This window comes from Clostridium hominis (assembly GCF_014287825.1).
Lineage (GTDB): Bacteria > Bacillota > Clostridia > Clostridiales > Clostridiaceae > Clostridium > Clostridium hominis.
The window spans coordinates 1-57671 of record NZ_JACOOO010000041.1 but is presented as its reverse complement, the minus strand read 5'-3'; the positions used below and the strand labels follow the sequence as shown (position 1 = coordinate 57671).

The window sequence follows — 57671 nt, the reverse complement described above, 5'->3', positions numbered from 1 at the left end:
TTAAATAAACATTATCTTTAAATTCCCTAAATGACTCTGACGTACCTATACTATTATGAAGCTCTACTAAAAACTCATCTTGGAAAGAAAAATTATAATGAATTCCTGATATTAATTGTCTCTTTCCACCATACTTTTTCATTAATTGCTCTCTATATCTTCTTGCATTAATTCCAATAGGGCACTCACAGAATTCTGCAATAGGAATTTCTTTATCCTCTGGTAAAATACAAGGCATAGATATTGGCCATAAATATTCATCACCAATTTCTTGAGCTACAATATCATAAAGTACATTTGTAAACTTATAACATTCTTCTACTGTATTGAATGTTGGTGTAATTACTTCTATTTGGCTTTCGGAAAAATCTGTTGTTATATATGTATTACATATCTTTTTTTCGAAAACCTTTGGGTGTGGAGTTAACGCTAGTTTTCCGTCCTTAGTTACTCTCAATCCTTCCCTCTCAATACCATAGCATCCTATTTCTTTATTATTTATCATTATATCTTTAATTTTATCTAACATATTTATACTCCTTGCTTACCTTAAACTTATAAATTAAATAAGCTGATGCTCCTTTTAAAATACTTGATATAGCTATACTCCACCATATCCCATTTATCCCATAACTCTTCATTAATATTAACGCCATAGGAATCCTTAACACCGTAAACAATATACTTATTGTTGCTGGTATCTTCGGTTTTCCAAGCCCTGTAAACAATCCATTTGATACCATTTCTATTGTACTAAAAACTTGTGAATAAGCTACAGCCTGTAAATATCCATAAGCTATTAAACTTGTATCTACATCTCTTATAAATAGTTTTATTATTGGCTCTTTAAATAATATAAATATTAAAGACATCAATAAAGAATAAACTATCCCAATTATTAACGCAGTATTATATCCTTCGCTTATTCTTTTAAATTTATTAGCTCCAAAGTTTTGTCCTGTAAAACTAGCTATAGCTCCATTCAATCCACCTATAACCATATAGGTTATAGATTCAATCTGTAACCCTATTTTCTGAGCTGCTATAGCATTTGTACCAAAAACTGCGATAATTCTTGCTAATATTATGTTTACAACCGTAAATAGTATTCTCTGAAATGCCATAGGAAATCCTAATATTGCCACTTCTTTTACTTTTTCATAATCTAACTTTATAGATTTATCATATTTTAATAATCCTTTAGCTTTGATCTTATATAATATATACATTATTATATTGGCAATTAAAGTAGCAAAAGCTGCTCCAATAACCCCTAATTTCAAAGTATAAATAAATATAGGATCTAAAACTATGTTTACTATTATACCTACTGCGTTAATCTTTAAAGCCTCACTATTATTCCCAAAACTTCCGAAAATCCTTGAGTAAAGAAAATTGAAAAATGAAAAAAATAATATTGGTCCATTTATCGCAAGGTAATGATACGAATCTCTTTCAACTCTAGGATTACCTAGATTTAAAAATCCTATAAAATTCTTTCCTAAAAATATTAAAATTAAAGCATATATTATTGCTATAAAAAAATTAATAGCTATTCCAGTATTAATATATTCTTTTACATTACTATTATCTTTCCTACCTATAGCATGCGATATCTTTATCCCAGCGCCTATAACAACTAAGGAATTTATTGAATATCCAAGTCCAACAAAAAAGCTTGATGATCCAATACTTGCTACAGCATCACTACCGAGTCCCCCAACCCAAAGCATATCAATAAGATTATATGTAAATTGTAATAAGGAACTTCCCATTATCGGAACTGCTAATGCAGTAAGTACTACTAGCACTTTTCCTTTAGTTAGATCAACTTTCCTCATCTTTCCTCCATAATTAATTATTTTTATCTACTTACTATCTTTTAACACTACTATTTCCTCTAAAAACTTAACTAATTCATCTGTATTTTGTTCTATTAAACTATAATGATTCCAAGTTCCTGCTTTTCTTGAATATACTAACCCACACTCAATTAATACCTTCATATGATGAGATAATGTAGGTTGTGTAAAATCAAAATGCTTTAATAATTCACAGGCACACCTTTCACCATCAGATAATATATGTAGAATCTTCAACCTATTTTGATCGCTTAGAGCTTTAAATACTTTAGCATTTTTTTCATATATCTCTTTCATAGCTCCTCCTATATAGATACTTATCTATGTATTCAATATAGTTTACATCTTTTCTATTGTCAATATACAAAGCTTAACTAATATTTTTTTATTTTTTAATTATAATCTATTAGCTTTTATTTGCTCTGTTTTACTTATACTTGTAATATCACCTTCTTATTAATAACTATTATTTTTTAATATTAATTGTAATTTTTCCTTTTAAACCCTCATATTATAAAATATAAATATTTTCTCCCTTAAATGTATTGATTTTATGTTACAAACTATTACAATAATTATCAACTAAATAAAAGGAGGCATATTAAATGCCTCCCATAAATTATTATTAACTTATTACTATCTAAATATTCCTGAGCAAACTAACCAATTAAATAACTGTGCTGCTATTATAGCACCAACTATTGGCCCAACAACTGGTATCCATGCATATCCCCAATCAGAATCTCTTTTACCTTTTAAAGGTAAAACTGCATGAGCTATTCTAGGAGCTAAATCTCTTGCAGGGTTAATAGCGTAACCTGTAGTACCACCTAAACAGATACCTATTACCCAAATAATAGCTATAACACCTAGTACACTTAAACCTGGAGCCATTTCTGTTTGGCCAATACCTAATATAGCAAATACTAAGAAGAATGTAGCTATAATTTCACATAACAAATTAGTAACTGTGTTTCTTATAGCAGGTCCAGTTGCAAATACACCTAACTGAGAATCAGGATCTGATTGATTGAAATGATCTTTGTATTGAACATAAACTAAGCAAGCGCCTAAGAAACCACCTATCATTTGAGCAGCAATGTATAATGGAACATCAGCCCAAGCAAATTGTCCAATAGTAGCAAGTCCAATAGTTAAAGCTGGGTTAAAATGAGCTCCAGATGCAGTAAATATAAATGCATTTACTCCAACTGCCATTGCCCAACCAGTAGTAATAACAATCCATCCTGAGTTATTACCTTTAGTTCCCTTTAGTACAACGTTCGCAACAACACCATCACCAAGTAAAACTAAAAACATTGTGCCTAGTAATTCAAGTACGAAGTTATTCATAAATAATTCCTCCTAAATATATTAAATTTATTTAGCCCAACCTAAAGACCTATTAACAGCCTCATGCCATCCAGCCAATAATTCCTCTCTCTTTTCATCTTCCATTGCAGGAGTAAACTCTCTTGAAACTGCCCAGTTCTTAGAAACTTCTTCTTTATTTGCCCAATATCCAACTGCAAGTCCTGCTAAATATGCAGCACCTAAAGCTGTAGTTTCTATAACTTCTGGTCTATGAACTTCAACTCCTAATACATCTGATTGGAATTGCATTAAGAAGTTATTAGCACATGCTCCACCATCAACTTTAAGTGCAGCAAGCTTAATTCCTGAATCCTCTTCCATAGCCTTTAATACATCACAAGTTTGATAAGCTAGAGATTCTAAAGCAGCTCTTATAAAGTGTTCTTTCTTAGTTCCTCTAGTTAATCCAACTATAGTTCCTCTTGCATATTGATCCCAATATGGTGCTCCAAGTCCTACGAAAGCAGGTACTAAATATACACCATTTGTATCTTCAACAGCTTCAGCATATCTTTCTGATTCCGGAGAAGTCTTTATCATTCTTAATTCATCTCTTAACCATTGAATAGTAGCACCTGCTACAAATATACTTCCTTCTAAAGCATATTCAACTTTCCCATCAATTCCCCAAGCTATAGTTGTTAATAATCCATTTTTAGATTCAACAGCACTCTCTCCAGTATTCATTAACATAAAGCATCCAGTGCCGTAAGTATTCTTAGCTGTACCAGGAGTATGACAAACTTGTCCAAATAAAGCGGCTTGTTGATCTCCAGCAGCTCCAGCTATAGGAATTGCTCCACCTAATATTCCATTTGCTGTATATCCATAAACGCAGCTAGATGGCTTAGGAGTTGGTAGCATTGATTCTGGTATATTAAATTTTTCTAATATTTCTTTGTCCCAAGCCACATCATGAATATTAAATAATAATGTTCTAGACGCATTTGAGTAATCGGTTACATGAACCTTACCACCAGTTAAATTCCATATTAACCATGTATCTATGTTTCCGAATAAAAGATTTCCTTTTTCAGCTTCTTCTCTAACCCCTTCAACATTATCAAGAATCCATTTTACCTTTGATCCTGAAAAATATGCATCAGCTATTAACCCAGTTTTTTCTCTTAAAACCTTATCATACCCTTCAGCTTTCAACTCATCTATATATCCAGCAGTTCTTCTGCATTGCCAAACTATAGCATTATATACAGGCTTACCAGTGTTTTTATCCCAAACAACTGTTGTTTCTCTTTGGTTTGTAATACCTATAGCAGCTATATCTTCTGCTTTTGCACCAATCTTAGCCATAGCTTCTTCTGCCACACCTATCTGAGTTGCCCAAATTTCCATCGCATCATGTTCAACCCATCCAGCTTTAGGATAAATTTGAGTAAACTCCTTTTGAGCTACACTTTCAATAAGCCCCTGTTTGTTGAATAGTATACATCTTGAACTAGTTGTACCTTGGTCTAAAGCCATAACATATTTTGCCATAATTAATTCCCCCTATTTTTCAATAATTTTTAATATATTAGCTTAAAAATCCCATAAATCTCTAGATGATGTAGAGACACCAAGTACTCCAGCTGCTAAAGCTTTAACTGCATCTTTTTGACTATATATAAGTCCACCTGTTATAAGTGGTTGACTTACTCTATTCTTTATTAGCTCAACAGCTTTATAAGCTATACCAGGTAATATTTCTATAGCATCTGGCTTTATAGTTTTTGCTATACTTACTCCAGTTTCTATTGATACTGAATCTAATATAAATAATCTTTGTATCGTAAATAATCCTAAATTTTTTGCATGTTTTAATACATGACTATTAGTAGATATTATTCCATGAGGTTTAACTTTTTCTTTTATAAACTCTATTCCAAACTTATCTCCTCTTAACCCTTCTATCATATCTAAATTTACAAATACGATTTTGTCATTTATTTTAAGTTCATTACATATCTCTTGAATATTTATTATATTTCCATATAATACAAATACCATCTTTACATCACAGTTTATAACGTTTTGGAAATCCTTTTCATTCCTGATAGCTCCAATTACAGGATTATCACTTAAGACTTCAGAAAAGTTTATCATTTTCTCATCTCCCCTCATAATAATAATTATGATTTTGTAATTTACTATATAACTAAATTATTTTTTATTTCATTAAATTAATTATTTAACACTCTCTTACATTTCTAGTAGCTATGATATTAACATTTGTCCCTTCAATATCTTTATAAATTACATCCCCAATATTTATTGGAGCTTTAACTTCTAAATCTTTTAATGCCCTTAGACAATCAAATATTTTATTTTTAGGAATATCTTTTTCACTCTTAACTGAAACTTGATTATAATCTCCTCCAATAACCTTTACTGATGTTGTAATTACTCTAGTTGGATTAGTGAACTCCTTAACTCCATAATTTTCACCTATCTTACAGCTATTACCTGTTACTGTAATGTTATTATTTGAGTCTAGCTCAACAAGGAGAGCACACCCCATAGGACATCCAATACAAGTGAATTCTTTCCTTTCCATTTCACTAGCTCCTTTCAACCTTAAACATTATTTTATTAATTGAATTATACTTATCAAATGTATCCTTTTTAACCTTGATTTCTTCCATCTCTCCTGGTGTTAATATTTTTTTCTTTCTATGAATTATTAGATTATCATCAAAATATACAGATATATGGCAATCCTTATATACATCTCCTACCCTAAACCTAAAAATAACTGAATCTTCTATAGTTTCTAAATTTAACTTTTGAGGAACAACATATCTAACTCCATCAATACCACTAATTTCTATAAGACGTTTTTCCATCTCAAGTCCTTTTATATATCTAGAAGCATTTTTGCCTGCATCATAACTCTCTAAAGTTACATTATCAACAAGATCATGTACATGAAGCACATTACCACAAGCAAATACTCCTGGCACACTAGTTTCTAGTGTATTATCTACTATTGCTCCACCTGTGATTTTCGATAAATCCACTCCTATTTTTCTTGACAATTCATTTTCAGGTAATAGTCCAACTGATAATAATAAAGTATCGCATGGTATATAACTTTCAGTTCCTTTAATAACTTTTCTATCTACTCCAACTTCTCCTATAGTCACACCTTCAAGCCTATCTCTGCCATGAATTTCACATACAGTATGACTAAACATAAGTGGTATATCATAATCATTTAAACATTGAACTATATTCCTCTTTAAACCACTTGAATATGGCAATAGCTCAACTACTGCTTTAACCTTCGCTCCTTCAAAAGTCATTCTCCTAGCCATAATAAGACCTATATCTCCAGAGCCAAGTACTACTACTTCTTTTCCTGGCATATAGCCTTTTATGTTAACAAACTTTTGTGCTGACCCTGCTGTCATTATTCCAGAAGGTCTACTTCCAGGTATTGTTAATGCTCCTTTAGGTCTTTCCCTACATCCCATTGAAAGTATAATTGCCTTAGCTTTAATCTCTAATAATCCTTCTACTGGATTAATAGCATAAATATTCTTTTCTTTATCTATATCAAATACCATTGTTTTTAATTTATATTCAATCTTATATTCTCCAACCTTATCTATAAATCTCTGCGAATACTCAGGTCCGGTAAGCTCCTCCTTAAAAGTATGAAGCCCAAATCCGTTATGAATGCATTGGTTTAGTATACCACCAAGAACCTCTTCTCTTTCAAGTATAAGTATACTGTCAATTCCACTTTCTTTTGCTAATATTGCCGCTGCAAGACCTGCTGGTCCCCCACCTATTACAACTAAATCATAATTTTTCATTTTATGTCTCCCCTCCATTAATCTAAGCTAAAGATATTCTTTAGGCTTTCCATCTAAAATATTAGACCTTCTGCCAAACTTAGTTATTTTACTTAGAGGTATCTTCTTTTCACCATTTAATATCTCCATAATTCTTGTTACACAAAAACCACATTGACATCTACCAGAACCAGCTCTTGTCCTTCTTTTTATTCCATCTAAATCTGTTGCTCCAAGAGGTCTATTTATAGCTTCTAATATCTCTCCTTCTGTTACCATTTCACACCTACACACAATAGTTCCATAATGATGATTATTCTTTATAGCTTCTCTTTTCTCTTCTATACTCATATCATTAAATCTTTTTATCGCATTTCTCTTTGGATTAAAATTTTTATTTTCTTCTGGCTTTAATCTTTCTATAATAATATCCTTAACCATAATTGCTATTGCTGGTGAACTTGTTAAGCCAGGCGACTCTATACTTGCCGCATTGACAAAACCTTTAGCATCTTTAGGTTCTCCAATTATAAAATCATCTCTATCTGTCCTAGCTCTTAATCCTGTAAATGAAGTTATTATAAGGTTTCCAGGTAATGATTTGACGCTCAATAAGGCTTTTTCTATAATATCATCTAAACCTTCCCTAGTAGTACTTAAATCTTCTTTATCATAAATATCAACAGCATTTGGTCCTACAATAATATTTCCATCTACAGTTGGACTTACTAACACGCCTTTTCCTAACTTTGTTGGTAATTGGAATAATGTACACTTAGCTATATCTCCTGCATATTTGTCAAATAAGTTATATTCCCCTCTCCTTGGATTAATAGTAAATTTATCTTCAGAAACAAAGCTATTAATAACATCACTATACAAACCTGCTGCATTAACAATCATCCTTGTATCTATCTCTTCATCATTAACAAATACCTTAAAGTTACTTTTGTCTTTCTTGATATCCTTTACCTTAGAATTAAACCTAAACTCTACTCCATTAACATTAGCGTTTTCAGCTAGGGCAATAGTTAAATTAAAAGGACATACTATCCCTCCTGTAGGGGCATATAAAGCTGCAACCACATCATCTGTTACATAAGGTTCCATTTCCCTTACTTCATCACCAGATAATACCTTCAGATTTGGAACCCCATTATCTTCTCCTCTTTTTTTTAAATCATAAAGTTTATCCATATCATTTTCATCAAAACATAGTACTAATGATCCATTTCTCTTAAAATTAAACTCTAATTCTTCTGCAAGTTTATCAAACATCTTATTAGCCTCTGCATTTAGTTTTCCTTTCAATGTACCTGGCTTAGCATCAAATCCTGCATGTATTATGGCACTATTGGCCTTACTTGTTCCTGAACATACATCACTTTCTTTTTCTAATACTAGTGTCTTAAGCTTGTACTTTGAAAGTTCTCTAGCAGTTGCGCAACCTACAACACCTGCACCAATGATTACAACATCATACATATCACTACCTCCGTTTTATTAAAAAAAGCAAAAAGAACCCTTGGTGATCTTCTACGATCCCAAAGGTTCTCACAATCTCAACCTCTAATATATTTATTTTTTCTTATCTCTCATTAATAAATATATTATACTATGTTATATTTTATTCTTTATTTTCAAAAAAATTATTTTACTTCCTGAACTCCAGTAACTGTGCTCTTATCATCCTTCTTAAATGAATCTTTGTATTCTTGTTTTGAGAAATATACATTTCCTTCAACCTTTGCATTTTCAAGTTCAAATCCATCAGATTCTACATATATATCTCCAACAATTGTTCCACCTTCAATTTTAGTATCCTTACTCTTTACGGTAACTTTTGGTGTTGTTAATGTATAAGATTTTGTTGTGTTATTATCACCATTTTCATAAAGAGCTATTGTACGTCCAGCAGGAACCATCTTATTTGAATCATTTTTATCTGGTTTAGTGAAATCGCCTTCTACGACTATGTCTTTGTCAGTTGTTATATCATTTTTTACCAATACTATCCAACTATCCTTTAAAGCTTTTTTAAGTGTTTCTTCATCACTTGCTAAAGATGCTGAACTTACTACGTCTGTATCCCCAGGATTCTCTGTAGTTAAATTCCCTTTATCCCCTGTAGTTATACCATTGTTAGTTGTATTATTTTGATTTTTATCCTGTGTATTAGTCGTGCTACAACCAACTAATACGGCTACTCCTAAAAATAATGCCACTGCTAATGATTTTGCTTTCATCATTTGTCCTCCTCAAACTTAATTTTTAAACTTTATCATACTTATTACAATTGATACTTTTATTATTTCACTAAATAATTTAATTATTACAAAATATAAATAACATCCTAGTAATAAAAAAGTACTATATAATAATAAAAAGGTTGTATCAAAATTTGATACAACCTATAATAACTAACAGTTTCTACCGCTTCTAATATTTCTACAACCGTTACAGCTTTCTAGTACTTTCTTTATAACGCAGTCCCTACCTTTTCTAAATCCTTCATTAAATCCAGCTCTAAAACCTTCTCTAAAGCCTTGTCTTAATCCTGCTTCTCTACCTTCTTGACGACCTACTTCTCTTCCTTCTTCAAAGCCATTTCTAAATCCTTGACGTTTTCCAGCTTCACAGCCTTCTCTGAAACCAATTCTTCTTCCTTGCTCGAATCCTCTTCTGAATCCTTCTCTGAAACCAACTCTCCTACCTTCTCTGAAGCCAACACATCTACCTTGCCTAAATCCTTGCTCTTTTCCAGCACAAAAAGCAGCATTAATAGCATTAAGGCATTGTCCACGCCTAGAGTCACAATCTCTATCCCTGTCTCTATCGCAATTTCTATCTCTATCGCAGTCACAATTTCTATCTCTATCTCTGTCTCTGTCTCTGTCTCTGTCTCTATCGCAGTCAAAGTCTATATCGCAGTCAAAGTCTTCATCGTCAAAGTCCCTATTACCTCTGAAGTCTCTATTACCTCTGAAATCTCTATTTTCTCTGAAGTCTCTATTATCTCCAAAGTCTTCATCATCAAAATCAAATTGATCAAAGTCAAATCCTTCATTATTTGAGCATTCGCATTCATCAAAATCATTAAAACGTCTTTCGTCCATAACTTTTATCTCCTTTGTATAATTTATTTTATACTACATTCTATGCATTATGGATATATATGTTAATGATTTTTATATTAGCTTTTGTTATTTTTTATTTTCATAAAGGCATAATCTATAGTCGCTTTTAAATTATTTGAACTTTTTCCTCCACCTTGAGCTAAATATTTACTTCCGCCACCTCTTCCATCAATTAAGGTAATTGCATCTTTAAGAAGTTCATTCATAGATATATCATTATCTTTTGATGAAGCAAAAATTAAATTTGATCTATCATCACTTTTAACAGCAAAAAGTGCTATAGTTTTTTTATTTTCTGCTAGCTTTTCAGCAAGCTTTCCAATATGCTTTAAATCAGACTTTTCATAAATCTTCTTAATAATAGATATATCTCCAATCTTATCTGCAGATTCTATCATTTCCTTTACTTCATATTTGCTTAGTTCTGCCTTTAGCATTCTATTTTCATTTTGATATTCTTTAATTTCATCTGCTGATTTACTTATTATGTTTAGTATTTCACTTTCTCCACATTTCATCGACTTACAAATAGTAGAAATTATACTATCTCTCCTTAAGCTATCATCTATAGCTCTTTTTCCAGCTAGAAACTCTATTCTAGTTGCACCTTTATGCTTTTCCCATCTTCTAATCTTAATCATTCTTAAATCTAAGGTTGATTTAGGGTGTACTCCACAACAAGCATTTATATCAAGATCACCGATTTTTACTATTGTAATAGCATCATCAGTTTTAGGAAGTGCTCTTCTGATTTTAATTTTTTTAAGTTCTGATTTGCTTGGAGTTAAAAATTCAACTTCAATGTCTTCATTAATTATTTCATTTGCAAGCCTTTCAGCTTCTCTTATTTTACTTTCATCTAAGAAACCTTCAATATCTACAGTACTACTTTCACTTCCCATATGAAAACTTACAGTATTTGCATTAAATAATGAATAAAAGCATCCCGATAGTACATGTTGTCCTAAATGCTGCTGCATTCCATCATATCTCTTTTCCCAATCAATTTTACATTTAACTCTATGTATTTTTAATGGTTTCTTCTCTACAACATGATATATTATTCCTTTATCTTCATATACATCAATAACTTTATTCTCTTCGATACTTCCTGTGTCTGCTGGCTGTCCGCCTCCACCAGGAAAAAATGCACTTTTATCTAAAGCCACATGATATCTTCCATCAACTTCTTTAACTTCTAAAACTTCAGCTGTGAACTCCTTAATATATCTGTCTAAATAATATAATTTTTCCACTTATATTTCCCTCCATTTTTTGTCATAAGACAAATCTTCTCCTAAGTAATTTTTTTATCACTTATAACTTAAAAGATTTATAATCTAAATACTTAACATATTTCTTATAAAAAATAACTATCTTTAAATATCATAATTACTTCCTAAAACCCATGTTATTACATACTCAGTATTTCTAGGTATATTTTCTATTTCTGGATTATCTTTAATAAATCTTCCTTCTAATCCAATTTCTCTACATGTTAAGTCAAAGTGACACATAGCTATCCCCATATCAATCCTATGAATATCAAAAGTTAATTCACCATTTTTTATCTTAGATGAATTAATATAGAAATGAAATTTATTACTATCTTTTACTATTCTCCACGGCTGTTTATTTAGTGCTGATGGAGCAAGTCTAACATTTTCTAATACTTCTTTAAAGTACCCTAAATTAATTACTGGTGTCAATGGCATAGAAAAATCTCTTAAGAAAAAAAGTTCACACCATTCTTTTCTCTTTTTTGATTTAGCAAAAAGCTTCATAGCTCTCTCTATAAAACGCTTCTTCTCTTCACTTTTTCCTATTGGAGTTACTATAGGTAAGATCTCATTACTCTTTAAATCCATAGCCTTTGAAAATTCACTTTTATTAAAAGTTCCTCCAATCCAGCAAGTACCTAATCCAAGAGACGTTATATAAAGAATCAACTTTTCCATTTCATAACCAACTTCTTCTAAGGCCATCTCTCCATTTTCATATGCCACAGCAATAAATATATTTGCACCTTTTATAATACCATAGGTTCCAATCTTTTCTCCTTTTGACGGTTCTTGTGAATTTATTATTCTAAATCTTACCTTTTCATAAAAAGGTCCTTTTAAATTATTTATAAAGGCTTCTATTTTAACGATTTTCTCTTCATCTATATCATTTTGATTATAAGTTCTTACAGAAGTTCTCTCTTTAATTATTTCAGATATTGTTTTTTCAAAACTACTACTATTATTCATCATTTATCACCCCATATACACCACTGATATTATTTATACCTAAAAAAATATATGCATTACAACTATTATATCATTACTACATATTTTTTACATATTTTCCTCAATCAAGTGCAAATTTGCATCTTATTATGATTATGTTATATACTAGGTATGTAACCATTAGATACTAGGAGGTATATTTTGAATAAAAAATTAAAATTAATAGCTAGCGCTTTAGCACTATGTGTTACTTTTAATGTTTCTTTTCCAGTAATGGCAGCTCCTGAAAATGCATCTATTGATGAACATAAAGTTAAGTATCAAGAACTTAACACGGAAATTAAACAAATTAATGAAAAGATCTCTAGCTTAGATGTTGAAATTGAAGAAATTAATCAAAACCTAGAGGAAAACAACAGAAAAATCGAAGATACAAAAATAGAAATAGAAAACATAAAAAATCTCTTAATTCAGAACGAAAAAGAAATGGCTGAAGCACAAGATAAACTTAATATTAGAGTACGTTCCTTATATAAAAGTAATCTTAGCTCAAATATTATCTTGTTTGTTCTTGATTCAGAAAACTTTTCAGATTTATTTAACAGAATACACGCTGTGTCGAAAATAGTATCACTTGATAAGGAACTTATGAAAGATATTGATGAGAAGAAGGATAAACTTGAAGAAACTTCAGAGTCACTTAAGAATAATGAAGATACGCTAAGTTTACTTAATGATCAAATTTCTAAAGACTTAGAAGAAGTTGAAAGTAAAAAGGACGAGCAACAATTAGCTTTAAATCAACTTAATGAACAAAAAGATGAAATTTTTGCAATAATCGAAGCTAATGAAAAAACGCTTGTTGAACATCCATTATCAATTATTAACTCTTCTAGTTCTTCAATATCTCAAATTCAAGACGCTGTAAATACTCTTGAAGGATTACTTCCACAATTAAGCAGTCCTTATGTAATTGGACTAGCTCAGGATGGAATATATCAAGGTAATGTTCTAATTGAAGAAGCTAATACTCCACCTGCTGCGCCTCCATCATTAAATGAGGATGGTAAAGCAACATATCAAATGGAATCAACAGCTTATACCGGTGGTGGTTTAACTGCTATGGGGCTTAAACCAGTCCATAATCCAAATGGAATAAGTACAGTTGCAGTTGATCCAAATGTTATTCCTTTAGGTTCAAAGGTTTATGTATCAGGATATGGAGTTGCAATAGCATCAGATACAGGTGGTGCTATTAAAGGAAACATAGTAGACGTATATTTTAATACACATAGTGAGTGTATTAGCTGGGGACGTAGACAGGTAGAAGTTACTGTACTTGCTTACCCTGGGGAGTGGTAAAATATTTTTCTAACATGAAAGTTAAAAGCTTGGATAGAAATAATTCTGTCCAAGCTTTTTTTATCTGCCAATTAAAGTCTTAACTTTTATACTCTAACGTTACATAACCTCAATCATAAAATATATTTGATGTATATAATTAAATCAAAATATCTTTTTTACTAAAGTTAATATGTGCTATTGCATATGCAACTATACTTGTGATTATCATTACTATTATTCCATTTGTAACTGTTATATTAGGATTTTGCATCATCATAGCACTACTTCCTGTAAATACGCTTATTGAGTCTCCAAAGTTCAAGAATACTAAGTGCGCTATCTTTCTTAATGCTGATAGATTATAGCTTCCTATAGTTAGAAATACAGTTACTACCACTGAAATTGCCATAGTAATCATACTGCTTTTTATTAGTGTTGAAATCATAAATATTACAGCACAGGCCGTTATTATAAATAACCCTTGGAATAGCATTGACTTTATAAATAGTTCTAAGTTTGTTCCCATATGCCCTGAACCAATTACTTTAGATAACATTGCCGATCCATCTGGATTTATTATTTTCTCATACAATGTTCCTATACTCACTGGATAGCTTGATGAATTACTATTAGATGTTAAATTAACAAATAAGAATCCTAAAAGTTCACCTCCAAGTATCATTGAAAGAACCGTAATAGTTACAGCTATAAACTTTGATAATAATACCTTGCCTCTAGTTACTGGTTGGATAAGTAAGAACTTAAGTGTTGCAGGAGTACATTCCCCTGATACTATATCACTCATAAATACAGCTATCCCAGCTACTAATATCGCCATTCCTAAAAATTGCATCAATGAACTCATGTAGTTATAAGCATCATATTCCCATCCATAAAGTGGTTGAATATTATTTTCCTTTAAATAAGTAAATTCTTCTAATCTTTCTTGCGCTTGCACTATATATTGCTTTGACCACTCGTCATCATACTTTTCATATCTTGCTATATCTTCTTTTGCATATTTAATTTCTTCATCTAATTGCTTTTTCCACTCATCTTCATTTACACCATTTTTAATTATGTCTTCATAACTTTTTATCTGCTCTTTAGAATATTCTATTGATTCTTCTAGCGATGCTATATAATCTGGGTTAGCATCAGAGTTTTTGTTTAATTCAAGTTCATTATTATAATAATCTAAGTTTTCTTTTGCCATTTCTAACTGTTTTTCAGGTGACTGCCACATTCTCATATTCTTATCTTGGCTATATTGTCCAAAAATTGTTATTCCAATAAATAAAGCAAAAAGAGCAAATACTATCCACGTTTTTCCTTTCTTTAATAATTTAATAAATTCATTTTTAATAAGTGTAAATAACATTATCTTATACCTCCTTCAACTAGCTCCATATATCTTTGCTCTAGTCCCTTTCTTTCCTTGTAAATCTCTTCAACATTAAAGTTATTCATAGCTAAATGCTTAACTAGCTTAGGAGTAGAGTTACACTCCAAAATTATCTTTAAGCCTTTCTCTCCTTCTTTACAAGATGAAATATAAGTTAACTTATTTATTTCTTTGATTAAATTATTTTTGTCATCATTAGATACTAAGCATACTACATCTTTATCTGTATCCATAGTATTTGTTCTTTTATTTATCTCCTCTACAGCTTTAATTACACCATCATTAATAAATGCAACCTTATCGCAAAGATTTTGAACTTCTGATAGAATATGTGAAGATACAAATACAGCCATATCTCTTTCTCTTGCAGCCTTTTGTACTACCTCTCTAAAGTCTAATATCCCTGATGGATCTAATCCGTTAGTAGGCTCATCTAATATTAAAAGCTTAGGTTTAGATAAAAGCGATGCTGCAAGTCCTAATCTCTGTTTCATTCCTAAAGAATACTTTCTAACCTTGTCATCTATTCTATTTTCAAGCCCAACAAGCTTAATAGTTTCTTCTACCTGCTCCTTTGATATCTTTCTTATTCTAGCTATTTGCATCAAATTCTCTCTTCCTGATAAGTATTTATATAACTCAGGATTTTCAACTACTGCCCCAACCTCATTTAATGCCCTGCTTGTATCCTTTTTTAAATCATGACCACAAATCTTAATTTCACCTTCTGTAGGTTTAATTAAACCTACTAACATTCTTATAGTTGTAGTCTTCCCAGCTCCATTAGGTCCTAAGAAACCAAATATCTCTCCTGAATTTATCTCAAAGCTTACACCTTTAATAATTTCTCTTTTTCCAATGGTCTTTTTTAAATTATTTACCTCTAAAACCTTCATTTATCTTTCCTCCAATATTTGTCCATCATATTTCTAATTATAGACAATAAATCTTAATATACATTATGAAATTTCTTAAGATTTCCTTAAAAAAGAAAATCCCCCAAAAGTTTTTGACTTCTGAGGTCTATTTTTACCTATAAACTTTTTCTATATTTTTAAAATTACATAAGAAATATATTAAGCTTACTATTGTTAAACATCCAAATACGGCTACCATTAATCTCATATCATTATCTATATCAAGTCCTAATTTATAGCCAATAAATATTCCACCATATATTAAAACTATATTTAATATTACTTGAATTGGCACAATTACATACAATTTTATGTTTTCAGAATAGCTTTTTATTATACTTCCTACTGCTTGAACACCAAATGCTAAAATCAAAATAGAGCCTGATAATAAGTATATTAGTATATCTATTAAAATACTACTTAAACTGCCTGTTTCAACTTTACTTTTATATAGTGAATATATAAATGGTGCAGTAATAATCCATAATGGATATACCTTAAGCCATAATTTTACCCCTTTCCAAGCAAGCTTTTTTTTACTTAATGGCAGATGATTCGTTTTTACACACCCTGCCCCATCATAAATTTTCTCACCTGCTGGAGTAATAGTTATTAATGTTAATATAGGAATAAGAGAAATAATAACAGTTCCTACACTTGTTAAAGATTTTAAAACCGCTGATGAAATAAACCAATAATTTTCTCCATTATATTTTCTAGTTATTAAAAATCCAATAAAGAAAACTGCTATTATTGCAAAAAACACTGCTGCTATTCTCTTAATTTCCATAAGCCAATCTCTTTCAAACTTAAACATATAAATACACCTTCTTCTATAAAGTTTATTTTATCTATAAACTTTTTCTATATCCTTAAACGCTACTATAAAATATATCAAGCTCGTAGCTAATATTATTATAAATAACACTACTAACCAAGTTATATCTTTACCTGTATCCATAGTCAGACTAATTAAGAATAAACTCCCCAAGATTACCACTATATTAATCAATACTTGTATTGGTACAATACTATACCATCTTATATTTTTAGCAAACATAATAATCATTGTTCCCATTATCTGCATATCATATATAGAAAAAAATATTATTAAAGCTATACTTTCTGAAATACTTCCTAATATCATATCGCTTAAAGCATATGAGCTAATCCTATTTTCAAATAATATATTTACAAAAGTTGAAGCAATTATTATCAGTGGTAATACTACTAACCACATCTTAATCCCCTTCCAAACTATCTGCTTTTTACTAATTGGCAAAAAACATGTTTTTACTTTTGATCCAAACTTATCTGGATTTAAAGGACAAACTGATGCAACCGATATAATTGGTAACATCATAATCCAAGCTGTTAACAAGTTTGTAACTGTCTCTACTATACCTTTGGAAACTTCCCAGTATACTTTATTAGAAATATTAATTGTTAATCCATACATAATTAAAAACATCATAATACTGCTAAATGATAATGTTATCAATATTTTATAATCATAGAGCCAATCCTTTTTAAACCTGAACATACCCATACACCTCTTTGTATAAATCTACTACAGATTTTCCTTCTACTCTTAAATCTTCAACTAATTTATTACATATAATCTGTCCATCCTTTAAAAGTAGTACCCTGTCTAGCATCTTCTCTATATCTGATACAAGATGGCTTGAAATTATTATTGTACTTTCTAAACTAAAATTATCTATAATCATCTTAATAATTTCTTCTCTTGCAATTAAATCAATTGCTGCTAATGGCTCATCCATTATATATAAAGAACCATTTATTGATAAAGCTAATGCTAAATGATATTTTTCATTTTCACCTTTTGAAAATGTCTTTATTTTTCTATCTAAGTCAATTTTAAAATACTTAAGCATATCCATACATTTCTCGTAATTAAAAGTTTTAAAATATTCTTTATAGTAATCTACCCCATCTATTGCCTTCCATCCCTTGGGAATAATAGGCGTATCATTCATATATCCAATCAATTCTTTATGCTTATAATAAAACTCTTCTCCATAAAAAAAATATTCTCCACTGTCAAAGGTTATATGTCCTCCTAGTATCTTTAAAAGAGTACTTTTCCCCTCTGCATTAGGTGCTAATAACCCTATAATTTCACCTTTATTTATCTCTAAATTAAAGTTATTCAGTATTACCTTATCACCATAAGCTTTATTTATATTTACTAATTTAATCATACTATTCTCTCCTAATTAACTTTAATATTTTCAGCATTTCTAAATATATAAATAGTCTGAAGTAATATAATTACTGATACAACAATAAAGAATATTATTTCATTTATAAATAGTACTCCACCTATAAACTGCAAAAAAATCATAGTCATAATCATAGTTGCTATATTCCAACTGACATCCAAGTTCCACATAAGTAATCATCTAAATAAAATTTCTTTATAGATAACCGATCCATTTTCTACTCCTCCCTTTTTATTATTTCTATTGCTTCATCTTTATCTATACCTATAGCTTTCATATCTTCAATAAACTTTTTCACTAGCTGCCTACCCATATCCTCTTTTAAATTCATAACTTCATTCTCTCCTTCACTTATAAATGAACCCATCCCTCTTTTTGTATAAGTTATCCCTAACCTTTCAAGCTCTCCATATGCTCTTTGAAGTGTATTAGGGTTTACCCCTAATTCCTTTGATAACTCTCTTACCGATGGTAATTTCGTTCCTGGAGTTAATAGTCCTAAAGCGATATTCTTCTTTATAAGCTCAATTATCTGAAGATATATAGGTTCTTTATTATTAAACTCAAATCCATCTATACTTAATATCATTCTTCTCCTCCGTTACACTGTATTAATTAAATAGTACACTAACATTTCCAATTTGTAAATACTTTCCTTGCAGATTTAATGAAATATTTTCTATTTATTTCTTATATAAGTTTATAAAATGAATAAGGACCTGCACACCGCAGGTCCCATATCTTATTACTTATTCTCTATTTATTCTTAATTATCCTAGGTCTTTTTTATTATAAAGGATATAAGTTACTAAGATGGAAATAATCATCACTCCAATTGCTACTATCAGATACTTAGCTTCAAATCCATCATTTAATACCATTGATGGTATAAAATAATCTGTAGGAGATAAGTATATTAACCACTCTAAACCGTCCTTCATCTTACCAATAACGCCCATGAAAAAGCTTAAAAAGAACACTCCTAAAGATATTGCTGTAACATTGGTCCTAGCTTTTATTAATACTGAAAGCATAAATCCTAATGCCATAAAAGTATATGAAAGAAGCGCCATACCCATATAAATTATCTTAATATCCATTAGCAAATCTATAATTTTCAACTCTTCAGGCTTTACCATGATACCTACTGCCATAGTTACCACACATACAATCATTATAAATATAAACATTATAAGTGCTGAAGCTGCTAATTTACATGTAACTATCTTACTTCTTGTTACTGGCTTTGAATACAAAAATTCTATTGTACCTTCCTTTTCTTCTTTACTTAAAGCTGATACTCCAAGAATTATTCCATATATTCCTGATGCCATTACTATATATTGAAGGCAGTAGCTCATAAAATCCTTTATATTTGAAAAGTCCATCATTCCACTTATATTAAAGGCTTCTAACATTGCTGGAGGTAATGCATCTAGTTTGTCTCCTACTAAGTCCTGCATTCCCATCTCTTTCATACTTGGGAAAAGAGCCATAAATAATACAACTAGCGCACTACATACTGTAGTCCATATTATAAGTGATTTAAACTGCCTCTTAAATTCAAACTTAAATATATTCACTTTACTTTCCCCCTTCTCTTTCATAATAATTCATAAATGTATCCTCTAAGTTTTGTTCGTGAATCAGAATTTTATTAATACTATATTTAGATAACTCTTTAATAAGTTTGTCTGCACCATTAGAGTAATTAAATGTTATTTCTTTATCCTTAACATAAATTACTTCACCATTAATAGATTTAATATCTTCTATCTTTAACCCTTCCGCTTCTACTGTTACTTTTAAACCTAGGTTTTTAGTCAATTTACCTATCTCAATTGTATCCACTATCTTACCCTCTTTAATAACAGCAACTCTATGGCAGAAATTTTCAACCTCAACTAAATTATGAGAAGATAAGAATACCGTAGTTCCGGTTTTATTCTTATCTAATAATATTTCAAAAAGCTTCTTTTGAATCAATGGATCTAATCCATTAGTAGGTTCATCAAGAATAAGTATTTTAGGATTATGAATCAAAGCCTGTACAATAGCAACCTTCTTTTTGTTACCTAAGCTTAGTTCTCCCATCTTCTTTTCAACTTCTACTTCAAGCTTTTTACAAAGATTTTCAATTTCTTCACTGCTACATGAACCATAAAAACTAGCAGAGTACTTTATTATATCCTTAACCTTTACATCATCATAAAACTTAACTTCACTAGGTACATACCCCAATATTTTTTTTATTTCTGAACTTTCTTTAACTATATCTTTTCCGAATATCCTCCCTTCTCCACTACTTGGAAATATGAAGTTTAATAAAGTTCTTATTGTAGTTGATTTACCTGCTCCATTAGGACCTACAAACCCAAAAATTTCCCCTTCTTTTACAGCTAGGTTTACATCTACTATTCCCCTGTTTTTCCCATAACATTTTGTTAGACTTTTAGTTTCGATTGCATACATCTATTTCCCCTCCATTTCTTCATTTTTCTTCAATTCCTTATATACCTTTAATTTTTCATTAAATCTTTCACCTGTTAACTTTGTATAAATACCTATAGCCCCTGCGGTAATTATAAAACATACTGTAAAAATAGTAAGGTATATAAATATATTATTTTTATTATTTAAGTCAAACCAGTTAAAGCTCTTTGCAAAACCATATCCTAAAACTATTAATAATAAATAATGAATTAAAACTTTAATTCCCATCTTTACATTACTCATAAAATTAAATGTGTATAATACATATTGTAGTATTGTTAATATTATTGATATAGCTACCATTTGCCATATAAGTGAGAAAGAAATACTATTAATCCCCATAAAAGAACCTATTAAAGCATACATTATTACTTCTCCTGCAAAAAACAAACAGCATAACTTTTTTATTTCGTAACTATTAATAAAAAGTGTTCTCATCCAACCTACCTCCTTAAAAATTAAGCTTTCTCTTCAATAAAGGTACATATTGCCTAGATACTACTAGTTTTTCGTTATTTTCTAAAAGCACTTCAAGCTTCCCTCCAAATATGGGTGTAATAACTTTTATTTTAGAAAGATTTATAATAGTTGATTTTGAAGCTCTAAAAAAATCCGTATTTACAAATTTCTCTTCTAATTCATATAATCTTAAGCTACTTTCATAAACATCCTTATCTAGATAAATAAAAGTCTTTTTATCTACAGATTCAAAATAGTAAATAGCATCAACATCTAATACAAAAAGCTTTCCATCTCTTGTAGCTGTTATCTTTCTATCGAAGGCTCTAATTGCAGCTATCATTTTAAGCAAATTCTCATCTACTCTTTTACAGTTAACTACAATTTCTAAATCTTCTATGTCTTCTGATTCATTTATAGTAATCTTCATATAAAGCCTCCTTCATATTTTTCTATATTTTAAGTATATGGCTTGTACTTCCTTAGGACAATAAGTTTATACCAAGTTGTATAAATTCAATACTAAGATGCAAAAAGTAACATTTTACAAATATTTCGTTGCGCTCGCAACAAAATTATGGTATTTTATTCATTGCGAATAAATTAACTTTAGGAGGAAAATATGTCAAAAGATAATAATAGACAAGATTTAGGAAAAGATAGTATATTCAAACTTTTAATTAAATTCTCAATTCCAGCTATTATAGGTATGGTTGTAAACATGCTATACAATGTAGTTGATAGAATGTATATCGGTAATATACCAAATATCGGTGGATTAGCAATTACAGGTGTAGGAGTAACAATGCCAATTACTCAAATAATAACAGGACTTGGAATGCTAATTGGTATAGGTGCATCTGCAAGTATATCTATTGCCTTCGGTAAAAGTAAAAGAGAAGATGCTGAAAAATATTTAGGTAATGGATTCTTAGGTATAGTCATAATAAGTTTATTTGTAGCTATATTGGGTAACATGTTTGCAAAACAAATTTTAGGATTATTTGGAGCAAGTAAAAGTACTATGCCTTATGCTTTAGCATATATTAGACCACTAATGTTTGGTACTATTTGTAATCTGGTTGCATTTGGTTTAAACCACTCAATTAGATCAGATGGTAATCCAAAAACTAGTATGTACACAATGGTGTTAGGTGCATCTATTAATATAATTTTAGATCCAATATTTATTTTTGGCCTTAACTTAGGAATCAAAGGTGCTGCTTACGCTACAGTTATTTCACAATTCGTTGCTTTATGTTGGGTATTAAGCTATTTTACTCGTAGCAAAAAAAGTTCAATTAAACTTTCCTTAGCTTCTATGAAGTTTGATTCTAGAATAATGAAAGGAATTCTTACAATAGGTATGGCGCCTTTTGCAATGCAGGTAGCTTCAAGTATTGTATCTGTTATTGCAAATAAATCATTAATGGCTTATGGTGGTGACTTAGCAATAGGTGCTATGGCAATTGTTACATCTATATGTTCAATTTTTATAATGCCTATATTTGGGCTTAATCAAGGTGCGCAACCTATTATCGGCTTTAACTATGGTGCTAAAAATTATTCTAGAGTAAAAAAAACATATATGTACAGTCTAATAGGTTCAACTATAATATTAGTTTTAAGCTTTGTATTTATACAAGTTTTTCCTCACCTTGCTGTAGGTATGTTTAATAAAGATCCAGAATTAACAGATATAACTATATCAGGTATGAGAATTTTCCTTTTATCAATGCCTATTATAGGTATACAAATGACAGCCTCTAACTACTACCAAGCTGTTGGAAAATCAACTAAAGCTATGATAATAGGATTAACTAGACAAGTTATTTTCTTAATACCGTGCTTTATTATTTTACCAAAATTCTTTGGCCTAACCGGTGTTTGGGCTGCTGGCCCTATAGCTGATACTCTTGCCGTTATAGTATCATTAATAGCAATAATAATAGAAATGAGAAGTTTAAAAACTCCTGATAAACTAAATACTGAAGGTGAAATTGCTATAGCTTAACATATTAATTTTGTGATAAACTTGTTAGGATAAATAATTTCAAAAAGGTAGTGATTTTATGAAGCTTTATGAAACAGAAGGCATTGGTAGATATATTGGTTATTTTCACCGATTAGGTGCCACATACTTAACTAAAGAGTATGAAAAGTATGGAATAGGAGTTGGACAATATCAATTTTTAATTTTATTATACTTAAAAGATGGTATTAGTCATGATGAGCTTACCGAAAAGGCAGCAATTGATAAAGCAAATACTACTAGAGCTGTAAAGAAACTTGAAGCTGAAGGTTATGTTAGACTGGAAATTAATGATTCTGATAAAAGAAAATTTAAAATATATCTTACTGATAAAGCTTTAAAAATGAAAGATGAGCTTCTTAAAATATCCTTTGATTGGGAACAACACTTGTTAGAACCATTAAACTCTGATGAGTTAGATTCATTATTTTTCCTACTTAGAAAAATAGCTAGAAATCAGCCTGGATACTTTTTTAAAGAAGAAGAAAATAAATAAATTAATCCCCGGTAAACCTAACTTTACTGGGGATTGTTTTAAGCTATATCTTTAACTTTTTCTTTTCTTAACTAATTAGCTTCACATAATCTTATTCGAAAATAATTTAGTAGTATTTTTAATTTATCATAAAAAAATTAAAAATAAAAAAAATGTACAAATTTCTTAAATATTTTGTACATTCTTTAAAACATAATTATTTATAATATATTATTTTTATCTATGCCACTTTTCTATATAGAGATATAATCGAATCTTCCTCTATCATAATAATGTTAAGAGCTAAAGGAACTACTGTAGATACAGCCATTAGTGCTAATAGCATAACCACGCCTAATGCTCCAATGGTTAACGCAATATAAATATTGTAAATTACAGGTACATACATAACTATAGTGAACATTTTAGCTAATAGTAATATATTCTTATTTTTAAATTTCTTACTTAAGACTATAGATATAAGTGTCATAATTACTGGCCATAAGAATAAATAGCTTCCTCCTGGAAGAGCTATCATAAAGATTACAAGTAAAATTTCATTAAACCATAGGCCGCCATACAACATAGCCTCAAAATCTTCTCTATTTCTAGCCAATTTCTTGGATAAAATAACTACTAAGATAGAAGTTAAAACTACGGCTGCTAAAGCAATAAAGTCAGCTCCTATAACTCTAGGCATATAGGTTATCTTAAACTCAATACCAGTTACCATCGAAATTATATATGATACAGCTACTCCTATTGCTGCTACAGCTAATGCTAAACCTGTCCAAACAGTTGTCCATTTAACTACTAATTTAACATTTATTTTTAGTCTTCTCATAATTAATAGTAATGCTATTAATGAAAGTACTGCAAGTATTGTAGCTATAAGTGAAGAATAATTTATGAACATGTTAGGTAGCAGTGTAAAGAATATACTATTTTCATTTGACTCAAAATAGTTAGCTTGTCCGTATTTTAAATTATAAACATATTCTTGTACTACAGGAAGCACTTGTTCTCCATAATGCTGAATAGATGTATCACTTATATTATCATAATTATCATTTTTGGTATGATAATAATCTAAGTCATTTAATACTGCAAAGTTTATTCCAGCTAATCCTGCATTTTTAAACTCAGTAAAATCTGAACCATTAGGCATCTTATTATAAACATCTGATGCTAAAGAGTATGATACAGGTAAATTAGCTTTCTTATATAAATCTATAACTTTTTTATTATTACTACTAGTTTCAAACATTAAAGCTGGTCCTTTTATTCCGCGAGCTTCTAAGTTAACAACAAAGTTTACATTTTCATATAAACCAAAGTTGTTGTTCATCTCTTCCTTTGCACCCATAAGGCCCATTTCTTCTCCATCAGTAATTAATATCTTTATTCCATTTTCTAAATCTTGTCCACTTTCTTTTATCACTCTAACTATCTCTAAAATAGTAGAAACTCCATATCCAGCATCAGCTGCACCTTTTGATTCGCCATCCTCTCCCGATCTCTTCTTTGGAGATGAATCATAATGAGATGCAAGCATTATATAACTTCCATCCTCTCCATTCTTCCCATCAATCTTTGCATATATGTTATTTATATCATATATACCACCCTTTGAACTTTCCACATCTTCATAAGTAAATATTTCCGGTTCTAATCCTAATTCCTTTAATTCATTAACTATGTATTCTCTCACTCTTCCTAATGCTTCAGGCTGTTGTATACTATGAACCTCCCTTGAAATTTCCTTTATATGCTCTTTAGCAATCTCTGTAGAAAACCCACTTTCTTCACTTTTAGGCCTAGGCGTATATAACGATGTAATACCTAGAACAACTGATAAAATAATTGATAAAAATAAAATAATTCCTTTGTTTCTCATCTGTTTATCACCTTTCTATCCCTCTTTGGAGATATTTTATAAAATATAAAAATTATAATACAGATATAATAACAGATTTTATTTTGATAATCAAATATTTTATTTCTTAAAGTAAAAACTACCCTAAAATTTAAGGTAGCTCATTTAACTTACACTCTCAGTTCTGTTTATATTCTGTTTCTCCTTAATATTCTTTAATATATTATGAAAAATCATTGTTAATATTGGAAATATTGCTGCTATAAGTATTGCTATTCTTAAACCTAGCTGTTCTGAATTCATTGATGAACTTGATACTACCTGCCAATTATTTGTAGCTATATCTGTGATTTTCCCAACTATCCACGGTCCTATCGCAGCTCCAACATCACCAGCTGCTGCAAGTAATGCAAACATTGATGCTCCAGCTAATGGTAGTCTACTAGATGCAACTACTAAAGTTCCTGGCCATAATAAACTTACAAATATACCACAAATACCGCATGCTATTATAGATAACCAATTGTATGGTGATATTGCTACTACTAAATAACATAAAGCAGCTGCTAATGAACCTAATATCATTATCTTATTTATATTTACTTTAGAACCATATACACCATATATAGCTCTGCCTATTCCTAACATAATTGCAAAGAAACACATGCCTAACATATCTCCAACAACTTTAGGGATTAAGAGCCCTCTCTCCATAAATGTTGCCGCCCATTGATTCATACTTACCTCTGAAGCTGCCCCTAACATTATCGCAAAAAAAGCCACTATAAATATAGGATTTTTTATAAGTTCTCTTATCTTCATAACCTTAGATTCATGTATCTTTTGAGTTAGTGGCACCTTCATAAATATAAAAAAGTTTATTACTGGTACTATAGCCCAAATCATCATTATAATCCACCACTTATCTATCCCAAAAGAGAATAAGAAAATTGTAGTTACAATAACTATGGTTACTTGCCCCCAAGCATAAAAAGAATGTAATAAGCTCATAGCTGTTGCCTTGTCGTCTGATGGTATAGAATCAATAATAGGACTTATAACTAATTCTAATAATCCTCCCCCTCCTGAGAAAATTATAGTAGAAAGTATAAACCCTCCAAATATATTTCCACTAAATATTCTTGGAGTTAATGCAAATAATATTAAACCTAAAGCACAAATTCCATGAGCAATTACAACGAATGGTCTAAAACCATATTTATCAACAGGTTTACTAAATACTACATCAAAAATAACTTGAGTGACAAAGTTTATAAGCACTAACGCCCCTAATTCAGAATAAGATAACCCGTAGCTCTCTCTTAACGTTACAAATAATATTGGTACTAAATTTATTACAGTTGCTTGTACAAAATATCCTATATAGCAAGCAATAATTGTCCATTTATATGATTGTTTATCCCCCATATTTTACTCCTTACTGTTTTAATCTTATAAATTATACCATATTTATTCCATATTAACTTTATTCTTTTTTATAATCTCTGTTATTATCATTTACTCATTAATCACTGGAACTTATTATTTATATTTTACACTATATCTCCTCTTAAGGATAAAATATACTCTTTATATTTTCCTTACTCTAATGTTATTATGTAAAAGGTTATTTTCATATAATAGCTATTTTAGAATCTTTTATTAATGAAAGGATAGAATATGACTGAAGAAGATTACGAAAGATTATTAAATATAGAGACTAAAAAAGAACAAAAGAATTTTCACAAATCATTTCACTACAATAGATACGAAGCCACTCCATACTCAGCTCTTGAACTCTTATTTACCAAGTATAAAGTAAATAAATCTGATTCAATAGTTGACTATGGCTGTGGGAAAGGTAGACTTTTATTTTATATTAATCATTTCTTTAACGTTAATGTCACTGGTATAGAAATGGATAAAAACTTCTATAATAATTGTTTATCAAATACTAATTCTTATTTAATTAAACATAAAAATTCTATAAACCAAATTAACTTTGTAAATGATTTTGCTGAAAATTATAATATAAATGAAAAAGATAATAAATTTTATTTTTTTAATCCATTTTCTATACAAATATTTATGAAAATAATAGATAATATATTAGAATCTCTTGAAAAAAATAATAGACCAATAGAAATTATCCTCTATTATCCTTCTGATGATTATATATATTATCTTGAAACATGCACAACCTTCCAGCTATATGGAGAAGTTAAAATTGATAAATTGTACTATAAAGATCCAAAAGAGAGATTTGTAATTTATAAACTCGATTATACTTACTAACTTATATAAAAATAAAGTGGAGAATTTAATTAATACTTCTCCACCTTATACTTTCTGCACAGATCCATGTAAAATCATCGTATTCTCTTATATCGTGTATATCAAAATTTTTACTATCAGCCCAATATATCTCTCCATCAAAAATATCCATAAATGCATCTAATATAACACAATCATACCTTTCATCTACTGGAGCTAAATTTAGCTTGCTTATCTTCTCAAAGATAACTTCAATAGTTGATGGATTACTCTCTTGCCTCTGAAATACAACTGTAACGTTACGCCTTTTATTTATAGCATTCATCTCTAAATCTTTATTTACGTAGGCACCACTAATATAATGTACTTCCTTTATGCAACTATCATGAAAATTTCCAAATACGTTCATCAGTTTATCTATATCATCTTTTGTATTAATACTATTCCATTCCATATAAATCCTCCAATAAAACTCTATATCTTAAATTATTCCATAAAACTTCAATTTAAATCATTCTATTATATATATTTAGCTTGCTTTAATGAGAATGACTATGATGAATATCTTGAGTATGTTTATGAGAATGAACAACTTCAGTATGATAATGTACATGACTATGATAGCCTTTTATTTCATTTTTATGCAAATGTTTATGATGCCCATCATTATGACAGTGGCTATGTTCATGATTTAATTCCCTATGTTTATGGTTATGATTATGAACTTCTGTAGATGCAAAATATGTTCCAATTATCATAATAATCAATGCTATACTAAATAATATATTAGGTATATCCCTAAATATTATAAAAGATAATGCCACCCCTATAAATGGTGATATAGCATAATACGTGCTAGTTTTAGCAGCTCCTAAATCTCTTTGAGCATAAATATAGAAAAATATACTTAATCCATATGCAAAAAAGCCTAGTATCATAGCCATAATTATATACGACATATTAATTCTTCGCTCACCAATAATAAATGCAATTAATAACGAACCTATACCAGAACCAAACCCTTTAATCACTACAATTTCTAAAGGATCTTTTATCGCTAGCCTTCTTGTACAATTATTTTCAATCCCCCAACATATACAAGCCATTATTACTAAGATTGATCCAAAGGAAAAAGATACACTACTAATATCCTCCACTGTTAGTAATATACTTGATAGAGTTATTAAGCTTATTGATACCCACAATCTTTTGCTTATTGCTTCTTTAAAAAACATTAAAGCAATTATAGATGTTGCCACTATTTCAAAATTATTTAATAATGATGCATTAGCAGATGAGGTATATGTTAAACCTATCATTAAAAAAATTGGTGCTAAGATATCTAATAATACCATAGCAATAGTATATGGTATTTCATTTTTAGTTAGCTTTGCTTCCTTCTTGTTTACCTCTGTTTTTTTCTTAATTAATCCTAATATTGACATACCAAGTCCTGCTCCTAAGTATAAAAAACCTGCCATCAATGTAGGTGAAATTTCTTTTAATAACAATTTTGATATTGGCGAGCTTACCGCATATAAAATAGCTGATAACATCGCAAAAATTGTAGCTTTAATCTCTCTTAAATTCATATACTCCTCCTAATAATAATCCTAAATACCATAAAAATAGTAACCTTAATTTTCTTATGTGAGAAAACTTTTTATAGAGATTTATTAAACCTCTAAATTACTTCTACTCATTGCTGTTGCTATAAGAACTAAAAGAGTTGAAAAAAAAGCTCTATAAGCTGTATTTATTGCTTTAATATCTCTTTGTTCACCTTGCACTGAGTCTAGCTTCTCATAATTGCTGTAGTTAATCTCTAAGAAAATAGCTGTTGCATATAAAAACATTGCATTACTTATTCTAGGTATCTTTGTCCCATCTATTAGCAACTCTGCACACTTAGTATTATTAATAGTGTCTAATACTTGTGTTCTCGTATAATAAACATAGTAAATATTTAAAAGTATAGCTGTTAAAATAACTAATAAAGTATCAAAAGATAAATTTAATTGATTTACTTGTGCAATTAACGCTTCATAATCAATTTCATTTTCTGCGGAATTACCAGTTGTCTTACTATTAGAAGAGTTTTTATGCATACTATCTTTATTTATTTCCTCTTTAGAATTTTGGCTATCTTTACAGTTATTTTTAGATTCCTTTTTCATATAATAATTCCTTAAAAGATTAATATATTATCTATTATATGTTTATCTACTATATTTGTTTTTATATTACCATTTTTATACATATTATATTATAATATTTCTCAATATGCAAAGCCAATAAAACTTTCAAAAAACGCTCTATTGGCTTCATCTTATATTTTTTTAATTTTTAAATACTTAGCTGGCACATTAGTTGAAAGATAAATATCATCATTTGCCTTATAAAATTTTATCCCTCCATCATATGCTTCTAATGTGTCTATCTCTAAAACTATATGAGTTTTATTTTTCCTACGTCTTGCAACCATAAGCGCAGTTTCTACTGTTGATGATAAATGTACATACTGTCTTTTTTGATGTTTTAATCCTTCTTTCGATATAAATTCAGTATAAACTTCCAAAGTTGTTCCATGATATAAAATATTAGGTGGAGTAATTTCATCATAAATAATTCTTCTCTCAAAAGAATGTCCATAAACGGCTCTTATTCTTCCTTCTATTAACTGAAACTTTCCTTTTACATCATTCTTAACAATGTATTCAATATCTGACACTGTAATATTCTCATAATAACTCTTTAAACTTTCTAATAAATCATTTACTTCACAAAAACCATTCTCATCTAACTCGAGTTTAAATTTCCATGGCTCGTGACGTAATGCATAACATATAGTATAACTTATATTTGATTCAAGCTCTTTATCCATATAATTCAACTCCTCCTAAAAATGTTATCACTATATAATATGACTTCATATAATATTAGAACACTTTATTTATTTTGAGATTCTATAAAATTTTATTATCTATATATTGAATAAACTACTATCCATTGAGTAACCATAATAATTATTAACATATTAATTTGGAGGATTTACAAATGATGAAGTCGATCAAAAACAGTTTTCTAATTGCAATATCTTTCTTGTTTATCTTTACGCTATTTTCATATTCACCTAAAGCTATGCTAGATGTGAATATTAAAGAAGATTCAAGCAATACAAAAACTCTCCCAAAAAATTTTCGTAAAACTAGTGATTTAAGTTCTATTGAGAATATTAACTATTTAAATTTAGAAGGATTAGATACTTTAAATATTTCTGGTAGTGAGCAATTTACCGAATTTAACCTTCCTTTATTAAAAGAAAATATAAATAATGACTTTAATATAGTTGATATAGACTTGAGAGAAGAATCTCATGGATTTATTAATGGATTTGCTATTAGTTTTGCTAATTCAAATAATAGTGCTAATAAAGGTCTTACATACAATGAGGTTATAAATAAAGAAAATGAAGATTTATCATCAATTAAAATAGGCGAACCATTAATCTTTTATAATAATAATAAAGAAATTATTCCTAAAGTAGTTCAAAATGAAGAAGAAGTTACTAAAGCTAAAAACTTATCTTATTTTCGTATTCCGGTAACTGATGGTGGATTGCCAAATGAAGATATGGTTAACCGCTTTGTATCTTTTGTAAGTGAACTTCCTGAAAATACTTGGCTTCATTTTCACTGCAAAGCTGGTATAGGTAGAACCACTACTTTCATGATTATGTATGATATTATGAAAAATTATGATAATGCAAGTTTAGATGATATAATCGCACGTCAAGTTTTGCTAGCTAACTTAAATCCAAAAGAATCCATAGACTTTTTTATGGAACGTAGATATACTTTTCTAAATGATTTTTATAACAAATGTAAAAATGATAAATCTATAAATACATCATCAAACTCTATTATTAGTGCTAATAATTTAATTAGTACTAATAATAGTTCTTATATAAAAAATTCTAAAGTACAAATTGTGACTCCTGAAAACTTTATGAGATTAATAGAAAGAAATGTTCCTCACATTGATGCATAAAAATAAGGCTGTATAAAAACAGCCTTATTTTTATATAATTGTTCTGTTTTTATTTATGCCACCTTACTTTCAGTAGAAATTTGCTTTTTAAATCTTTCTAATGGAATGAAAGCTATTACTACAATTGATAAAATCCCTTCTACCCCGGCAGTGGTAAAATTATATAAGAATGAATATAATGCTACTCCCATGCCTGGCGGTGCAAACTCTCCAAAAAATACAACACCTGATAAAAAGCTTACAAACACTGATACGATGACTGCTAATAATGATCCCATTATTGCTTTAACTTTACTCTCACTCCCAAATACATCGGCTAATCCAAGTGCCATAGTTGCAAAGATATAATCTAACAAAAATTGAACAGGATGTACTACATATGCTCCATTTAGTAATGATAGTAATCCAAAAATTATCCCCCCAGTAAGTCCTGCTGTTCTTCCATACAGCAATGATAATAGCATAACTGGCATCATTGAACATAACGATATCCCTCCATCTTGAGGATATCTAATAAATTCTATTAAACTTAAAATAAATGCTATAGCACTAAGCATTGCTATAACTACCATTTGTTTTGTACTTATTGGATTTTTCTTTAAATCTATTAAATATAAAATTAATATAATAGTTGATGCTATTCCTATAATAGTTATCAATATACTTCCTCCTTAAATTATCTTATTCTCCATAAGCCATATTCCAAAACTCCATCTCATATAAACTTGATTTTATAAATATATCCTTTAATTCTTCCTTTTCTTCCTTAGAAATATTTTCACATAAATAATCTATATAATTTATCCATGCATTAGCACATTCTTTAAATTCAACTGATGAATATTCTTCTATCCACGGTTTATAAAAATTACTTTCTAAGGTATCACTATATGTATCAAACAAATTTTTACCTATATAATAATAACTCCAAGTGCAAGGCATTATAGTCATTGCGATTTCCTTAGAGTCACCTTTAGTTGCTATTCCCAACATATAATTAGTATAGCTAGCTGTAGTTAGCTCACATCTATATCCCTCTACCTCTGCATCACTTAATCCAAAATATCTTAAATAATTAGTGTGAACTTGAGTCTCATCTTCTAATGTCCCCTTAATAGCTTCGCAATAAAACTTCATCTCTTTCATAGTCTTAGCCTTTACTAATCCCATAGCAAAAACTTTTGCATAATCTTTTAAATATAAATAATCTTGTATAAGATATTTTTTAAATTTATCTTTATCTAAAGTTCCATCACCTATCCCCTTTACAAATGGATGCTGTAAATACTTGTTCCATAATTCTTTTACTTCTTCAAATAACTCTTCTGAAAATTTCATTTTACTTAACTCTCCTAACATCTTTCAATTATCAACAAATCAAATTATTACTTAGCACTTTACTCATTGAATTTGTAAAAGTGATTTACTGGACCAACACCTTTTCCTATATCAAAACTATGCCTTATAGCTTCTGTAATGTACTCTTTACTTAATCTAACAGCCTCTACTATATCGTATCCTAAAGCTAAGTGTGATGTTATAGCCGATGACAATGTACATCCTGTTCCATGAGTGTTTTTTCTTTCCAGTCTTTCTTGCTTGTACACTTCAAAAATATTCTTTCCAATTAATACATCAACAGCATCACCTTCTAGATGCCCACCTTTCATAAGAACATATTTAGGCCCTAATTCTAATATTTTTTGTCCAACCTCCCTCATATCTTCAACTGTATTAATCTTAATTCCTACTATTTCTTCAGCTTCAAGAGTATTTGGAGTTATTACATATGCCCTAGGAATTAACTCTTCAATTAAGCTCTTTTTAGCCTCTGGCTTCAATAATGAATATCCACTTTTAGATATCATAACTGGATCTACAACTAAATACTTTGGTTTATACTTATTTAAACTAGTTACAATGCTATTTATTATCTCCGGACTAGATACCATACCAATTTTTACAGCTGCTGGCTCTATATCTTCAAAGACAACCTCTATTTGTTTCTCAATTATTTCTTTACTTAAATCCTCTACAAGAAATACTCCTTGTGTATTTTGGGCAGTTATAGCTGTAATAACGCTCATTCCATAAGTTCCTATTGCACTAAAAGTTTTTAAATCCGCTTGTACACCTGCACCACCTGATGAATCCGATCCTGCAATTGTTAATGTTGGTATTCTGTAGTTTCTCATTTATAAAATCCTCCTAATATTTTTAGCACTCACTTCACCTGATCTTGATAGAATTTTAGGAAAATAAAAAAAAAGCTATATTCCAGCAGAATATAGCTATACTTATATACAAAAATACTATTACTTATTTTAATATACTACGATGCTTTCCTCCGCTGGTATTATCCAGATCAGGTACAAGGGTTAATAGCAAAACTATCTCTCAGCCTAAATAAGGCACCCCTAGCAAATTCTATTATTTTATACTTTTATTATATTACTTTGTTACAAATTGTCAAACCACTATATAATATTTCTATTATTTAATTTCATAACTTATATATCTAGAGCTCAACTTAAGACCTAATATTTATCGAACTATATTTATATACTAATTAAAACTCTCTTTCTTTATATATTTCATAGGGTCTACTTGAATAAACTCTATAACTAATATTCCCATCAAAATAAAGCATATCTCGTGCTCTATCTACTAGCCATGGTTCTCTTATCATTTTTAACATTTCATCTTTAGCAAACCAACCAACCTCTACACTTTCATCACTACACTTTAAATGTCCACCTATCGCTATTGCTAAAAAATCAAATATAACTTTTGTCGGAACTATAGTTTTATTATCCCATCCTAAATATGATTTTGTATTTGAATATACCCCTACTAACTTATTAACCTTAATATTAATTCCAGATTCCTCAAATACCTCCCTTGTGACACCTTCTATTAAATCCTCACCGTTTTCAATTTGCCCACCTGGAAACTCCCATCCTCTATGTGGGTTATTTACAAGTAAAACCTCATCTCTATCATTTGTAACTAAAGCTCCTGCTGCTACAATATGTGTTGGAAACTCCATCTATATCCTCCCCCTTTATACAATATACCCACACAATATTATACCACTTAAATATTTTTCTTATGATTTGTTCCTTCATATCTTCACTCCTTAAAGAATTAGCAATATAATAATTATAATATTTAATAATTAACTTATCCATCAAAAAATTACATTTTTATTGACAGTGTTATTTACTTATAATAAAATTTCATTATACCAATTACGAACGATAAATATTTTTTTTATTATTTTGTACGACTTATTATCGAAAGGATGTGAAGATTTTTCAATAATATTTCTGATAACTTTTTTAATATTATTGAATAATAATTTATGATTAAAGATTTACTTTATACAATACCTAAAAATAAACACTCCGTTGAGGACTTAAAGTCTATTTTAACTCTTCATCCACAAATAAAATTTGTATCACTTGTAGGAGTAGATCTTTCAGGGAATGATACAGACGAAAAAATTCCTGTAAGCCTTTTCTTAGATGATATAGATACTTTTTTAAATGGAGTAGCTGTTCAAACTGATGGTTCTTCAGTTGTACTTCCTGGTATAGCTACTTTAAATAATGCAAAAGTAGATATGGTTGCTGACTTAAATTGTAATTGGTTCGTTGATTATAACTATGATTTTATTGATCCAATCTGTAATAAACCGATAGGAACTTTAAGAATCCCTTGCTTCCTATTACACAATGATGTTGCAGTAGATTCAAGAAATATCTTAAAATCAGCAATTACTACTTTCAAAGAAAATTTATGGACAATATTTAATTCTAATCCTGAAATTTTAGCTAGTTATAAAATTTCAAAGGATGATATTGAAGAAATAGTTATAACTTCTGCTACTGAATTAGAGTTTTGGGTTAAGACTCCAAACAATATAGCAGAAATTGAAGAACTACATACATCTCAAGCTCTTCATGAACAATATTGGACTAGAACTAAAGGTGCCGTTCGTACTGCTATGGAAGAATGCTTACTTTTAATGGACGAATATGGTTTTGAACCTGAAATGGGCCATAAAGAAGTTGGTGGTGTTAAAGCTAAGCTTGATTCTTCAGGTAACTTTAATCACATAATGGAACAACTTGAAATCGACTGGAAATTCTCAGATGCTGTACAAGCTGCAGATAACGAGTTATTTATAAGAATATTAATTCAAGAAACATTTAGAAGAAATGGTCTTGAAGTTACTTTCTCAGCAAAGCCATTAGAAGGTGTTGCTGGATCTGGAATGCACACTCATTTAGGAATAAGTTTAAAACTTAAAAACGGTAAGAGAGTTAATCTATTCCACACTGATGAAAATCATTTCTTATCAATTATAGGTTATGGAGCTCTAATGGGTGTTCTTAAAAATTATGAAGTTATGAACCCATTTATATCTTCAACTAATACTTCATTTAAGAGGTTAAAACCTGGCTTTGAAGCACCTGTATGTATAGTTACTTCATTAGGTTTAAGTCCTGATAATCCTTCAAGAAATAGAACTATACTTATTGGATTAATAAGAGATTTATCAAATCCTTTAGCAACAAGATTTGAACTTCGTTCACCTAATCCACACTCAAACACATATATAACTATGGCTGTTTCTTATATGGCTATGTTAGATGGTATGCTTTATGCTGTTAATAATAATAAAACTCAAGATGAATTATTAGCTGAATTATCTAAAGGCTCTGGTGAAAAAGCTGAATATTTAGAGACTGATAGAGCTTATAGAACAGAAGAAGATGTATTTGAACATTTCTCTGATGAAGAAATAGTAAAATACTTTGGGAATCCACCAAGAACAGTTATTGAAAATATTTCAGCTTTAGATTTATATCCTGAAAAATTAAATATCTTAAAAAGAAATAATGTAATGAATGATAGCTTAATAAATAGTTTTAGAATAGCTATGACTGAAAGATGGATGACTGAAATTGGAAATAGAACTATAAACAGATATATGGATGAAGTTAGAATGTGTAAATGCCTACACTCTTTAGATAGGGCTCTTGATTTAGATGTTTCTAATTGGATGAAAATAAATGATTTAAGACACTATATAATGAAAGATACTTATACAACTAAGAGCTTATTTACAAGAATTAAAACTGCCCTTGCTACAAATAATCTTCAAGTTGCATCTGATCTTTCCCTAGAATTAGACGAAAAGATGAGCCTTTTAAGAAATCTTTATTCTAACTACAAAAAGAATTTATTAGATATATAGAGGTACTTATTTTGAGCTGGATTAATAATATAAAAGATTATATTCCTTATAATGAACAAGAATCTAAGGATAAAGAACTTATTTTAGGTGCTATTTCTAGTTTTGACAACTTACTAACTAGAGAAAATTCAGTTATGCATATAACTAGCTCTGGTTATATTGTAAATAAATCTAGAGACAAGGTTCTTATGATTTATCATAAAATATACAACTCATGGGCTTGGACTGGTGGTCATGCTGATGGTGATGATGATTTACTTTATGTTGCAATAAAAGAAGCTAAAGAGGAAACCGGTATAAAGAACGTAACCCCCGTTGTTAATGATATCTTTTCTTTAGATGTCATAACTGTTAATGGTCATATTAAAAGAGGTTCTTATGTATCAAGTCATCTTCATCTTAATGTTACTTATCTTTTAGAAGCTGATGAAAATGAAGAGCTTATTGTAAATGAAGAAGAAACTGAAGGAGTTAGATGGTTGCCAATAGATAAGCTTTCTGACTTCTGTACTGAAGAATATATAATTGAAAATATTTATGATAAGCTTAACGAAAAAATAAATGCTTTAAACTAAGATAAAAAAGTAGCATCTATAACTCAAATCAAGTTATAGATGCTACTTTTTAAAGTTATTTTGCTAACATTTCCTTTGTATATTTTCTCCTGCTTACTAAATAGAAAATGCTTTGGATTATAAATCCATCAATAAATATTAGCAATGATTTCTTCATTAGTAATTCAGTCATTCCAGAATTAGATACCATTATATAAAGTAAATACATGCCTATTCCTCCACCAAATAATAATGGTACAAAGAAAGTTATTGATAATTCTTTATTTATTATTTTTTCAATCTCTTTTGTAGTTATACCTATTCTGTTAAGTGAAATTATTCTCTCTTTTTCAGAATCTATATCAGATAATACCTTATAATATAAAACAACTCCATTTGCTATCATAAATAATATTCCTATAAATATCATTGTAAAGAATATTATTCCACTATCTTCTATTTTTAATCTCACAAGTTCTTCTACATATATTGGTCTAAAATCTTCTATCTTAGCTCTTTCATCATAACCACTTATTCCCCAAAGGTTCCCATTATTCCAGTAAGAGTTGTCTAAGCTGTTCTTTTCTCTTAAATAATCTATTAGTCCGCAAAAGGCCTTATCTCCATTATCTAAGTTTATTAAATGTGCCTTTTTACTCTTGTTTTCATTTATCATACTTTTTACTACATTATAATCAGAGTCATCTAAAACAATAGCATTTCCAGTTGAGCCAGCTAATGTATATCTATAATTAATAAAAGGAACATCTTTTTCTTCTTTTATATTTTCTTTATTAATTTCTATTAAATTACTATTTCCCATTATCTTATTAAAATCTTCTTTTGGAAGTTGATAATTATTTTCTGCTGAAATTTCTTGAATAGCCTCATATTGCTTTTCAGTTAACGAAGTTAAAATCAAATTAGGGTTGTCATACTCTAAAGTTTCATTTGTTACAGTTATATCTATTGCACAATTAGGCTTTACATCAATATTAATCCCCATATGCTTGTTATAATTGCTTTCACTTATAATGCTCTTACTATCAGTCCAAAATGTTAATCTATCTCCCTCATCTTTAAACACAACTATCTCTATATATTCTAATACATTATAAGCTTCTAATTTACCCCCATTATTCTTTATTACTTCCTCTATTTTACCTTCTTCCACTTTATTAAATTCATCTGTTTCTATAAACATAATGTCATATGGATTATTAAGCTCTATACTTTCTCGACTAGCAGTATATATCGAATAGCTATATCCAACATAAAACATTGATCCTGCTAATAATATAGAAAGAATGTATAAAATATTTTTATAAGCTAAAAATCTATGTGATAAATTTGATACTACTAATATGTTTTTATTATATAGTCTAGGGAACTTAGCTATTATAAATTTAAATACAGCTATCCCTGAAGATATTATTATATATGGAGATAATATTATAGTTGCAACACATAAAGCAATTACAAATGTACTACCATCAAATATTTCTTTAAACATAGTCTTAGGTAAACAATACATAGCTACTACAAATAAAATTAACGCTATTATCCCAAGTACTACATTTGCTTTCCCAACTTCCTTTTTCTTATCGGATTTTATTGCATCTATTATAGATACTCTTTTTATATAAATAATATTAAATATTACATTACAAAGAAAAATTAATATAAAAATACCTGTACTTAATAAAAAACTCTTAAAATTTATCTCATATGTAATATTAGTAAACTTTAATACCTTATTTAATCCCATATAAAATAATCTTCCCAATAATGCTCCTGTCATAACCCCTGTTGCTAAGGATGCTATCATTACTCCTAAGTTTTCAACTACTATAAGCTTGCTTAAATCCTTAGTTGTCATCCCTAAGGTTAAATACATACCAAATTCCTTCCCTCTATTTTTAAGAAATGATATATTGGTATAAGTAATGAAGACTATTGAAAATACTATTAGTCCCATAAGTGAAATATTTATAGTTTCGTAAAATGCTGTCTCACCAATAGTATCTAATATGCTTTTATTAAACATCAAACTTCCATACATAAAAAGCATTGCTATAATTAATGAGTTAACAAAGTAAAATGATATATACTTATTAAAATTATGAGTAAAATTCTTTCGTATTATAGAAGAAAATTTCATTAGTTTTCCCCTCCTATAACACTTTGAACTTCTAGTATCTTATCAAAAAACTTCTTTCTATCTCCTCCTGAAGTAATTTCCATCTTTATTTTACCATCTTTAATAAAGATAATTCTTTTGCAGAAAGATGCTGCAAATGGATCATGAGTTACCATAAGTACAGTGCTATTTATCTCAGTATTCATCTTGCTTATAGTATTCATTATATTATCAGCTGATTTAGAATCTAAATTACCTGTTGGTTCATCTGCAAATATTATAGCTGGGTCATTTATTAAAGCTCTTGCAGCTGCTACTCTTTGCTTTTGCCCTCCTGATATATGATAAGGATATTTATTATGTAATTCTCCTATATTAAAAAAGTTCATAAGCTTAATTACATTTTTCTCAATTGCCTCTGGATTCTTTTTATCAAGTATAAGTGGTAATGCTATGTTTTCCTTTAATGTTAAGCTATCTAATAAATTAAAATCTTGGAATATATACCCTATATTCTTTCTTCTAAACAAAGCTAAATCATCTTTTTTCATTCTACTTATATCTTTACTACTTATTAATACCTCACCTGAAGTATTTTTATCTACTCCTGATAAAATATTAAGTAAAGTAGTCTTCCCACTTCCACTAGGTCCCATTATACCTACAAATTCACCTTTATTTACTACTAAGTTAATTCCGTCTAATGCTACAACTTCCTTTGCACCTTTATATGAACTATAAACCTTAGTTAAACTATTTACCTTTAAAATCTCCATCTTTAATTTACCTCTCTCCTACTATTAATTATAAACTATCTTCAATATACAAAGTACATTACTAAACCTTTCATTAATAATTATAAAAGGGAATCCAATAATCTCTAATGGATTCCCCTTACATAACCTTACATTTTTGCAAGGTTACTTATTATCAAAGATTTTGTTTATGTTAAACTTAATAGTAAATACAGTTCCTTCTCCATACACTGATTCTAAATTAATATCATGTCCTAGCCTTTCTGATATAAGTTTTACCATATAAAGCCCTATTCCTGTTGAAGACCTTTCATTTCTTCCATTATTCCCCGTATAGAAAGATTCAAATAACCTTGGTAAATCCTCTTCTTTTATTCCAACTCCATAATCCTTTATTATTAACTCCACATATTCTTCATGTTCTTTTGCTGATATTTCTACAATATCTCCATTTTTCTCTTTAGAATATTTAATAGAATTATTGATTACCTGCTCTATCATATATGTAGCCCATTTTTTATCAGTATAAACATATATATTTTCATCAATACTTACCTTAGGAAATACTCCTTTGTAAATAAAATCTCTTTTTTTTAAATTCACTACTGAGTTTATTACTTCCTTTAAATTTATGCTATTAGTAATATAATCTCTTGAAAAATCATCTAATCTTAATATATTTAAACATTCTTCTAAGTTCTTTTTTAAAATTTTATTTTCTTCTTGTATATCAGTAATACACTTATTTTCTTCACCATTTAAAATATTTTTCTCACAAGCTAAATCTATAACTGTTATAGAGGTCTTCATATTATGAATCCATTGAGAAAATAAAGTATCTCTATCGCTTATTTGTCTTTTTAAAACTGTTATATCACTAATATACTCTTTATGAAGAGCCATAACTACACTTAATACCTCTTCCTCCATATACGTTAAATCTGAATTACTATAATCTGGACTTCTTTTACTATCTAATAATTTTTCTTTAAAATTCTTATATTTGATTACCTCAATAACAAAATATATAGATATTATAAATATACTAAGCATCAATGGATAGATAATTTCACTATCATCAAACAACAAATAATAAAAAAGAATTATAACTAATGTGTTTATCATAAGTACTATTAGATCTCTACTCTTTATCTTTGCAACACTAACTATCAAGTCCATTAAATACATATCCTACACCTCTTTTAGTTATAATTGCATTTTTAATACCTAAATCACTTAGTTTCTTTTTAACTCTTGTCATATTTACCGTTAATGTATTATCATCTACAAATACAGCATCATCCCATAAGGCTTCAAGTATCTCTTCCCTTGTAACAATTTGTCCTTCTTTAGTTAAAAGTATATTTAATATTCTATATTCATTTTTAGTTAATTCAATAATATCTTCTTTATATCTTAATTTCATACTTTCATGAATCAAATATAAATCTTTTTTATCATCAGTTAATTTACCTTCATCTATATACTCATTAACTCTCCTTAATAAAGCATTAATCTTTGCTAAAAGTATTCCTACTACAAATGGTTTGGTAATATAATCGTCAGCACCAAGCTCCATACCTCTTATTTGTTCACCTTCATCACTTCTAGCTGAAAGTATAATAACTGGTGTTTTACTCTTATTTCTAATTAGCTTTAAATAATAAAATCCATCAAATTTAGGCAAGTTTATATCTAATATTATTAAATTAGGCTTTATTTCCTCAACACTTTCCATTACATTATTAAAATTATCTATTGTATAAACATTATAATCATATGCACTTAAATATTCCCCAATGTATTCCTTCAGTTTAATATCATCCTCTATTAGTAATATCTTCATCCTATCCTCCAGTTAGTAAACATATCTAATTCGATTATACTATAAAACTAATCTAACTTCTTCTAAAGAATAAACAAGAATCTAAGGATATAGAAGAGGAATGCTATTAACGCATTCCTCTTCTACTATTTGGCAAAATATTTTACTAGTATATAATTAAAAATCCAAAATAAAACCCCATAGATTACTCCTACAAGTGTTACAACTATTATAAATGTAATCCAATCAACAAATGGCTGAGATAACATTAAATTTAATCTTACAATCAATATTAATGATGAAATAGCAACACCACCTATAAGAAAAAATATAGTATTATCTATAAATGATTTCTTTTTATTCCTTCTTAATTCTATTAAAAAACTTCGTAAATATTTATACTGGATATAATCTAGTACCGCAATTAATATTGCCATCCAAATATAACCTGATGGTGGTGGAAAGTCTGCTCCTAAAAGCATTACCCCATTCCATCCTATGAAAAAAAGTATTGAATTTATTAAAATAATTTTAGAAGTATTCAATATGCTACCATCTACTTTCTTTTATAGATATTTATATTACAACTTTTAATCAAATCTATTAACTAATACTATCTGGTCCTAACTTAAGTTTATATATTTGAGTATTGAACTTATTCCTTTAGTTTGTAAATAAATCTGTAGTTATAAAATCAACTCCATACTGTATTAACTTTGATCGCATTTCAATATCATCAATAGTCCAAACATTAACTTTTACGTCTTTCGAATGTGCATAACTAACTAATTCTTTTGTCACAACTTTATATGATGTATCAATATCAAAATTATTTTTTTTACAGTAATTAATATTATCTATTGTTATATCTATTATAGCTTGTATATTAATATTTTTATTTATATTTCTTATATTCTCTAATAATTTTCTGTTAAAAGAGATAACAATACATTTATCTTCTAATCCATACTTCTTTATTAAATCAATGAATACAATTGGATTACTAATATTTTTAATCTCTATAACAGGTACCATGCCATATTCTTTACATACGATGAAAAACTCCTCTAATATTGGAACTCTTAACCCTGGATACTTGGATACATTAGCTCCAGAATCAATGGTTAATTCTTTTATCTCTTCTAATGTCAATTGTGATATTAATCCTGACCCTGTTGTAGTTCTATCAACAGTTTCATCATGCATTAATATATAATAACCATCTTTTGTCTCATATACATCAGTTTCAGCCCCATAGAATCCATATTTTCCTGCCATTTTATAAGCAGGTATAGTATTTTCTGGGGCTATATTGGAGTATCCTCTATGAGCTATTGTTTTACAATAATTATTCCTACTTATAACCTCTAAATCAAACGTCTTTTCAAAACAATTATTTAACCCTTTACTTAATAATAGTTTCTTTTCACAGACTTTTGTATTTTCATTTAATTCTTTATACACTCCATTTTCAAACAAATTTCTATCTAAATTATCTATATGTTCTAAAGTAATATATAACATCATTATTAGCATAATAATTAATGATGCTTTTCTTATATATTTCATCATTTTCTCCTATAATTTTTTAGCTTTATAGCACTTATTAGCTAAATATTATAATGCTCAAATCACTATAGAATAATACAGAAACCTTTATTTTTCATAATAAGAATTCAAAATTATATAAGTAACCTATATAAGCTAAGGAGTCATTTTTATTAGACTACTTAGCTTATATCTTAACCTTTAAATTTATTATATATTACCAGCTACAAATTCCTTATCGTTCATTATTTCAATATAGTCATCTAATAACTCTTTTTTTAACTTTTCTTTATAGATATTAAAATTAATCAAATTTTCTTTAGATACCTTCCCGAAATCAACTATTGAAAATTTTATTTCAGAAAAAGGAAGTGGAATTATATAATTATCCCACCTTCTTGTCAATGTTATTTTTCTTTTAATATCTATCTTTGTGGCTAAAAAATTCTTCTCTGATGTATTGGCAAGCTTAAAACCTATTTTCTTTGGTTCATGTAAAGGTCCTAAAGGTCCATCTAACGATATTACTAAAGTTGAGTTTTCTTTTTTACTTTCATCATTAAGCTCCCTCAAAAATGACTTCATTTTAATTCCATCAGGCATTCTTAAGGCTCTCATATTATAATAATTTAATGTCTCCTCTATATAATCTCCTCTTTTATCAGCAGTTACAACAACAGCTACATCTATCTCTTCTTTAGATAATTCCTTCATAAGTAAATTCATAACGTAGCTATCACCATGCCAAAATCCTATAATACTATTTTTTATAATATCTCCATTATTTAATTTTATTTCTATTTTACTCGTTTTATATACTAGTTCCAGATATTTTATATATACTTTACTTATAAATCTTCCTAAATCCAAACTCATAACTAAACTCTCCCCCTCTATTTCCATATAAATCAATAACATCTATATAACTTTTCTCTGCTATTTTAGCTATTTTTTCACTTGAATAGTTTAAAGCTGTATTATATGCTCTAATACTCATTTTTTTAAAGCTCACTTTATTATTTAATAAAGATGCTATTTTATCTGACCACTCATCTATATCTTCATCAGTAATAAATCCATTAACTTCATTTTCAATAATATCTACTACCCCTGTACCTCTTACTGCAACAACAGGATTTTTTGCTGCCATTGCTTCTATTAAAACTATTCCTTGCGTTTCAGACTTAGATGCAAAAAGGAACAAGTCACAAGCTCTATAATAATCTCCAATATTTTTATTAGGTATATTATTTAAAAACTCTACATTGGACTTTATCCCCAAATTTGAAACCTTCTCCTTTAATTCTTCTTTTAACGGACCATCTCCTATAATTAAAAGTTTAAATATATCTCCTACTTTTTCCTTTAATCTTTTTATACCATCTATAATAAACTCTACATTTTTTTCCTTAGTTAATCTTGATACTGTACAAAATAAATACTTTTTATCATCTATATATTTATCTCTAATTTCTCTTGTTCTACTTTCATCTCCTATAAAATGAGTATCTTCTAGTCCTGTAGGCATTACATTAATCTTTGTATTAACATTTATCTCTTCTAAGTAATTTTTTATTTCCTTAGTTGGTGCAAAAATCATATCGCACATATTTGAAAAAGTTTTTACGCCTTTTGGAACTAATGTTTCTTTTGTAAAAGTTAATATATCATTTTCTATATTATTTAATATTCCCTTATCTCTATTTTTTCTATTATCTAAAGCATCATATAATTTAATATTATGCAAATATTCTTCATATCTGGTATGGTAAGTAAATGTTACAGGTATATTATATTTCTTACCTAAGTAAATAGCTGTCCATCCTATTAACATTGGATGATGAACATGAATTATATCGATATTAAGTTCTCTAAACTTTCTTTCTATGTTTAAATCAAAAATATTTGGCACTGCAAACTTTCCAGTTATTTTATTATTCTCTTTTAGCGACTTATATCTTACAACATTCTCTTCATCAACTTGATTTTCATAACTTGGAGCAAATATAAATACTTCATGCCCTTGTTCTCTTAAACCATTAGCTAACCTTTCTATAGATATAGGCACTCCTCCTATGAAAGGTTTATAATTATTAGTTAACATTGCTATTCTCATATTTCTCACCATTCCCTTTCTACATTAAATTTTTTAGTACTATATCACCAAAAATGTATCCAGCTGACATAAAAGCTCCATTCCATATTAAGATACCTAACGCTGAATAAATACTATACTCTAAGAAATTTAGCCTTATAACACCAGCTGGTATTGAAATTAATGTCCTAACCATAGGAATTAACTTACTTATGAATACTCCTAAGTTTCCCTTACTTCTTAAAAACTCCATTTTTTCTTCAATATATTTACCTTGCTTTGGAAATTTATTAACATACTTCTTAAGTAAGAACTCTCCTCCAAATAATCCTAATCCATATAATGCGCAGCTTCCTATAAGTCCTGCCATCACTGATATTATTAATGCTGTTATAAAACTATGATTACTATTTGCCACCCAAATCCCTGCTACCGGCAATATAATTCCTGCTGGAAAACCAGGTAGGTTTAAATATTCTAATAAAATAACTATAAATAAAAAAATCATTCCATAATTAGATAAATAACCTATAACTCCATTAACATCCATATATAAACTCTCCTTATCTACTAATCGTTATATATTTATAGTAAACTTAACTTCTTAAGTTAAATTCCATATAAATCTAAAGAAATTCTTAAGTAATTCTTATAAAAATAAACAAAAAAACAGAGTGATATAAAATCACTCTAATCTATTGATATACTTTTTACATATTAATACTGTTTTCTTTTTAATTTGCCATATCAAATAATATTTGACTTTCTTTAGATGTTACTTCAATAATATTATAGAAAATTTCCTTCTGAGAACGACCTTTCCTACTAATTACTTCATTTAACTCTTACTTTTTTTGAAATTCCATTAAATTCTTATTATAAATAATATTAAAAATGTTAAAAACCACTGCAACTGAAAGCATAATAGAACAAATAAAAAATAAACTTTGTTTTTTATCCGATTTTAATGTCTTAATTGCAAACTTCTATACTCCCATATCTCATCCCCCTGTAAACTTATATATTGATTATAGAATGTTCAAGTAACTTATCCACATAATTTTAATTAAATCTTTTTAATATTTTATAAAATATAAGACTGACTCCATTTAGAGTCAGCCTTATAAACTAAGATATTTTATCGTCTTTTATTTTTTTACTTTAACTGCTTTCCTTAAACTATTTAATATCACAATAAAATATTATAAACATAAACTCCATCAGTTATGATAATACTTTTAACTCCTTTAATAATTCTTCATAGTTCTTTTCATATTCTTTCTTCTTTTCAGAATTATTTTCTATAGAAATTAATGAAATAGTCTCCGCAATTTTATTTTTTATAACCATTGCTCTATCTTCTTTATTCTTATCTACTTTAGATATTGTTGGTTCATTTATTTTACTTATATATTCATTATAAGAATATGGATAATAGTTTAATTGTTTATTATCTATAATTAATACTTCATCACAAATTTTACTTATAAACCTTCTATCATGAGACACTATAATCATAGTTTTATTACTATTTTTCAAAGCTTCTTCTAAAGCTTCCATAGAAGTTATATCAAGATAATTCGTAGGTTCATCTAAAATTAAAAGATTATTATCACTTAAAATTATTTTACAAAGGGAAACTCTAACTTTCTCCCCTCCACTTAATACAGAAACTTTTTTGTAAACAGAATCTTCCTTAAATAAAAACCTTGCCAAAGTTATTCTAATAAAAGTTTGATTAAAACTTGAATCTTCCATAACATTTTCTAATATAGTTTTGTTTTGATCTAGAATATCTAACCCTTGTTTAAAATATCCTATTTTTACTCTATTAGCTATCTTAATATTTTTATTTTTATCTAATATAGCGTTTATCAATGTTGTCTTGCCACATCCATTCTCTCCAATTAATGCTACCTTCTTATTCTTTTTAAGCTTAAATGAAGCTTTTTTTATTAATACTTTCTCTTCAAATTCTAGAGTTATCTCGTTTATATCTATAGGATACTTAGCATAAAATTCATGTCCTTCAGCAATATCAACCTTTATAATTTGCTCTTTTTTAGGTTTTTCTTTTTCTTCTAATCTATCTATTCTACTAACTATTCCTTTTATAGCATTTTCCATAGATTTTTTAGCTTTCTGATCACCCATCTTGCATAATCTTGCTTCTGAATTACCAAATCTTGTTGGAGCTTTTCTTACGGAATCTCTTAAAGAAGATTTTGCTTTAATTGCTTCCTCAAGCCTTCTTTTCTCTTTTACATATTGATCATATTCGAATTCTGCTCTATTTATTCTTTCATCCTTTTGTATAAGATATGAAGAATAATTTCCATCATAAACTGTAACCTTACCACCTTCTAACTCAAAAATCTTAGTGCATATATTATCTAAAAATTCTCTATCATGAGATACTAGTAAAACAGCTCCTTGATATTCTTTAAACTTCTCTTCGATATATTTTATAGATTTACCATCAAGATTTGATGTTGGTTCATCTGCAATTATAAGTTCTTTATTTTCATTTAAAGCTTTAGCAATTCTAGCTTTAACCTTTTCTCCTCCACTTAAATAACTATTATACTCATTTGGTATTTTTAATTCCTTTGATATTTTACCTATTTCTATATCAACAGCTTCTTCAAGTTGTGTTATATATGAAAAATTATTATTTATATGAATGTTGCCTTCATCAGCTTCTACAACTCCACATATTATATTAAGAAGAGTTGTTTTGCCTCCTCCATTTGCTCCAACTAACCCTATCTTTTCTCCTGCAAAAATCTCTAAACTATCAATATCCAAAATTAATCTATCAGCATAATATTTCTTTATTTTATCTATCTTAATTAAAAGCATAAAAAAAATCCCTCCTTCATCTTTGGAGAGATAATCACTTACTTAATAACCTTTTTAATATAACTAATTAAACTATACAAAAGCATAGTTTAATAAAACTCACTCCTTCTATAAAATGAGTTAATAATATAGTTAAATTAATCATCTGACATTCAGATGAACTTTAATTAAAGTTATATCAATTTAAAAGTAATGTATCTCTCAACTTTAAATAACACAAATAAAACCTTAGCAAAAATATTTTTCTACTATTAGGTTCCTTTTATATTTTAATTGTCATCTAAATAGAAATTACATTACATTCTCATCTGCTTAATACCTTTACCTTTCTTTAATTTAACTTTCTTACATTTATATTATATTACATTTCCTAAAATTGTCTATTGTTTTTTTAATTTCCCCTTCTTACAAATATTTTTCACTTTTACTTTAACAAATCTCATACTTCTTCTATGGTGCATATCCCTTCTGATTTTCTCAATACTTCAATAACATGATCATATGATGTTCTCTTAGGTGAAGTTATAGTGAATATTCCACCTATAATTGGCTCATTTATATTATTAGACTTTATAAGCTCCATATCACTTACTTTGAGTCCATTTTTTTTAATAAACTTAAGAAATTTACCAATATCGATAATATTTGAAAATTCAACATATAAAGTCATTTCTTTAGTTTTATACATCAAATTCTTTTCTAAACCATGCAAAAACTCCATAGCTACAAGTATCATCAGACATCCTACTATGGCTCCTGAAAAATACCCTATTCCTATAGTCAACCCAATACATGCTGATGCCCAAAGTCCAGCTGCCGTAGTAAGTCCTTTAACTCTATTTCTCCCTGTAACTATTATTGTTCCAGCGCCTAAAAAACCAATTCCACTAATAACTTGCGCACCCATTCTTGATGGATCCCCACCATACTTTGTTGCTATATATTCATTTGTAATCATGACCATAGCTGATGCTACACATACCAACATATATGTCCTAAAACCTGCTGGCCTGTTTTTTCTTCCCCTATCAATTCCTAAGATACCACCACATATTAATGCTAATAAGAGCTTTAAAAATGTATCTATTATACCTAATTCACTTAATAACTCACTCATTTCACACCAACTTTCTATTAACATAGTATAACTTTATTATTCCTCATACATTTTATATCTACTATATTTATATTACTTTTAATATATTATTGTTACTCTATGTCTTATTAATCACTTTATAATCTTATTTTTTCTTAGTTCGCTCAATGGATAAACACCTTACATAGCAATTAATTTCATTACTTTAATTTACAATATTGTAACTTTCTATATTTATGCTATTATTAAATTGATTATATTTTTAATTATGGGAGGGTATTATATGATTATTAAATGTATCGATAATTCACTATGTTCAACATTAACATTAAACAAGGAGTATTTTGTTTTAGAAGAGGCTCCTGAGTATTATGTAATATTTGATGATGTTCACGAAGAAATAACTTGTAAAAAATCTAGATTTACAATTATTACTGATGGAGATCTAACAAAGAAATGTAAAGCTACTATAAATGAACTTAACTACCAATTAAGTAATGATTTTAAAGATATAAAAAGTTTCTCAATCAGAAAAAATTCCAAAGGTGAAATAAAAGAAGTTTCAATAAAATTCAAATATTAGTCACATAAAAATAGTGTCTTAATCATAAAGATTAAGACACTATTTCTGATATTTCATTATAAACTCTAGTACATATATCTTTAAACTTCCTATTTAATATTTTAGATAATTCCTCTGAATAATCTATATGTGATATCTCTATACCTATAAGATATCCTTTAACATCTCGCCTTTCTTTTCTTAGTAAGCTTAATAAACTTTCCTCATGTGGTGAATAATCATAATTTATAAACTCATCACACCTATCTAAAGATTTTACTGTTACAGCTCCTGGTCTAGTCATAAAGTATGTTGAATCTATTATTATAACCTCATCATCTTCTTCTATTTTATTTATACAATACAGTACATCTGTTTTCCCAATAATCACCTCTATATCATCACCTAAAGCTTCAATCTCTTCTTTTAAATTTTCTGCTACTCTAACCCCTATTCCATCATCACAAAGAAGAATATTTCCAATGCCAAATACTTTAATCATAACTACTCCCCCTAATAATACCCTCTTGATATTATTAATGATTTTAGGAAGTATTTTATGACATAGATAAATCTATAATTATCACTTTTATTATTGTCAAATCCTGCTTTAGATTAATATACTATCATATATAGTATTTTTGAAAGTGATGATATGCGAATATATGTTGAATTGGAAGGTTGCAAACTTCTTGGCAGTGGCGCTGAAGGCTCTGTCTACTTAAGTCCTGAGGGATATGTCCTTAAAAGCTTTAAAAATAAAAAAGCTGCTGATAAAGAAGCTTTTATACTTAACTGTGCTAAAAGCAGTAGATTCTTCCCCAATGTTATTCTTCAGATAAGCACATTAATAGTAAGAGAATATGTTGGTGGGGAAAATCTTTATGAATATCTATCTGCTAATGGCTTATCTTATAAAGTCTCTACTGAAATTATTGATTTTGTAGAAGATTTAAAAATACTTAAATTTAAAAGATTAAATGTTCGAAATGCACATATTTTTATAAATAAAAAAGAGGAATTAATGGTTATTGACCCTAGGAAGTCTTTTTCTAAAAGCACACCTTACCCAAAAGATATAATAAAAATCTTTCTTAAACTTCATCTTTTCGATAAATTTTTAGAAGATTTAACCCAGTATAAACCGGATCTACTCACTTACTGGATTGACTCCTATAAATATACAGCTAGATTTAATAAAGTATCAAGATATGGGTAGTCTCTTGTAACAAAAATGAAAGTTTTATTTCTTGTAGATGAAAATACTGCTCCAACAGCATAAAAAATTAATTAAATTTAAGCTTAAAATATTAATGCCCAAAGTCTAAGTTCTAAGCTCACTTTACTTTGGGCAATTAATTTTTTCAACTATTGACTATTATTTATCTAACTCTGAGCTTTCAGTTATTATTTTATTAACTATTCCATAATTAATAGCATCATTTGCACTTAGCCAATAATTCCTATCTGTATCCCTTTCAACCTTATCTAAGCTTTGACCAGTAGCCTCACTAATTATTGTATTAATTCTCTTACGAACTCTTAATATTTCTTCTGCCTCTATTTCTATATCTGTAGCCTGCCCATTAAATCCACCTAACGGCTGATGAATCATATATCTAGTGTTAGGCAGAGAGTACCTATTTTCTTTATCAGCAGCAAGGTAAATTGTAATACCTGCACTTGCTACCCATCCTGTTCCTATCATTATAACCTTTGGCTTTACAAACTTTATCATATCATGTATTGTGTCACCAGCTTCAACATGACCACCTTGGCTATTTATAAATATTTTAATCGGTTCATCTCCCATTTCTTCAAGAATTAATAATTGTGTAACAACCTTTTCTGCTAAAGCTTGATTTATTTCACCTGAAATAATTATAGTTCTTGACTTAAATAACTTTTCCATAACTATGTTTGGCATTTCTTTTGTTTTTTCGTTCTTCTCTGCTTTCTCAGTATCATTCCCGTAAAATCTCATAAAATTCTCCTCCTATAAAAAAAAGTATATAAATACATTATATACTTTTATAAATTTTAAATACAATTAAATGTATAATATTTATTTGTTATATCTATTTATATTCTTCCGTAGAAGTAGGTAATCCTTTATCTTTCAATCTCACCTCTACAGTTTCTTTAATAAGCGAGTAAACTACTGCAAATATTGGTACTCCTACTATCATCCCTACAAATCCTAATAATTTTGAGAATATTAAAAGTGAGAATAATATCCAAAAAGCTGATATTCCTATTGTATCTCCAAGTATCTTAGGACCTATAATATTTCCATCGATTTGCTGAATTACAAATACTATAAGAACAAGCCATAATGCCTTAGTTGGTGATACAAATAAAACAATAATTACTGATGGTATAGCTCCAAAAAATGGTCCAAAGAATGGTATTATATTAGTTATACCTATAATTACTGATATAAGTAGTGTGTATGGCATCTTACATATTGATAATATACAGAAAGTTAAGACACCTATTATAAGTGAATCTATAATCTTTCCTACTAAAAACTTTCCAAACGTATCATTACTTATTCTTGCAATTCTTAAAATAAACTTAGCTCTTTCATTCGGAGAAAATGCAAAAACTATTTTTCTACATAAGGCCAAAAGTTTTTCCTTATCTATAAGCATATATATTGATACTATTACTCCTATAAATATTGAAAATAGACTTGAACTTAATTCTAAAACCCAATTTCCTATAACAGGCACCATATTAGTTATGATAGTAATTACAGTATTCACCAAATCATTCCACTGCTTCATTAATACATCTATAAACTGTGGATCTAAATCAACTTTACCTATTAATTCATTAGTAATATTACTAAGTTCTTTAACATATTGAGGTATACTGTTTGCTAATCCTAATATACTATCTAATAATTGTGGTAATACAAATTGTAAAAATAAATATAGCATAATACTAGCTGATATATATGTAAGAACTAACCCTACTGATCTTTTTACCTTTTTAGATTGTTTATCAAACTTATCCCATTTAGACAATAAATTCTCATAAAACTTCAACATGAAATTTAATATATATGCTATTGCGCCACCTATAATAAATGGTCTTAATGTTGCTATCATCCCACTAATTTTACTTAAAAATTCACCTGCATTAGATATAAACATATAAAGAATTATACTACAAGCTATAACAGTGAAAGAGTATACGGCTATAGTTGTATATCTTTTATTCCATTCTACTTTCATTTTAACCCCCGTCTTTTATATTTTTATTTAATTATAGCATGATATTTTATTATTACATCAGTATTTAGAAAAAATTAAGTTCCTTAATAAAAAATTAAGAGCTGATAAATCAGCTCTACAATTACATATCTTTTTTAATTATTTTGTCTATGATTTCTACTCTTTCATCACCTAAATATTTTGATATATTTACATTCATATTTTTTTCTTTATATATTCTGTCTTTATTAGCCTCAACTATAGCAACTATTTTTTCTTCCATCTTTTCATATGTCATAAGATCTTCTAAATAAACATCTACTATATCCTTTAAACATGTAGCTAATTCTCTAGGATTTCTATAAACTTTTCTCATAATAACTCCTTGTAAGTTCTTTTCTGATTTTTCACCTATATTATATATCAATAATTATATTATGTATAGTGAGTGCGCTTCTAAATCTTTAATTTACTTAAATGAATAAATAAAGTTGTTATGATAAAAATACTATTATATAAAACAAGTTTGGAGGTAACGAAATTGAAGAATTTTATAAATAAACTTACTCTATTTACATCTACTCTGATTCTACTTTTAACTGGATCTATTATTCCTTCTGCATCTATGGACAATCCTCCTGAAATGACAGATAGTAATAGTAAAAAAGTAGTGTACTTAACTTTTGATGATGGTCCTAGTGAGAATACTACTAAAATTTTAGATATATTAAAAGAAAATGATGTTAAGGCTACATTTTTTATAATATCACCTTATATTCCTAGTCATAACGATATAGTTAAGAGAATTTATGAAGAAGGGCATGCTATTGGAAACCATACCGCAGACCATGAATTTGATAAGATCTATACTTCTGAAGAAGCATTTATGAAAAGTTTCAATAAGCAACAAGAATTCATAAAAGAAATGACTGGTTCAGAATGCAGAATCTTCAGATTTCCCGGTGGCTCTAAAAATACTCTAGTTAGAAACGCCCGTGGAAAAGACTTTACAAAAAATATAATTGTTAAACTAGAGTCAGAAGGATTTCATTGCTATGATTGGAATGTTGATTCAGGTGATTCTCATGCAAGCAGCGTTCCTGTAGGTACTATCTGCAATAATATTTTAAAAGAAATTAAAGATAAAGATGGTAATTTAAAAAATCCATCAATAGTACTTATGCATGATTGCTTAACAAAAAAGACAACTGTTCAAGCTTTACCTGAAATAATCAAGATTTTCAAAGATAATGGTTATGAATTTGATACACTTAAGTAATAAATTGCGCACTAAGTGTGCAGTCCAAAAGTCGACTTCGTCGAGTCCAATAGTGCCTACGGCAGTCCAAGATATTTACTCTGTAAATATCCACAAGCCTTTTTAATTCTAAGCAATTGCTCTTAGACTTTGACGAAGTCAAACTTTTAACTCTTACTAAATAAATGATTATGACATAGAAGAAAATGATAAAATTAATAGTGTAAGAAACATAGAATGAGCTTTAGAACTTTAGTCACTATCGTTGTGAAAATGCGTTAAGAAATTTAAATGTTTGAGCATAGCGAGTTTTTAAATTTTAGTATTTTTGCATAAAATAGTGGCTAAAAGTTCTTAGCGAATGGGTCAGTTTCTGTAGCTGTCAATTTTATCATTTTCTATGTCATATTATTTCGCACTTTATTTCATTTCTTCTACTTATTTATATATCCCTATTATATATTTTAGATATTTCAATCTTGTTCTTACATATAAGAATTAATGCTCCTACAACTCCGCAGCAACCGAAAACTGCTCCTGCTATAGGTAATGAAAATATCTCCCCTAATACTCCTGCAACTAAATTCGCTAAAAACATCCCTCCAAAAACTAATAATTGAAAAAATGAATTTACTCTTGCCCTTTTCTCCTTTGGAATATAGCTTTGGACTGAACTTTCTCTTATATTTGCAGAGTTAACACCTAAAAAACCCTCAATAAATCTCATTATTACCATTATTGGAAAAGCTACAAACATTAAAACACCATCTAATAAATCATAAATAATATAAACTTTTGATGCTATTGCATATCTTTTTCCCTCAGGTATTTTAATCATATAATGTAATACTCCTCCAACAGTTCTTCCAATAGTTTCAGCAGATAATAAAAGTGAGTAATGGGTCGTATTATATACCATATGACTTTGAAAAAAAGGTACTAGCAATAATGATACTCCTTGACTAGCAAATATAGTTACGGCTATATAAAGATAAATAAATAAGATTCCTTTTTCTTTTTTTAAATATAACACGCCTTCTTTTATATCAGTAAAATATTCTTGTAATTTATATTTGTCAGCTATTCTATTACCTTCTTCGTATTTTATAAATAACTCTACTGAAGCACATATAAGCAAAAGTACCCCTTCAATTATAAATAAAATTTCAATTCCTACACTTTCATAAACTATAGCTGCTATTGGAGTAAAGCTTGCAGCTATAATTGGATATATTAAAACTGAAACCGAATATCCTTTTTGTGCAAAACCTTCTGGTATAAGATCTGGAAAAAGTGAGTTGTAAGCCAAGCTATAAATAACTCCAATTGTACTTGCTATAAATCCGACAACTATAAATAAATAATAATTAAAATCTGTACTAATTAAATACACTCCAAAAATAGTATAAATAGCACCTAATAAGTAATCTAAAAATACTATTATCTTTTTTCTTGATATTCTATCTATATACGGTGCTACTAGTACTGGGAACAAAACCTGTGGAATTATAATAACCGCATTATATATGCCTGTAAGCATAATAGAGCTTGTATTGTTATATACAACTATACTTAATGCAAAATTCAATCCAATGCTTCCTATTGCTGATATAATAGTTCCTATTGTTATTATCGTAAAATTTCTATCCCATAATTTACTCCTATTTTTCATAATACTAACCTCTCTTTCATTCGTTAGTATTATTATACAAAAACTACTAATCTATAATAAACCTAGTAGTTTTGGGAAAATTATCTATATTATTATATACTAAAACTATATTTTATCTATCTAAAAAGAAAATATTTCTTCCATAACCTCTAAAGCTTCCTTATACTTTCTATTTGACTTTAGCCATTCTACATAATAGCTTGCAAAAAACAATTTAAATCCATAGTGCATACTTCCGTCTTTGACATAAAAAAGCTTACTTAATACGTCTCCATACTCAACATTTTTAAGATAATTATTATCATTACAAATTATTTCTAACATTCTAATCATATGCTGAATATATGTATCATTATCTAAATATTCATAATGAGCTGCATATTTACTTTTTGCTAAATACTTAATAGCCTCTTCATTATTTCCCAAATCTAAATTTACAATAACTAACTTTTGATACAAGTAAAAACAATCTATGCCATAGCCTATATCTTCAGCCATTTTTAAATACTTAAGAGACTTCCTCGAATCCTTCTTAATATAAGTTGCACCTAAATTATAATATATATTTCCTTTAACATTATCATCTATATTTTTAGATAACTTTAAAGCTTTATCATAGTACTTCTCCATAAGTGGTATTGAGTTTAAATTAGAATATGTATTAGCTAAGTAAATACAATCAATTACAGCATCATCTATATTTCCTAATTCTATCTCTAAGATAAAGTCTTTATTGAAATACTCTATTGCTCTATTATAATCTCCATCTATATAGTAACTTACCCCTATATTAAATAATCCCTTTCCTTCTGGATTAATCATATAAGCTTTTTCAAAATAGTTTA

61 protein-coding genes and 1 riboswitch (1 of these 62 running past the window's edge) are annotated in these 57671 nt (G+C 28.5%); of the genes, 10 read left to right on the top strand and 51 right to left on the bottom strand.

The window, feature by feature from the left end:
• The 13 genes from gshAB to H8S20_RS17205 all read right to left on the bottom strand — a co-directional run.
• Positions 1-529, bottom strand: the 5' portion of a protein-coding gene (gene gshAB, locus H8S20_RS17265; protein WP_186860880.1) for a bifunctional glutamate--cysteine ligase GshA/glutathione synthetase GshB. Its footprint begins 1793 nt before the window's first position; only the first 529 of its 2322 coding nucleotides appear in the window; it begins with the start codon at positions 527-529; its stop codon lies beyond the left edge, outside the window.
• On the bottom strand, positions 519-1841 hold the full coding sequence (locus tag H8S20_RS17260; protein ID WP_032119319.1) for an MATE family efflux transporter: 1323 nt from the start codon (positions 1839-1841) through the stop codon (positions 519-521). The genes gshAB and H8S20_RS17260 overlap by 11 nt, the downstream gene beginning before the upstream one ends.
• A gap of 27 nt (positions 1842-1868) precedes the next feature.
• Positions 1869-2159 carry an ArsR/SmtB family transcription factor gene (locus H8S20_RS17255; RefSeq protein WP_186860879.1) on the bottom strand — a complete coding sequence of 97 codons (291 nt, stop codon included), beginning with the start codon at positions 2157-2159 and terminating at the stop codon, positions 1869-1871.
• 339 nt (positions 2160-2498) lie between these two features.
• Complete coding sequence (locus tag H8S20_RS17250) at positions 2499-3215, bottom strand: MIP/aquaporin family protein (protein ID WP_032119321.1); 717 nt, start codon at positions 3213-3215, stop codon at positions 2499-2501.
• A gap of 27 nt (positions 3216-3242) precedes the next feature.
• Positions 3243-4733, bottom strand: a complete 1491-nt coding sequence (gene glpK, locus H8S20_RS17245; RefSeq protein WP_186860878.1) for a glycerol kinase GlpK — start codon at positions 4731-4733, stop codon at positions 3243-3245.
• A gap of 42 nt (positions 4734-4775) precedes the next feature.
• Positions 4776-5339, bottom strand: coding sequence for a glycerol-3-phosphate responsive antiterminator (locus H8S20_RS17240; protein ID WP_032119323.1), 564 nt, complete (start codon positions 5337-5339; stop codon positions 4776-4778).
• 85 nt (positions 5340-5424) lie between these two features.
• Positions 5425-5790 (bottom strand): DUF1667 domain-containing protein, encoded by a 366-nt coding sequence (locus tag H8S20_RS17235; protein WP_032119324.1) that lies wholly within the window; start codon positions 5788-5790, stop codon positions 5425-5427.
• Between the two features lie 4 nt (positions 5791-5794).
• On the bottom strand, positions 5795-7054 hold the full coding sequence (locus H8S20_RS17230; protein WP_186860877.1) for an NAD(P)/FAD-dependent oxidoreductase: 1260 nt from the start codon (positions 7052-7054) through the stop codon (positions 5795-5797).
• A gap of 27 nt (positions 7055-7081) precedes the next feature.
• Positions 7082-8518 carry an NAD(P)/FAD-dependent oxidoreductase gene (locus tag H8S20_RS17225; protein WP_186860876.1) on the bottom strand — a complete coding sequence of 479 codons (1437 nt, stop codon included), beginning with the start codon at positions 8516-8518 and terminating at the stop codon, positions 7082-7084.
• A 164-nt stretch (positions 8519-8682) separates the two neighbouring features.
• Complete coding sequence (locus H8S20_RS17220; protein ID WP_032119327.1) at positions 8683-9282, bottom strand: hypothetical protein; 600 nt, start codon at positions 9280-9282, stop codon at positions 8683-8685.
• Positions 9283-9453: 171 nt separating this feature from the next.
• On the bottom strand, positions 9454-10149 hold the full coding sequence (locus H8S20_RS17215) for a FliH/SctL family protein (protein WP_186860875.1): 696 nt from the start codon (positions 10147-10149) through the stop codon (positions 9454-9456).
• A gap of 77 nt (positions 10150-10226) precedes the next feature.
• Entirely contained in the window at positions 10227-11426 is a 1200-nt protein-coding gene (locus H8S20_RS17210; RefSeq protein ID WP_032119328.1) for an alanyl-tRNA editing protein, read from the bottom strand.
• 123 nt (positions 11427-11549) lie between these two features.
• Complete coding sequence (locus H8S20_RS17205) at positions 11550-12425, bottom strand: nitroreductase family protein (RefSeq protein ID WP_243177750.1); 876 nt, start codon at positions 12423-12425, stop codon at positions 11550-11552.
• A gap of 177 nt (positions 12426-12602) precedes the next feature.
• Between H8S20_RS17205 and H8S20_RS20740 the strand changes: the two genes are divergently transcribed.
• The gene (locus H8S20_RS20740) at positions 12603-13763 is read left to right on the top strand and encodes a 3D domain-containing protein (protein WP_032119329.1); all 1161 of its coding nucleotides are present in this window, start codon (positions 12603-12605) and stop codon (positions 13761-13763) included.
• A 139-nt stretch (positions 13764-13902) separates the two neighbouring features.
• Here H8S20_RS20740 and H8S20_RS17195 read toward each other — a convergent pair whose 3' ends face one another.
• The 11 genes from H8S20_RS17195 to H8S20_RS17145 form a co-directional block, all read right to left on the bottom strand.
• Positions 13903-15126, bottom strand: coding sequence for a DUF2705 family protein (locus H8S20_RS17195; RefSeq protein ID WP_032119330.1), 1224 nt, complete (start codon positions 15124-15126; stop codon positions 13903-13905).
• On the bottom strand, positions 15126-16046 hold the full coding sequence (locus tag H8S20_RS17190; RefSeq protein ID WP_032119331.1) for an ABC transporter ATP-binding protein: 921 nt from the start codon (positions 16044-16046) through the stop codon (positions 15126-15128). The genes H8S20_RS17195 and H8S20_RS17190 overlap by 1 nt, the downstream gene beginning before the upstream one ends.
• A gap of 133 nt (positions 16047-16179) precedes the next feature.
• The gene (locus H8S20_RS17185; RefSeq protein ID WP_186860874.1) at positions 16180-16884 is read right to left on the bottom strand and encodes a hypothetical protein; all 705 of its coding nucleotides are present in this window, start codon (positions 16882-16884) and stop codon (positions 16180-16182) included.
• A gap of 30 nt (positions 16885-16914) precedes the next feature.
• On the bottom strand, positions 16915-17610 hold the full coding sequence (locus H8S20_RS17180) for a hypothetical protein (protein WP_186860873.1): 696 nt from the start codon (positions 17608-17610) through the stop codon (positions 16915-16917).
• The gene (locus H8S20_RS17175; protein WP_186860872.1) at positions 17597-18292 is read right to left on the bottom strand and encodes an ATP-binding cassette domain-containing protein; all 696 of its coding nucleotides are present in this window, start codon (positions 18290-18292) and stop codon (positions 17597-17599) included. The genes H8S20_RS17180 and H8S20_RS17175 overlap by 14 nt, the downstream gene beginning before the upstream one ends.
• 11 nt (positions 18293-18303) lie before the next feature.
• Complete coding sequence (locus H8S20_RS17170) at positions 18304-18483, bottom strand: hypothetical protein (protein ID WP_186860871.1); 180 nt, start codon at positions 18481-18483, stop codon at positions 18304-18306.
• Positions 18484-18530: 47 nt separating this feature from the next.
• Complete coding sequence (locus H8S20_RS17165; protein WP_032119335.1) at positions 18531-18902, bottom strand: GntR family transcriptional regulator; 372 nt, start codon at positions 18900-18902, stop codon at positions 18531-18533.
• A 181-nt stretch (positions 18903-19083) separates the two neighbouring features.
• The gene (locus H8S20_RS17160) at positions 19084-19896 is read right to left on the bottom strand and encodes a DUF2705 family protein (RefSeq protein ID WP_186860870.1); all 813 of its coding nucleotides are present in this window, start codon (positions 19894-19896) and stop codon (positions 19084-19086) included.
• A gap of 1 nt (position 19897) precedes the next feature.
• Entirely contained in the window at positions 19898-20785 is an 888-nt protein-coding gene (locus tag H8S20_RS17155; protein ID WP_186860869.1) for an ABC transporter ATP-binding protein, read from the bottom strand.
• Positions 20786-21244 (bottom strand): hypothetical protein, encoded by a 459-nt coding sequence (locus H8S20_RS17150; protein WP_186860868.1) that lies wholly within the window; start codon positions 21242-21244, stop codon positions 20786-20788.
• Positions 21245-21257: 13 nt separating this feature from the next.
• The gene (locus tag H8S20_RS17145; protein ID WP_186860867.1) at positions 21258-21695 is read right to left on the bottom strand and encodes a LytTR family DNA-binding domain-containing protein; all 438 of its coding nucleotides are present in this window, start codon (positions 21693-21695) and stop codon (positions 21258-21260) included.
• A 192-nt stretch (positions 21696-21887) separates the two neighbouring features.
• Here H8S20_RS17145 and H8S20_RS17140 point away from each other — a divergent pair, with 192 nt between their 5' ends.
• Positions 21888-23279 (top strand): MATE family efflux transporter, encoded by a 1392-nt coding sequence (locus H8S20_RS17140; protein WP_032119340.1) that lies wholly within the window; start codon positions 21888-21890, stop codon positions 23277-23279.
• Positions 23280-23337: 58 nt separating this feature from the next.
• Positions 23338-23793 (top strand): MarR family winged helix-turn-helix transcriptional regulator, encoded by a 456-nt coding sequence (locus tag H8S20_RS17135; RefSeq protein WP_032119341.1) that lies wholly within the window; start codon positions 23338-23340, stop codon positions 23791-23793.
• A gap of 220 nt (positions 23794-24013) precedes the next feature.
• Here the strand turns inward: H8S20_RS17135 and H8S20_RS17130 are convergent, their stop codons facing one another.
• The gene (locus H8S20_RS17130) at positions 24014-25669 is read right to left on the bottom strand and encodes a M28 family peptidase (RefSeq protein ID WP_186860866.1); all 1656 of its coding nucleotides are present in this window, start codon (positions 25667-25669) and stop codon (positions 24014-24016) included.
• Positions 25670-25813: 144 nt separating this feature from the next.
• A complete protein-coding gene (locus tag H8S20_RS17125) occupies positions 25814-27076 on the bottom strand; it encodes an MFS transporter (RefSeq protein WP_186860865.1) in 1263 nt (420 codons plus the stop codon).
• A gap of 252 nt (positions 27077-27328) precedes the next feature.
• Here H8S20_RS17125 and H8S20_RS17120 point away from each other — a divergent pair, with 252 nt between their 5' ends.
• Positions 27329-27943, top strand: a complete 615-nt coding sequence (locus H8S20_RS17120) for a methionine biosynthesis protein MetW (RefSeq protein ID WP_186860864.1) — start codon at positions 27329-27331, stop codon at positions 27941-27943.
• 25 nt (positions 27944-27968) lie between these two features.
• Here H8S20_RS17120 and H8S20_RS17115 read toward each other — a convergent pair whose 3' ends face one another.
• The 4 genes from H8S20_RS17115 to H8S20_RS17100 all read right to left on the bottom strand — a co-directional run bounded on the left by H8S20_RS17115 (position 27969) and on the right by H8S20_RS17100 (position 30806).
• Positions 27969-28376: a hypothetical protein gene (locus H8S20_RS17115; RefSeq protein WP_051986929.1), complete on the bottom strand. Its 408-nt coding sequence runs from the start codon at positions 28374-28376 to the stop codon at positions 27969-27971.
• Positions 28377-28461: 85 nt separating this feature from the next.
• Positions 28462-29514: a DMT family transporter gene (locus tag H8S20_RS17110; protein WP_032119350.1), complete on the bottom strand. Its 1053-nt coding sequence runs from the start codon at positions 29512-29514 to the stop codon at positions 28462-28464.
• Positions 29515-29598: 84 nt separating this feature from the next.
• Complete coding sequence (locus H8S20_RS17105) at positions 29599-30099, bottom strand: hypothetical protein (RefSeq protein WP_186860863.1); 501 nt, start codon at positions 30097-30099, stop codon at positions 29599-29601.
• Between the two features lie 152 nt (positions 30100-30251).
• Positions 30252-30806, bottom strand: coding sequence for an RNA 2'-phosphotransferase (locus H8S20_RS17100; protein WP_032119351.1), 555 nt, complete (start codon positions 30804-30806; stop codon positions 30252-30254).
• 173 nt (positions 30807-30979) lie between these two features.
• On the opposite strand from H8S20_RS17100, the gene H8S20_RS17095 reads away from it, so the two are divergent.
• Positions 30980-31972, top strand: a complete 993-nt coding sequence (locus H8S20_RS17095) for a fused DSP-PTPase phosphatase/NAD kinase-like protein (RefSeq protein ID WP_051986931.1) — start codon at positions 30980-30982, stop codon at positions 31970-31972.
• A gap of 53 nt (positions 31973-32025) precedes the next feature.
• Here the strand turns inward: H8S20_RS17095 and thiT are convergent, their stop codons facing one another.
• The 4 genes from thiT to H8S20_RS17075 form a co-directional block, all read right to left on the bottom strand.
• The gene (gene thiT, locus H8S20_RS17090; RefSeq protein WP_032119352.1) at positions 32026-32634 is read right to left on the bottom strand and encodes an energy-coupled thiamine transporter ThiT; all 609 of its coding nucleotides are present in this window, start codon (positions 32632-32634) and stop codon (positions 32026-32028) included.
• Between the two features lie 19 nt (positions 32635-32653).
• Positions 32654-33310, bottom strand: a complete 657-nt coding sequence (gene tenA, locus H8S20_RS17085; RefSeq protein WP_186860862.1) for a thiaminase II — start codon at positions 33308-33310, stop codon at positions 32654-32656.
• Positions 33311-33369: 59 nt separating this feature from the next.
• Positions 33370-34167 (bottom strand): bifunctional hydroxymethylpyrimidine kinase/phosphomethylpyrimidine kinase, encoded by a 798-nt coding sequence (thiD, locus tag H8S20_RS17080; RefSeq protein ID WP_032119354.1) that lies wholly within the window; start codon positions 34165-34167, stop codon positions 33370-33372.
• A 130-nt stretch (positions 34168-34297) separates the two neighbouring features.
• Positions 34298-34401, bottom strand: a riboswitch (TPP riboswitch).
• 140 nt (positions 34402-34541) lie between these two features.
• Positions 34542-35021 carry an NUDIX hydrolase gene (locus tag H8S20_RS17075; RefSeq protein ID WP_186860861.1) on the bottom strand — a complete coding sequence of 160 codons (480 nt, stop codon included), beginning with the start codon at positions 35019-35021 and terminating at the stop codon, positions 34542-34544.
• A 315-nt stretch (positions 35022-35336) separates the two neighbouring features.
• On the opposite strand from H8S20_RS17075, the gene H8S20_RS17070 reads away from it, so the two are divergent.
• On the top strand, positions 35337-37238 hold the full coding sequence (locus H8S20_RS17070) for a type I glutamate--ammonia ligase (RefSeq protein ID WP_032119360.1): 1902 nt from the start codon (positions 35337-35339) through the stop codon (positions 37236-37238).
• An 11-nt stretch (positions 37239-37249) separates the two neighbouring features.
• Positions 37250-37813: an NUDIX hydrolase gene (locus H8S20_RS17065; RefSeq protein ID WP_186860860.1), complete on the top strand. Its 564-nt coding sequence runs from the start codon at positions 37250-37252 to the stop codon at positions 37811-37813.
• A 55-nt stretch (positions 37814-37868) separates the two neighbouring features.
• Here the strand turns inward: H8S20_RS17065 and H8S20_RS17060 are convergent, their stop codons facing one another.
• The 11 genes from H8S20_RS17060 to H8S20_RS17010 form a co-directional block, all read right to left on the bottom strand.
• A complete protein-coding gene (locus H8S20_RS17060; protein ID WP_186860859.1) occupies positions 37869-39953 on the bottom strand; it encodes an FtsX-like permease family protein in 2085 nt (694 codons plus the stop codon).
• The gene (locus H8S20_RS17055; RefSeq protein ID WP_032119363.1) at positions 39953-40708 is read right to left on the bottom strand and encodes an ABC transporter ATP-binding protein; all 756 of its coding nucleotides are present in this window, start codon (positions 40706-40708) and stop codon (positions 39953-39955) included. The genes H8S20_RS17060 and H8S20_RS17055 overlap by 1 nt, the downstream gene beginning before the upstream one ends.
• A 144-nt stretch (positions 40709-40852) precedes the next feature.
• Positions 40853-41875, bottom strand: coding sequence for a sensor histidine kinase (locus H8S20_RS17050; RefSeq protein ID WP_032119364.1), 1023 nt, complete (start codon positions 41873-41875; stop codon positions 40853-40855).
• Complete coding sequence (locus tag H8S20_RS17045; protein ID WP_032119365.1) at positions 41850-42533, bottom strand: response regulator transcription factor; 684 nt, start codon at positions 42531-42533, stop codon at positions 41850-41852. Before H8S20_RS17045 ends, H8S20_RS17050 begins: the two co-directional genes overlap by 26 nt.
• 125 nt (positions 42534-42658) lie before the next feature.
• Entirely contained in the window at positions 42659-43057 is a 399-nt protein-coding gene (locus H8S20_RS17040) for a hypothetical protein (RefSeq protein ID WP_186860858.1), read from the bottom strand.
• A 118-nt stretch (positions 43058-43175) separates the two neighbouring features.
• Positions 43176-44081, bottom strand: coding sequence for a glycerophosphodiester phosphodiesterase (locus tag H8S20_RS17035; RefSeq protein WP_186860857.1), 906 nt, complete (start codon positions 44079-44081; stop codon positions 43176-43178).
• Positions 44082-44270: 189 nt separating this feature from the next.
• Positions 44271-44936: a hypothetical protein gene (locus H8S20_RS17030; RefSeq protein ID WP_186860856.1), complete on the bottom strand. Its 666-nt coding sequence runs from the start codon at positions 44934-44936 to the stop codon at positions 44271-44273.
• Complete coding sequence (locus H8S20_RS17025) at positions 44905-46188, bottom strand: glycosyltransferase (protein ID WP_186860855.1); 1284 nt, start codon at positions 46186-46188, stop codon at positions 44905-44907. The genes H8S20_RS17030 and H8S20_RS17025 overlap by 32 nt, the downstream gene beginning before the upstream one ends.
• A 7-nt stretch (positions 46189-46195) precedes the next feature.
• Entirely contained in the window at positions 46196-46705 is a 510-nt protein-coding gene (locus H8S20_RS17020; RefSeq protein ID WP_186860854.1) for a DedA family protein, read from the bottom strand.
• Between the two features lie 674 nt (positions 46706-47379).
• Entirely contained in the window at positions 47380-49017 is a 1638-nt protein-coding gene (gene abc-f, locus H8S20_RS17015) for a ribosomal protection-like ABC-F family protein (protein WP_186860853.1), read from the bottom strand.
• Between the two features lie 439 nt (positions 49018-49456).
• Positions 49457-50158, bottom strand: a complete 702-nt coding sequence (locus H8S20_RS17010; RefSeq protein WP_243177747.1) for an MgtC/SapB family protein — start codon at positions 50156-50158, stop codon at positions 49457-49459.
• Between the two features lie 238 nt (positions 50159-50396).
• On the opposite strand from H8S20_RS17010, the gene H8S20_RS17005 reads away from it, so the two are divergent.
• Positions 50397-50696, top strand: a complete 300-nt coding sequence (locus tag H8S20_RS17005; protein ID WP_032119370.1) for a hypothetical protein — start codon at positions 50397-50399, stop codon at positions 50694-50696.
• Between the two features lie 31 nt (positions 50697-50727).
• On the opposite strand, the gene H8S20_RS17000 is transcribed toward H8S20_RS17005, so the two are convergent.
• Positions 50728-51177: a hydrogenase maturation protease gene (locus H8S20_RS17000; RefSeq protein WP_186860852.1), complete on the bottom strand. Its 450-nt coding sequence runs from the start codon at positions 51175-51177 to the stop codon at positions 50728-50730.
• 153 nt (positions 51178-51330) lie between these two features.
• Here H8S20_RS17000 and H8S20_RS16995 point away from each other — a divergent pair, with 153 nt between their 5' ends.
• The gene (locus H8S20_RS16995; RefSeq protein ID WP_032119372.1) at positions 51331-51894 is read left to right on the top strand and encodes a serine/threonine protein kinase; all 564 of its coding nucleotides are present in this window, start codon (positions 51331-51333) and stop codon (positions 51892-51894) included.
• 159 nt (positions 51895-52053) lie between these two features.
• Here the strand turns inward: H8S20_RS16995 and H8S20_RS16990 are convergent, their stop codons facing one another.
• The 3 genes from H8S20_RS16990 to H8S20_RS16980 all read right to left on the bottom strand — a co-directional run bounded on the left by H8S20_RS16990 (position 52054) and on the right by H8S20_RS16980 (position 54272).
• A complete protein-coding gene (locus tag H8S20_RS16990) occupies positions 52054-52659 on the bottom strand; it encodes an ATP-dependent Clp protease proteolytic subunit (RefSeq protein ID WP_186860851.1) in 606 nt (201 codons plus the stop codon).
• Positions 52660-52753: 94 nt separating this feature from the next.
• Positions 52754-53917, bottom strand: coding sequence for an AI-2E family transporter (locus H8S20_RS16985; protein WP_186860850.1), 1164 nt, complete (start codon positions 53915-53917; stop codon positions 52754-52756).
• A 121-nt stretch (positions 53918-54038) separates the two neighbouring features.
• Entirely contained in the window at positions 54039-54272 is a 234-nt protein-coding gene (locus H8S20_RS16980; protein WP_032119375.1) for a TIGR04540 family protein, read from the bottom strand.
• A gap of 165 nt (positions 54273-54437) precedes the next feature.
• Here H8S20_RS16980 and H8S20_RS16975 point away from each other — a divergent pair, with 165 nt between their 5' ends.
• Entirely contained in the window at positions 54438-55175 is a 738-nt protein-coding gene (locus H8S20_RS16975; RefSeq protein WP_186860849.1) for a polysaccharide deacetylase family protein, read from the top strand.
• A gap of 421 nt (positions 55176-55596) precedes the next feature.
• On the opposite strand, the gene H8S20_RS16970 is transcribed toward H8S20_RS16975, so the two are convergent.
• Both H8S20_RS16970 and H8S20_RS16965 read right to left on the bottom strand, forming a co-directional pair.
• The gene (locus H8S20_RS16970) at positions 55597-56826 is read right to left on the bottom strand and encodes an MFS transporter (protein WP_186860848.1); all 1230 of its coding nucleotides are present in this window, start codon (positions 56824-56826) and stop codon (positions 55597-55599) included.
• Positions 56827-56946: 120 nt separating this feature from the next.
• On the bottom strand, positions 56947-57671 hold a 725-nt coding region (locus tag H8S20_RS16965; protein ID WP_186860847.1), incomplete at its 5' end, for a tetratricopeptide repeat protein.

Bases quoted from the DNA above. Each gene is read 5' to 3' on its own strand.
- H8S20_RS16985 (WP_186860850.1), bottom strand. From the start codon at position 53,917: ATGAAAGTAGAATGGAATAAAAGATATACAACTATAGCCGTATACTCT.
- H8S20_RS17005 (WP_032119370.1), top strand. From the start codon at position 50,397: ATGATTATTAAATGTATCGATAATTCACTATGTTCAACATTAACATTA.
- H8S20_RS17050 (WP_032119364.1), bottom strand. From the start codon at position 41,875: ATGTATTTAATGGACTTGATAGTTAGTGTTGCAAAGATAAAGAGTAGA.
- H8S20_RS17215 (WP_186860875.1), bottom strand. From the start codon at position 10,149: ATGGACGAAAGACGTTTTAATGATTTTGATGAATGCGAATGCTCAAAT.
- H8S20_RS17105 (WP_186860863.1), bottom strand. From the start codon at position 30,099: ATGAAAAAGGAATCTAAAAATAACTGTAAAGATAGCCAAAATTCTAAA.
- H8S20_RS17075 (WP_186860861.1), bottom strand. From the start codon at position 35,021: ATGGAGTTTCCAACACATATTGTAGCAGCAGGAGCTTTAGTTACAAAT.
- H8S20_RS17055 (WP_032119363.1), bottom strand. From the start codon at position 40,708: ATGGAGATTTTAAAGGTAAATAGTTTAACTAAGGTTTATAGTTCATAT.
- glpK (WP_186860878.1), bottom strand. From the start codon at position 4,733: ATGGCAAAATATGTTATGGCTTTAGACCAAGGTACAACTAGTTCAAGA.
- H8S20_RS17155 (WP_186860869.1), bottom strand. From the start codon at position 20,785: ATGTATGCAATCGAAACTAAAAGTCTAACAAAATGTTATGGGAAAAAC.
- H8S20_RS16995 (WP_032119372.1), top strand. From the start codon at position 51,331: ATGCGAATATATGTTGAATTGGAAGGTTGCAAACTTCTTGGCAGTGGC.
- H8S20_RS17010 (WP_243177747.1), bottom strand. From the start codon at position 50,158: ATGTTAATAGAAAGTTGGTGTGAAATGAGTGAGTTATTAAGTGAATTA.
- H8S20_RS17120 (WP_186860864.1), top strand. From the start codon at position 27,329: ATGACTGAAGAAGATTACGAAAGATTATTAAATATAGAGACTAAAAAA.
- H8S20_RS17165 (WP_032119335.1), bottom strand. From the start codon at position 18,902: ATGATATTAAGTATAGATGGATTTGAGTTTAATAATAAAGAACCTATA.
- tenA (WP_186860862.1), bottom strand. From the start codon at position 33,310: ATGAAATTTTCAGAAGAGTTATTTGAAGAAGTAAAAGAATTATGGAAC.
- H8S20_RS17125 (WP_186860865.1), bottom strand. From the start codon at position 27,076: ATGGGGGATAAACAATCATATAAATGGACAATTATTGCTTGCTATATA.
- H8S20_RS17100 (WP_032119351.1), bottom strand. From the start codon at position 30,806: ATGGATAAAGAGCTTGAATCAAATATAAGTTATACTATATGTTATGCA.
- H8S20_RS17260 (WP_032119319.1), bottom strand. From the start codon at position 1,841: ATGAGGAAAGTTGATCTAACTAAAGGAAAAGTGCTAGTAGTACTTACT.
- H8S20_RS17240 (WP_032119323.1), bottom strand. From the start codon at position 5,339: ATGATAAACTTTTCTGAAGTCTTAAGTGATAATCCTGTAATTGGAGCT.
- H8S20_RS17000 (WP_186860852.1), bottom strand. From the start codon at position 51,177: ATGATTAAAGTATTTGGCATTGGAAATATTCTTCTTTGTGATGATGGA.
- H8S20_RS17190 (WP_032119331.1), bottom strand. From the start codon at position 16,046: ATGAAGGTTTTAGAGGTAAATAATTTAAAAAAGACCATTGGAAAAAGA.
- H8S20_RS17255 (WP_186860879.1), bottom strand. From the start codon at position 2,159: ATGAAAGAGATATATGAAAAAAATGCTAAAGTATTTAAAGCTCTAAGC.
- H8S20_RS17185 (WP_186860874.1), bottom strand. From the start codon at position 16,884: ATGTTTAAGTTTGAAAGAGATTGGCTTATGGAAATTAAGAGAATAGCA.
- thiD (WP_032119354.1), bottom strand. From the start codon at position 34,167: ATGAGAAACTACAGAATACCAACATTAACAATTGCAGGATCGGATTCA.
- H8S20_RS17110 (WP_032119350.1), bottom strand. From the start codon at position 29,514: ATGAATTTAAGAGAGATTAAAGCTACAATTTTTGCGATGTTATCAGCT.
- abc-f (WP_186860853.1), bottom strand. From the start codon at position 49,017: ATGCTTTTAATTAAGATAGATAAAATAAAGAAATATTATGCTGATAGA.
- H8S20_RS17170 (WP_186860871.1), bottom strand. From the start codon at position 18,483: ATGTGGAACTTGGATGTCAGTTGGAATATAGCAACTATGATTATGACT.
- H8S20_RS17130 (WP_186860866.1), bottom strand. From the start codon at position 25,669: ATGAGAAACAAAGGAATTATTTTATTTTTATCAATTATTTTATCAGTT.
- H8S20_RS17095 (WP_051986931.1), top strand. From the start codon at position 30,980: ATGATGAAGTCGATCAAAAACAGTTTTCTAATTGCAATATCTTTCTTG.
- H8S20_RS17205 (WP_243177750.1), bottom strand. From the start codon at position 12,425: ATGATGAATAATAGTAGTAGTTTTGAAAAAACAATATCTGAAATAATT.
- H8S20_RS17150 (WP_186860868.1), bottom strand. From the start codon at position 21,244: ATGAGAACACTTTTTATTAATAGTTACGAAATAAAAAAGTTATGCTGT.
- H8S20_RS17060 (WP_186860859.1), bottom strand. From the start codon at position 39,953: ATGAAATTTTCTTCTATAATACGAAAGAATTTTACTCATAATTTTAAT.
- H8S20_RS17045 (WP_032119365.1), bottom strand. From the start codon at position 42,533: ATGAAGATATTACTAATAGAGGATGATATTAAACTGAAGGAATACATT.
- H8S20_RS17230 (WP_186860877.1), bottom strand. From the start codon at position 7,054: ATGAAAAATTATGATTTAGTTGTAATAGGTGGGGGACCAGCAGGTCTT.
- H8S20_RS17030 (WP_186860856.1), bottom strand. From the start codon at position 44,936: ATGAGTTTGGATTTAGGAAGATTTATAAGTAAAGTATATATAAAATAT.
- H8S20_RS17220 (WP_032119327.1), bottom strand. From the start codon at position 9,282: ATGATGAAAGCAAAATCATTAGCAGTGGCATTATTTTTAGGAGTAGCC.
- H8S20_RS16980 (WP_032119375.1), bottom strand. From the start codon at position 54,272: ATGAGAAAAGTTTATAGAAATCCTAGAGAATTAGCTACATGTTTAAAG.
- H8S20_RS17035 (WP_186860857.1), bottom strand. From the start codon at position 44,081: ATGAAATATATAAGAAAAGCATCATTAATTATTATGCTAATAATGATG.
- H8S20_RS17145 (WP_186860867.1), bottom strand. From the start codon at position 21,695: ATGAAGATTACTATAAATGAATCAGAAGACATAGAAGATTTAGAAATT.
- H8S20_RS17140 (WP_032119340.1), top strand. From the start codon at position 21,888: ATGTCAAAAGATAATAATAGACAAGATTTAGGAAAAGATAGTATATTC.
- H8S20_RS17070 (WP_032119360.1), top strand. From the start codon at position 35,337: ATGATTAAAGATTTACTTTATACAATACCTAAAAATAAACACTCCGTT.
- H8S20_RS16990 (WP_186860851.1), bottom strand. From the start codon at position 52,659: ATGAGATTTTACGGGAATGATACTGAGAAAGCAGAGAAGAACGAAAAA.
- H8S20_RS16970 (WP_186860848.1), bottom strand. From the start codon at position 56,826: ATGAAAAATAGGAGTAAATTATGGGATAGAAATTTTACGATAATAACA.
- H8S20_RS17225 (WP_186860876.1), bottom strand. From the start codon at position 8,518: ATGTATGATGTTGTAATCATTGGTGCAGGTGTTGTAGGTTGCGCAACT.
- H8S20_RS17175 (WP_186860872.1), bottom strand. From the start codon at position 18,292: ATGATTAAATTAGTAAATATAAATAAAGCTTATGGTGATAAGGTAATA.
- H8S20_RS17235 (WP_032119324.1), bottom strand. From the start codon at position 5,790: ATGGAAAGGAAAGAATTCACTTGTATTGGATGTCCTATGGGGTGTGCT.
- H8S20_RS17020 (WP_186860854.1), bottom strand. From the start codon at position 46,705: ATGGATGTTAATGGAGTTATAGGTTATTTATCTAATTATGGAATGATT.
- H8S20_RS17115 (WP_051986929.1), bottom strand. From the start codon at position 28,376: ATGGAATGGAATAGTATTAATACAAAAGATGATATAGATAAACTGATG.
- H8S20_RS17025 (WP_186860855.1), bottom strand. From the start codon at position 46,188: ATGGTGAGAAATATGAGAATAGCAATGTTAACTAATAATTATAAACCT.
- H8S20_RS17180 (WP_186860873.1), bottom strand. From the start codon at position 17,610: ATGTTCAGGTTTAAAAAGGATTGGCTCTATGATTATAAAATATTGATA.
- H8S20_RS17250 (WP_032119321.1), bottom strand. From the start codon at position 3,215: ATGAATAACTTCGTACTTGAATTACTAGGCACAATGTTTTTAGTTTTA.
- H8S20_RS17135 (WP_032119341.1), top strand. From the start codon at position 23,338: ATGAAGCTTTATGAAACAGAAGGCATTGGTAGATATATTGGTTATTTT.
- H8S20_RS17195 (WP_032119330.1), bottom strand. From the start codon at position 15,126: ATGTTATTTACACTTATTAAAAATGAATTTATTAAATTATTAAAGAAA.